We start from the raw sequence: 57,671 nt of genomic DNA on the forward strand, positions 1-57,671 counted from the left end.
AGCCGAGCCGGAGCAGGAACGCCGGGTTGCCGAGGAGGTATCGCCGCGCGAGCCGACGCGGCTCGATGATGAGCCGCCACAGCCATTCGAGGCCAGCGCGGATCATCCAGCCGGGCGCTCGGCGGTTCTCGCCGGCGAGCCAGTCGAACAGTCCTCCGCAGCTGAGCACGGCCGGCACCTCGAGCTGGTCGCGGTTGCGGGCGATCCAGTCCTGCTGCAGCGGATCACCGAGTCCGACGAGCAGGATCCCGGGTCGGAGCCGCTCGAGTCGTTCGAGCAGCTCGGGCATCCTCTCGCGCGGCAGGTATCCGTCCTGCGTGTCGACCTGCAATCCCGGATTCTCGCGGCGGAGTCGGTCGGCCGCGCGCTCGGCGACGCCCGGACGCCCGCCGTAGAGGAACATCCCGGCGCCGCGGGCGGCGGCGAGCGCGGCCAGTGGATGCACGAGATCCGTCGTGGCGAGCCGTTCGGGAACGGGATGGCCGAGCAGCCGTGCGGCGCCCACGATGGACTGCCCGTCGGCGTAGCAGAGCTCGGCCGCGGAGACCTGCGCCCGGAAACGCGCGTCGCGCGCGGCGAGATTGCAGACGTTCGCGTTCACTCCGACGGCGACGTGGGTGCCCCCGACGCGCATCCAGTCGTCGATAAGTCCGAGTGCGCCGGCCTCGTCGACGGCATCGACCGGCACCCCGACGACGCGGGCGCGCGTCGGACGCGTCGACACGCTCACGCCTCGGCGAGCGGAGGGCCGGCCGCGAGCGCGTCGGCCGGCGGCGGCGCCGCCGAGCGCGCGGCGGCGGGCCGACGGCGCGGCCGCGACGTGCGCTCGGCCGCCGGGGTCGCGTCGCGCGGCGGCTCGGTGCGGCGTGGCCGCGCGGGCTCGGCGGGAGCCGGCGCGGAGTCGGGCTCCACAGCCCCGAGGCGCCGGCGACCGGAGACCAGCACCGTGCCCAGCAGCGAGGTCCCGAAGCTCTCGAAGCCCTCGGCATCCCGGGCGAGGGTCGCTCGACGGGTGCCTCCCAGAGCGAGAACCCAGAGCACCGCTCCCGTGACGCGCACGGCCGCCAGACGACTGGCGTGCGGCGCTTCGGGCGGAAGGGCCAGCACGACGAGCTCGCTCGCGCGGTGGCGATCCACCTCGGCCAGGAGGTCGCGCGTCAGCACCGCGTCGGGATCGGCGATTCCGCCGGAGTGCTCGGTGGTCACGAGGCGCAGCTCCGGCAGGCCGGTCGGCGTCCACACGCTGAGCTCGCTGCCGCGACTGAGCAGCTGGAGGCCGAGGCCCGCGCGCAGCCGCTCGAGGAAGTCGGGCGTGACTCCCGGCAGCAGGAGGCGCACCGGGCCCCCGGTCTGAGCCAGCGCGACCGCGAGATCGACCGAGACCTCGGTCGGCAGATCCGCGACGGTGTCGTCGATGACGCTGAACGTCCCCGTGGTCCCGCCGAGTCGAGCGAGCAGCCGCTCGCGCACGGTGCGGAACGCCTCCGCGTCGGCGGGGCCCGCCGGGATCGCGCCGACCCGCCCGGTCAGCTGAGCGAGAGCCGGCACGCCGGCGAATCGCTCGGCGTCCTCCGCGCTGCGCACGCGTCGATCGAGCACATGGGCCGCGACGGCGCCCGCGAGTCCGAGCACGAGCCCGGCGAGCAGACCGCTGACGAGCACGAGCAGCCGGCTCGGCGACGACGCGATCGGGTTGCTCGACGCCGACGTGAGCACCGAGCCGCCGGAGGTGTCGATGAGCTGCAGGGAGTTGCGCTGACTCAGGAGGCTGTCGACCTCGATCGTGATCAGCTGACGGTCGCTCTCGGCCTGATTCGCGGCGCTGCTGCCGGCGGGCGCGGCCGCGGCGCGGCTCTCCACGTCGGTGAGTGAGTCGCGCAGCTCGTCGAGTCGGGCATCCACCTGGTCGACGACCGCCTGGCGTCGCTCGCCGGCCTGCTGGCTGCGGTAGTCGAGATAGGCGGCGGCGATCGCATCGGCCCGTTCGCGCGACACCGCTGGATCGCTGGAGGTGTAGCTGATGCGGATGACGGTGGCCTGCGTCACGAGCTCGGCGCTGAGGCCGTCGCGCAGCTCCTGAGGCGAGACGTCGCCGAGCCGGTCGGCGGCGGCTTCAGCGACCGCGAAGGACCGCGCGATCTGCACTTCGGTCGGGCCGTCGAGCAGGCCGGCCGCGGAGCGCTGCGCGTTGAAGGGATCGGTCGAGATGACGTTGAGGTTGAGGTCGGTCCTCGCGGTCTCCTGCGTGCCGAGCACGAGGAGACCGAAGCCGGCGACGAGCACTCCCGCGACGGCGGCCGCGGCGACGATGCGCCATCGACGCAGCACGATGCGCAGATAGTCGCCGAGGGTGGGCGCGGTGGGTTCGGGAATCGAGGCGGGGGAGACGGGCAACGGAGGTCCTCCATCACGGCCGGGGCGGGTGCCGACGGGGGAATCGGGTGGAGCCGGGCTGCCATCCCGCTGGGCGACGGGGCGGCTGAGGTGCCGTCAGCATAGACCCGCTCCCGGTTGCGCGGCGAACGGAAGCGAGGGATTCTTAGCGCATGGCGTCCCCCCGAGCGCTGTACCCCGACCGCGCCTCCGTCGCCCGAACGGCTTCGGAGCCCCTGCGTCGCGCCCTCATGCCCGACACGGCATATTCGCGTGCGGTGCGTCGCGGCTTCCGGGGCGATCTGCCGCGCTGGCCGTTCGCGGCGATCTTCGTCGCCTACCCGCTGTGGTGGGTTCTGGGGATCGGAGACCTGATCTTCCCGCTCGCCGCCGCCGCGATGGCCGTCCTCCTGCTGCGGCGCGGGCGAGTGGAGGTGCCGCGGAGCTTCGGCATCTGGCTGCTCTTCCTGGCCTGGATGCTCGCATCGGTGATCGGCATCGACACCGGCGGTCGACTGGTGGGCTTCGCCTACCGCGCGGTGCTGTACCTCGCGGCGACGGTCGTGCTGCTCTACGTCTACAACGCGCGGTCGACCCTCGACCGACGCTACGTGGCCGGCGTGCTGACGGTGTTCTGGGGCGTCGTGGTCGCCGGCGGGTGGCTCGGTGTGCTCTTCCCGCTCCTGTCGTTCGCGACGCCGCTCGCGGCGATCCTGCCCGAGTCGCTGACGTCGAACGAGGTCGTCGGCGAGATGGTGTTCCGTCGCGTGACGCAGTACGACCCGACCAGCTATCTGCAGCTCGATCCGCGCCCCAGCGCGCCGTTCCTCTATACGAACGGCTGGGGCAACGTCTACTCGATGCTCCTTCCGATCGTGATCGCGTATCTGGTCTCGGTCCGCGGCAGCCGGCGGTTCTGGCTCGTGCTGGCCCTCATCCCCGTGTCGTTCGTCCCCGCTTTCCTGACGCTCAACCGCGGGATGTTCCTCGGCCTCGGGGTCGCCGCGCTGTACGTCGGGCTGCGCGCCCTCGTCAGGCGGGAGTGGAAGGTGATCGGGGGCCTCGCCGCGCTCGGCCTGGTCGTCGGACTCGCCGTGGTCGTGCTGCCGGTGCAGGAGCGGCTGACCGAGCGACTGGATGCGAGCAGCACGACCGAGGACCGCGCCAACCTCTACCAGGAGACGCTGCAGCGCACGCTCGAGTCGCCGGTCTTCGGCTACGGCGCGCCGCGCCCGTCGGAGACGGACGGCGCCCCCTCGGCCGGCACACAGGGTCAGGTCTGGACGCTCCTGTTCTCGCACGGCTTCCCGGGCGTCCTGCTCTTCATGGCGTGGCTCGTTCTGCTCGCCTGGCGGACGCGTCACGCGCGCGGGGCGATCGGCGTGGCGGGCCACACGATGCTCGTCGTGCTCGTCGTGGAGGTGTTCTACTACGGCGTCGTGGTCAACGGCCTGGCGCTCGGCTTCATCGCCGCCGCTCTGCTGCTGCGCCCGGGTTCCGAGGCGGAGCCGGCGACCGCGGCTGTTCCGGGATCCGGAGCGCGGCCCCGACGACGCCCGAGGGTGGTGCTCTCGTGACGGCGGCCCCCGTCTCGGCCGGGTCCGGCGTCAGCGTCGTGATCGCGACACGAGGTCGGCCCGAGCTGCTGCGGTCCGCGGTCCGCGCGGCGTTCGCCCAGGACCACGCCGGTCCCGTCGAGGTCGTGGTCGTGTACGACCGCATCGACATCGACCCCCTCGACGACGTCGAGATCCCGGCCGGACGCACGCTGCGCACCATCGTGAACTCCCGCACCCCGGGTCTCGCGGGCGGACGCAACAGCGGCGTCGACTCCGCGTCGCACGAGCTGATCGCGTTCTGCGACGACGACGACGAGTGGATGCCGACGCGTCTCAGCGCGCAGGTCAGCGCGTGGGCCGCCGACCCGGAGGCGGTCGTGCTCGCGACCGGGATGCGCATCCGCACCGAGCAGAGCGAGATCGACCGGATGCCGCCGGAGCGGGTCGAGTTCGACGACTTCCTGCGCTCGCGCATCACCGAGATCCATCCCTCGAGTCTTCTGCTGCGACGAGCCGATCTGCTCGGGCGCATCGGCCCGGTCGACGAGGAGCTGCCGGCCTCCTATGGCGAGGACTACGACTTGCTGCTTCGCGCGGCGCGTGCCGGGCACATCCGCAGCGTCGTCGAGCCGCTCGTGCTGGTGCGCTGGAATCGCGCCTCCTTCTTCTCGGAGAAATGGGAGGGCATCGCGGCGGGACTCAGTTATCTGCTGAGCAAGCATCCGGAGTTCGCGCGCGACCGTCGCGGCTCCGCCCGCATCGAGGGGCAGATCGCCTTCGCGCACGCGGCACTGGGAGAGCGGGCGGCGGCGCGAGCGTGGTCGTGGCGCACGATCCGCCACGACCCGCGTCAGCTCCGGGCGTGGGCGGCGCTGCTCATCGCCGTGCGGCTCGTGCCGGCGGCGACGCTCGTGCGCGCGGTCAACCGCCGCGGCAAGGGACTCTGATGGGCGCCCCGCGGTCGACAAGGCGGATGCCATGCCCCGGCTGAGCGTGCTGCTTCCGGTCCGCGACGGCGCGCGGACGGTCGCCCGCGCCGTGCGGTCCACGCTGCGGGCGATGCCCGCCGACAGCGAGCTGCTCGTGCTCGACGACGCGAGCGTCGACCGCACGGCGGCGGTCGTCGACGCGATCGACGATTCTCGGCTGCGACTGGTGCAGTCGACCTCGCCGCTCGGCGTCGCCGGAGGCCTCAACCGGCTGCTCGAGCTGTCGGACAGCGCGCTGGTCGCGCGGATGGACGCGGACGACGTGACCCTGCCCGGCCGCTTCGCGCGTCAGAGGCATGCTCTGCAGCGGATGCGCGCCGAGATCCTGTTCGGCACCGTGATCGAGTTCTCCGACGGAGGCCGCCGTATCCGTCCGACCCCACCTCTGGGCCTCGACCCCCAGGCACTCCGACTCCACCTGCTGCTGACCAATCCTGTGGCGCATCCGACCCTCTTCGCCACCCGGCGCGCGCTCGTCGAGCTCGGCGGCTACCGCGCCGTGCCGAGCGAGGACTACGAGCTCTGGCTGCGCGCGGCCGTCGAGGGGCGCCGGCTCGCCCGGTCGGCTCGCCCGGCCATCGCCTACCGGGTGCACCCGGCGCAGGTCACCGCATCGACCTCGTGGCGCCGCTCGTCGTGGACCGATCCCGTCACGGCCTCCTCGTTCTCGGCCCTGGCCGAGGTCGAGCTCGGCCGTCCGGCGCGGCGACTGAACGCGCTCGCGATCGACACCGCGGCAGACTCGGTCGAGCTGGATGCCGAGCTCGCGGCATTCGCCGGAGCGGTGCGTGTCGCCGCCGGTCGGCTTCCGGGGTCGGCGCGTCGTCGGGTTCTCGCTCTGCTGGAGCGGCGCCTGCGCGCGGTGCGCGAGCTGCGCGCATCGTCGGCTATCGGCGCAGGAGCCGCGACCTGATGGATCGTGCCCAGTACCGCGCCGTGCGTCGCGCCGACGATGCCGCCAACCGCGGCTATCTCAAGAGTCGGGTGGTGCTGCGCGGGCTGCGACGGGCGCAGCTCTGGCGCGGTCGCCGGGGTCCGCTCGGCCGCGTCGGCTACCTGCTCGCCGCGACGCACTACAAGCTCGTCGCCGAGTGGCTGCTCGGCGTGGAGATCCCGCCGAGCACCCCGGTCGGTCCGGGGCTGCGGCTGCGGCACGGCATCGGCGTCGTCGTCAATCCCGCGTCGGTGATCGGCGCGGGTGTCATGATCCGGCAGAACGTCACGATCGGGAACCGTCGCCGCGACGACGACTGCCCGCGGATCGGAGACCGAGTGGAGATCGGCGCCGGTGCGGTCATCGTCGGCGACATCGAGATCGGCTCGGGGGCGAGGATCGGCCCGGGCGCTGTCGTCATCGTCGACGTCCCGGCCGGCGCGACCGTCTTCCTCGGCGGCACCGAGGTGCGCCCGCCGAAGCCCCGCGCATCCGACGCCGAGGCGGCTCCGAACCCCGACTAGGATCGGAGATGGAGGGGAACTGTGACGAGCGTGAGCACGCGGATCGTGACGATCCCGAACATCCTCAGCTTCCTCCGTCTGCTCCTCATCCCCGTCTTCCTGGTCCTCGTGATCGCGGGGGAGTACGCCTGGGCCGTGCTGACGATCGCGGTCTCGAGCCTGACCGATTTCGCGGACGGCTACATCGCGCGGCGCTTCGGCCAGATCACGCGTCTCGGCCAGCTGCTCGATCCCGCCGCCGACCGCCTGTTCATCCTGTCGACGCTGGTGGGCATCGCCATCGCGGGCATCGTTCCGCTCTGGTTCCTCGGCGTAGTGGTCGCGCGCGACGTGCTGCTGATCGGCATCGGCATCCTGCTCGCGAACGTCGGCCACGGGCCTCTGCCGGTGCACCATCTGGGCAAGCTCGGCACCTTCTGCCTGCTGTTCGCGTTCCCCGTGCTGATGCTTGGCGCCGCCTTCCCCGAGGCCTCCGGCGTGACCTCGGCGGTGGGCTGGGCGGCCGCGATCTGGGGCGCGTTCCTGTACTGGTGGTCGGGGATGCTGTACCTCCGTCAGGCCCTCGGACTGGTGCGGGCATCCCGGGTGGCGCCGGGGTCGATGTCGGATACGCTGGATCGCTAGAAGGAGGTCGCGATGGTCGACGCACAGCCCGGAGCCCAGCCCCAGGAAGGTTCGGGAGACGGTTCCGCGAGCGCTCGCGCCGACACGACGGCCCACTTCGCCGAGGATTTCAAGGCGCAGCTCGCCGCCCTCGAGAAGGGCATCTCGCTCGATGAGCAGGAGGCGATCCAGGCGCTGCCGTCGGGGTCCGCGCTGCTGATCGTGCGCCGCGGCCCGAACGTGGGCGCCCGCTTCCTCCTGGATGCCGACGTCACGACGGTCGGTCGGCACCCGGAGTCCGACATCTTCCTCGACGACGTGACGGTGTCGCGGCGTCACGCCGAGTTCCTGCGCGTCGGCACCTCGTTCCAGGTGCGCGACCTCGGGTCGATGAACGGCACCTACTTCGACGGCGTGCGCATCGAGCAGGCTCTGCTGACCGACGGCGCCGAGGTGCAGGTCGGCAAGTTCCGCCTCACCTTCTACGCCTCGCGCGCCGACCTCGCGGCGGCGACGCACTAGTGCCCGCGGCATCCGCATCCCCGGCTCGTCAGCCGGGGAGCCCGCCCCAACTCAGCATCGGCCAGGTGCTCGCGCGGCTCAGCCCCGAGTTCCCCGATCTCAGCCCGTCGAAGCTGCGCTTCCTCGAGGAGCGTCAGCTGGTCTCGCCGGCGCGCACGGCATCGGGCTACCGCAAGTTCTCGCAGTCCGACGTCGATCGGCTGCGCTTCGTGCTGTCGATGCAGCGCGACCACTACCTGCCGCTGAAGGTCATCCGGGGCTACTTGGAGGAGATGGATGCGGGTCGCGAGCCCGTGCTGCCGAGCGGCGTGCCGGTCTCGTCGCCGTCGATGCTGCAGACCGAGCGCCGGTTCAGCCGCGAGGAGCTCGTGCGCGAGGCGGGCGCGACGACGCTGCTGCTGCAGGATGCGGTGAGCGCCTCGCTGATCGTGCCGGCCGACCACTACGGCGAGGATGCGCTGACGGTGCTGAAGTCGCTCGTCGAACTGCAGCGCTCGGGCATCGAGCCGCGTCATCTGCGCGGCTTCCGTGCCGCGGCGGAGCGCGAGCTGGGTCTGATCGAGAGCGCGCTCATCCCGGTCGCGCGTCGCAAGGACGCGTCGAGCCGGGCGAAGGCGAACGAGATGGCGCGCGAGATCGCGGGGCAGCTCGAGGTCGTGCGGTCGAGCCTGATCCGATCCGCTCTGTCGCGCATGCAGTGAGCTCGCGGCGGGCGTGCGCGACGGATTCGCGCGACACGCCGACCGCTCGTGCGGATGTCGTTGCCCGAGCCTTCCTGGGTGGGTACCGTGAGAGCACGACGGACCTGAACGTTCAGGTTCAACTTGAGAGTTAGGGACGGGCGATGAGCGAAGCCAGTCGGAACGAGGGTCCGCGCTACGACCTCGGCCTCCTCTTCACCGACGGCCTTCCCGAGCTGGATGACGCGGCCGGGTATCGCGGCGCCGTCGCCGCCCGCGCGGCCGGCATCTCCTACCGTCAGCTCGACTACTGGGCGCGCACGCAGCTCGTCGAGCCGACCGTGCGTGGCGCGGCTGGATCCGGCTCGCAGCGTCTCTACGGCTTCCGCGACATCCTCGTGCTCAAGCTCGTCAAGCGGCTTCTCGACACCGGCATCTCGCTGCAGCAGATCCGCGTCGCGGTCAACCAGCTGCGCGAGGCGGGCGTCAACGACCTCGCCCAGACCACGCTCATGAGCGACGGCGCCAGCGTCTACCTGTGCACCTCCGACGACGAGGTCATCGACCTCGTCAGCCAGGGCCAGGGCGTCTTCGGCATCGCCGTCGGCAAGGTGCTCCGCGAGGTCGAGACCAGCCTGGTCGAGCTCGACTCCGCCGCCACCGAGGACCCCGAGGACGAGCTCGCGGCCCGTCGCGGTCGCAAGGCGCAGGCGTCCTGAGCCTCGCGGCGCCGACGATCCGGCGCCGCTGACCCCGGCTCGCGCCGGAGCGTCGTCAGCCCGCGGGCTGGGTGAGTCGCGCCGTGCGCAGCACCCGGTCGAGCAGCACGTCGAAGTGGTGCGCCATCTCCTGCGCGCTCTCGCCGGGCCACACGTGCAGGGGCTTCGCCGCGCCCTGCGCCTGCTGCAGCGAGGTGCGCTCGGGCAGCTGCGGGTTCAGCACGAGCGGGCCGAACATGTCGCGCAGCTCCTTGATGCGGAACTGGTGCTCGAGCGACTGCACGCGCGCGCGGTTCACGACGATGCCCAGCGGCTGGAGCCGGGGTGAGAGACCGCGGCGGATCTCCTCGATCGCCCGCAGCGCGCGGTCGGCGGCGGCGACGGAGAACAACCCGGGTTCGGTCACGACGGCCACGCGGTCGGAGGCGGCCCAGGCCGTGCGCGTGAGCGCGTTGAGCGAGGGAGCGCAGTCGATGAGCACGAGCTCGTACTCGCTCTCGACGTGCGCGAGCGCCTCCTCGAGCTTCCAGATGTCGCGGATCGACGGATGCGGCCCGTCGAAGTTGATCGCCGAGGGCGAGCCGATCAGCACGTCGACCGTGCCGTTGCGCCCCCTCGTCCAGCCGGAGGGCGAGATCGCGGAGCGCACGATCTTCTCCTTGGGGGAGGCGAGCACGTCGGCGACGTTGAGGTGTCCGGCGACGGCGACATCCATGCCGGTGGACACGTCGGACTGGGGATCGAGGTCGACCACGAGCGTCGAGACGCCCTTCGCGAAGGCGGCCGAGGCGAGTCCGAGGGTGACCGTGGTCTTGCCGACGCCCCCCTTCAGGGAGCTGACGCTGAGTACGTGCACGACGACAAACCTATCCTTCCCTCGCTGAAAGAACACAAAACCATAACGGGCGCTCGTGGTTCGAACCTGGCCGCGCACTCAATAGGGTGGAGCCAGGCATCGGAGAGGATCGAATGTTCAACAAAATCCTGGTCGCCAACCGCGGTGAGATCGCGATCCGCGCATTCCGCGCGGCCTACGAGCTCGGTGCGAAGACCGTCGCCGTGTACCCGTGGGAGGACCGCAACTCCGCCCACCGCCTGAAGGCCGACGAGTCGTACCTCATCGGCGAGAAGGGTCACCCGGTCCGGGCCTACCTCGACGTCGACGAGATCATCCGCGTCGCGAAGCTGTCGGGCGCCGACGCGATCTATCCCGGCTACGGCTTCCTCTCCGAGAACCCCGACCTCGCTCAGGCGGCGGCGGACGCGGGCATCAACTTCATCGGACCGCCGAGCCGCGTGCTCGAGATGGCCGGCAACAAGGTGACCGCGAAGGAGCACGCGATCGAGGCCGGCGTCCCGGTGCTCGACTCGAGCCCCGCCACGACCGACATCGAGCTGCTGCTCAGCGAGGCCGACCGCATCGGCTTCCCCGTCTTCGCGAAGGCCGTCGCCGGCGGCGGCGGGCGCGGCATGCGCCGCGTCGAGCGCCGGGAGGACCTGCGCGAGGCCCTCGAGGCCGCCATGCGCGAGGCCGACAGCGCCTTCGGCGACCCGACCATGTTCCTCGAGCAGGCCGTGCTGCGCCCGCGCCACATCGAGGTGCAGATCCTCGCCGACAGCCACGGCGGCACCATGCACCTGTTCGAGCGCGACTGCTCGATCCAGCGGCGCAACCAGAAGGTCGTCGAGATCGCGCCCGCGCCGAACCTCGACCAGTCGATCCGGGATGCGCTCTACCGCGACGCGATCGCCTTCGCCGAGTCGATCGGCTACGTCAACGCCGGAACCGTCGAGTTCCTGCTCGACACCGTGGGCGAGCGCGCCGGCCAGCACGTGTTCATCGAGATGAACCCGCGCATCCAGGTCGAGCACACCGTGACCGAGGAGGTCACCGACGTCGACCTCGTGCAGTCGCAGATGCGCATCGCGGCGGGGGAGTCGCTCGCCGACCTGGGCCTGTCGCAGGAGACCGTGCAGCTGCACGGCGCCGCGATCCAGACCCGCATCACCACCGAGGACCCGGCGGCGGGCTTCCGCCCCGACACCGGCAAGATCACGAACTACCGCTCGCCCGGCGGCGCCGGCATCCGCCTCGACGGCGGCACGGTGCAGACGGGCGCGCAGATCAGCCCCCACTTCGACTCCATGCTCGCGAAGATGACGGCCCGCGGCCGCGACTTCTCCGCCGCCGTCGCCCGCTCGAAGCGCGGACTGGCGGAGTTCCGCATCCGCGGCGTCTCCACGAACATCCCCTTCGTGCAGGGCGTTCTCGAGGACCCGGCGTTCGCGAAGGGCGACCTCAGCACGCTGTTCATCGAGGAGCGCCCCGAGCTGCTCGCCGGCCGCCCCTCGCGCGACCGCGGCACCAAGGTGCTCAACTGGCTCGCCGACGTCACGGTCAACCAGCCGAACGGCCACGGCGACCACCTGGTCGCGCCGGCCGAGAAGCTGCCGGTCATCGACCTGTCGACCGAGCCGGCGGCCGGGTCGCGCCAGCGTCTGCTCGAGCTGGGCCCGCAGGGCTTCGCCAAGGCGCTGCGCGAGCAGAAGAGCCTCGCCGTGACCGACACGACGTTCCGGGATGCGCACCAGTCGCTGCTCGCGACGCGCGTGCGCACGCAGGACCTGACCGCGGTCATGCCCTACGTCGCCCGCATGACGCCCGAGCTGCTCTCGGTCGAGGCGTGGGGCGGCGCGACCTACGACGTCGCGCTCCGCTTCCTCGGCGAGGACCCGTGGGAGCGTCTCGACGTCATGCGCCAGGCGCTGCCGAACGTGGCGATCCAGATGCTGCTGCGCGGCCGCAACACGGTCGGCTACACGCCGTACCCGACCGAGGTGACGGATGCCTTCGTGCGCGAGGCCGCCGCATCCGGCATCGACATCTTCCGCATCTTCGACGCCCTCAACGACGTCGACCAGATGCGCCCGGCGATCGACGCGGTGCTCGAGACCGGCACGACCGTCGCCGAGGTCGCGCTCTGCTACACGGGCGACCTGCTCGACCCGAACGAGTCGCTGTACACGCTCGACTACTACCTGAAGCTCGCCGAGCGGATCGTGGATGCGGGCGCGCACGTGCTGGCGATCAAGGACATGGCGGGCCTGCTGCGCGCCGGCGCCGCCGAGAAGCTCGTCGGCGCCCTGCGCAGCGAGTTCGACCTGCCGGTGCACGTGCACACGCACGACACCGCGGGCGGCCAGCTCGCGACGCTGCTCGCCGCGAGCAACGCCGGCGCCGACGCGGTCGACGCCGCGAGCGCGCCGATGGCCGGCACGACGAGCCAGCCCTCGCTCTCGGCGCTCGTCGCCGCGACCGCGCACACCGACCGCGACACCGGCATCTCGCTGCAGGCGGTGAGCGACCTCGAGCCCTACTGGGAGGCGGTGCGCAGCGCCTACAAGCCCTTCGAGTCGGGCCTGCCCGGCCCCACGGGACGCGTCTACAAGCACGAGATCCCGGGCGGTCAGCTGTCGAACCTGCGCCAGCAGGCGATCGCGCTCGGCCTGGCGGAGCACTTCGAGAAGATCGAGGACTACTACGCGGCCGCCAGCGAGATGCTGGGGCGCCCGCCGAAGGTCACGCCCTCGTCGAAGGTCGTCGGCGACCTCGCGCTCGCGCTCGTCGCGGCCGACGCCGACCCGAAGGACTTCGCCGAGAACCCGTCGAAGTACGACATCCCGGATTCGGTGATCGGCTTCATGGCCGGCGAGCTCGGCGACCTGCCGGGCGGCTGGCCCGAGCCGCTGCGCTCGAAGGTGCTCGCGGGCCGCGACGTCAAGATCGGCGTCACGCCGATCAGCGACGACGACCAGGCGGCGCTCGACGGCGACTCGGCCGCCCGCCGCGGCCGGCTCAACCACCTGCTCTTCCCGGCGCCGACGCGCCAGTTCGAGCAGCTGCGCGAGCTCTTCGACGACCTCTCGGTCATCGACACGCTCGACTACCTCTACGGCCTCAAGCCGGGCGTCGAGCACGTCGTCGAGATCGGCCCGGGCGTGCGCCTGCTGATCGGTCTCGAGGCCATCAGCGAGGCCGACGAGAAGGGCATGCGCACCGTCATGACCACGCTCAACGGCCAGCTGCGCCCCGTCTACGTGCGCGATCGCGGCATCAAGGTCGAGGCGGTCAGCGCCGAGAAGGCCGACGCCTCGAAGCCGGGGCAGATCGCCGCGCCGTTCTCGGGCGTCGTCACGCTCAAGGTCGCCGAGGGCGACACGGTCGAGCCCGGTCAGGCCGTGGCGACGATCGAGGCCATGAAGATGGAGGCCGCGATCACGACCGCGGTCGGCGGCACCGTGCGCCGTCTGGCGATCCCCACCACGCAGCAGGTGGATGCCGGCGACCTGCTGGTCGTCGTCGAGGGCTGAGCCGCACCCCTACACTGGGGTTCCGCGCAGGGAAGGAGGCGTTCCATGAGCGCAGACCGATCCCCGCGGAACCCCGGTGAGGGCTCCCGCGACGATTCAACGGATGCTGCGGCCGGTCCTGCCGCCGATGTCGACGAGATCGAGTACGTCGGCGAGCTCCTCGAGCAGCGCGATCTGACGCTGCATCTGCCCGAGAGCCTGACGATCGCCCTGCCGACCGAGCCGCTCGCCGGCGCGTCGGGCGAGCAGGCCGCCGTGACCGCGCCGCGCTCGGCTCTCGCATCCGACGCCGTCGCCGCATCGGCGGTGACGGAATACGACGGCGTCGTCTCGGCCGCACCCGCGCCCGTGCCGGCGACCGTCGGCACGACGTCGATCGAGGTCGTCACCCCGCGCGTCGTGCACGACCCGACCGAGGAGTCGCCCGAGGTCGTGCCGCTGCCCGAGGCGCCCTACTCCGGCACCCGCCGCGAGCGCCTGCGCGGCGAGCCGGCGCACTCGCCCGAGCCCTCGTCGATGCTGACCGCCGAGCGTCTACTCGACCCGAAGGGCTCGCGTCGCATCCCGCCCGAGGGCTTCTGGCAGCGTCTGCTGTTCGAGACCACCTTCCACCTGGTCAACGTCGGCGATTCGGCGAAGGCGCGCGAGCGCAAGGCGCTCGAGGCGCGCATCACCCGTCGCCTCGACGGCGGCACCCGCTTCGTGCCCGTGCTCACGCGCAAGGGCGGCGTCGGCAAGACCACCGTCACGACGCTGCTCGGCATGGCGCTGGCCGATGTGCGCGACGACCGCGTCATCGCGATCGACGCGAACCCCGACCGCGGCACCCTCTCCGAGCGCGTGCCCAAGCGCACCCGGTCGACCGTGCGCGACCTCGTCAACCACGCGCCGTCGATCACCGACTACGGCGAGCTGTCGAGCCACGTCTCCCGAGATGAGACCCGCCTCGACGTGCTCGCCTCCGACACCGATCCGATGCTCTCCGAGGCCTTCGACGAAGACGATTACAACGTGGTCGCCGATCTCGTGGCGCGCTACTACTCGATTGCGCTGACCGACTGCGGCACCGGGATCGTGCACTCCGTCATGCGGGCGACGCTGCAGCGCGCCGATTCGCTGGTCATCGTGTCGGGCGGCAGCGTCGACGAGGCGCGTCTCGCCTCCGAGACCCTGACCTGGCTCGAGGCGAACGGCTACGGGGCGCTCGTGCGCAACGCCGTCGTCGCGCTCAACACGGCCACCCACGCCACCAACCTCGTGAAGCTCGACGAGATCGAGGCCCACTTCCGCTCGCGGGTGCGCGAGATCGTGCGCATCCCCTACGACCCCGAGCTCGCGGCCGGCTCGGTCGTGCGCTTCCGCGACCTCAAGCCCTTCACCCGCGAATCCGCCCGACACCTGGCCGCGCTCGTGGTCGACGGGCTGCCGACCCAGCGAGAGAGATGACCGAACGACAGATCCGCCTCTTCGGCGACCCCGTGCTCCGCTCCGTCTCCGACCCGGTGCGCCTCGGCGCCCCCGGCAACGAGCAGCTCGTCGACGACCTGGTCGAGACGGTGCAGATCCCGGGGCGTGCCGGGCTCGCGGCCCCGCAGATCGGCGTCGGCCTGCGCGCCTTCAGCTGGAACGTCGACGGCGAGGTCGGCTACGTACTGAACCCCGTGCTCGAGGTGTGGGGCGAGCCCGAGATCGTCGACGAGGGCTGCCTCTCGGTGCCCGGCTTCTACTTCCCGCGCCGTCGATACCCGAACGCGCGCGTGCGCGGCATCGACCTGGCCGGCGACGAGATCGTGATCGAGGGCGAGGGGCTGATGGCCCAGGCGCTGCAGCACGAGACCGACCACCTCGACGGCAAGCTCTACATCGAGGGTCTCGACCCCGAGATCAAGCGCGAGGCCATGCGCGAGGTGCGCCAGGCGGACTGGTTCCGCGCCGCCTGACGCCCCCGCGCGGCGCTCCGTGCGCCGGATGCGCGATCAGTGCGCCAGCGACACCCCGCGCGTCTCGGTCGTCGTGGAGTACAGCTCCGCGATCTCCTTCTGGAAGTCCTTGAGGATCACCTGGCGCTTGATGCTGAGCTTCGGCGTGAGGTGGCCGCTCGCCTCGGTGAACTCGAGCGGCAGGATCACGAACTTGCGGATCGACTCGGCGCGCGAGACGCGCGTGTTCGCCGCATCCACCGCCTTCTGCACCTCGGCGAGCACCTTCGGATTCTTCGCGGCGTCGGCGAGCGACATGTCGGCGGCCTCGCCGGCGTTGTTGAGCCAGACCGGCAGCATCTCCGAGTCGAGCGTGACCAGCGCCGAGATGAACGGACGCTGGTCGCCGACGACCACGACCTGCCCGACGAGCGGATTCGCGCGGATCGGGTCCTCGAGTGCGGCGGGGGCGACGTTCTTGCCGCCGGCCGTGACGATGATCTCCTTGGTGCGGCCGGTGATCGTGAGGTAGCCGTCGTCGTCGAGGGTGCCGATGTCGCCGGTCTTGAACCAGCCGTCGTCGAACGCGGCCGCCGTCGCCTCGGGGTTGTTCCAGTACTCCTTGAAGACGTCGACGCCCTTGACCTGGATCTCGCCGTCGGCGGCGATGCGGATGCTCACGCCGGGCAGCGCCGGTCCGACCGTGCCGATCTTGAACTTGTCGGGCAGGTTCACGCTCGCCGGCGCCGTCGTCTCGGTGAGGCCGTAGCCCTCGAGGATGCGCACATCCAGGCTGCGGAAGAAGTGCCCGAGTCGCGTGCCCAGGGGCGCGGAGCCCGAGATGGCGTAGCGGACGTTGCCGCCCATGGCCTCCTTGAGCTTGCTGTAGACGAGCTTGTCGAAGAGGGCGAACTTCAGCCGCAGCCCGAGCGGCACGTGGCCGGCGTCGAGGGCCTGCGAGTGCTGCACGGCCACGTCGGCTGCGCGGCGGAAGATCTTGCCCTTGCCGCCGGTCTCGGCCTTCTGCTCGGCCGAGTTGTAGACCTTCTCGAACACGCGCGGCACGGCCAGCAGGAAGGTCGGCTTGAAACTGCCGAGCGAGGGGAGCAGCTGCTTGGTGTCGGCCTGGTGGCCGACCTTGACGCCGGCGTAGACGCTGAGCACCGAGATGAAGCGCGCGAAGACATGCGCCGTCGTGATGAACAGCAGGGTCGAGGTGCCGACCTTCGCCACGTCCGAGAGACCCAGCGCCGCGTTGCGGCTCAGCTCGACGAAGTTCGCGTGGGTGAGCACGCACCCCTTCGGGGTGCCGGTCGAGCCGGAGGTGTAGATGAGAGTGGCGAGGTCGTCGCCGCGCGCGGCCGAGCGACGCTGCTCGAGCTGCTCATCGGTGATCTCGCCGGCGCCGGCGCGCAGCTTGTCGAGCGCGCTCAACCCGAGTTGCCAGACGCGGGTGATCTGCGGCAGCTCCGACTGCACCTCGTCGAAGCGGGTGAAGTGCTCGGCGGTCTCGACGATGATCGCGGTCGCGCCCGAGTCGGCCAGCGCGAAGCGGATCTGCGACGGCGAGCTGGTCTCGTAGATCGGCACGAGCACGGCGCCGGCGAACCAGGTCGCGAAGTCGATCAGCGTCCACTCGTAGCGGGTCGTGCAGATGAAGCCGATCTTCTCGCCCGGCTGCACCCCGGCCGCGATGAGGCCCTTGGCCAGCTCGACGACCTGACGGTGGAACTCGGCGGTCGTGATGTCGCTCCAGCCGCCGTCGGCGGTCGGCACGGCGAAGAGCACGCTGTCGGGGGTCTCCCGAACACGGTGCAGAAGCAGATCGGTGGTGTTCAGCTCGGGGTCGGCTTCGACCAGGGGCGGCACGATCGTCTCGTTCACGACATCTCCTTCGACACCGTTGGGAAAGGTGCGCACATGCTATCGGGCGCCGCCGGGAGCATCCTGGGGCCGCGCGGGCGACGCGCCGGGCCCGCGCGGGCGTCGGCGCGGTCCTAGACTCGGTGCTCGTGCACGCCATCGGGATCGACATCGGGGGAACCAAGATCGCCGGAGCGGTGGTGACCGAGCTCGGCGAGATCGTCGAGGAGGCCCGCCGCCCGAGTCCCGCCGACGACCCGGATGCCATGGTCGACACGGTCGTCGAGATGATCTCCGACCTGGCCTCGCGTCACGAGGTGTCCGGGGCGGGCGTCGCCGCGGCCGGTTTCATCGACGCCGCGCAGTCGACCGTCTACTACGCGCCGAACATCGCCTGGCGCAACGAGCCGCTGCGCGCGCGCATCGAGGAGCGCCTGCCGGGGCTCGACATCACGGTCGACAACGACGCGAACGCGGCCGGATGGGCGGAGTTCCGCTTCGGGGCGGGCCGCATCTACAGCGACATGACGATGCTGACGATCGGCACCGGCGTCGGCGGCGCGGTCGTCGTCGGCGACCGCCTGCTGCGCGGCGGCTTCGGCACGGGCGGCGAGATCGGCCACCTGCGCGTCGTGCCCGGCGGACTGCCGTGCGGCTGCGGCGCCCGCGGCTGCATCGAGCAGTACGGCTCGGGTCGCGCGCTGCTGCGCATGGCGGGCGAGATCGCGGATGCCGGCGGCATCGGGCGCCCGCTCGCCGAGGCCCGCGAGAAGGCCGGCAAGCTCGACGGCGGAATCGTCGGCGGCCTCATCGCCGAGGGCGACCCGGGTGCGGTCGCCGCCCTGCGGGAGCTGGGCGGCTGGCTGGGCCAGGCCTGCGCCTCCATCGGCGCCGTGCTCGACCCGCAGATCTTCGTCTTCGGCGGGGGAGTCGCGGTCGCCGGCGACCTGCTGCTCGATCCCGTGCGCGAGGCCTACCTGGCGCACCTGCCGGCCCGCGGCTATCACCCGGAGCCCGAGTTCCTGGTGGCCGAGCTCGTCAACGACGCGGGCGTCGTCGGCGCGGCCGACCTCGCGCGCCTGCACGCCGACGCCCGCTAGGCATGCCCTAGACTCGCTCGCGGCTCATCGACCCGGGAGGACGCCGTTGTTCTACTGGCTTCTGAAGAACCTCATCGTCGGCCCCTTCATGTTCACGGTCTTCCGTCCCTGGACTCGCGGCCTCGACAACGTGCCCAAGTCGGGCGCCGTGATCTTCGCCAGCAACCACCTCTCCTTCGCCGACTCGGTGTTCCTGCCGATCGTGGTCGACCGGCCCATCCGCTTCCTCGCCAAGAGCGAGTACTTCACCGGGCGCGGGATCAAGGGCTGGCTGACGAAGCAGTTCTTCCTCGGCATCGGCCAGCTGCCGATCGACCGCTCGGGCGGCAAGGCCTCCGAGGCCTCGCTCAACACCGGCCTCAGCGTGCTCGCCGACGGCGGGCAGCTCGGCATCTACCCCGAGGGCACCCGCAGCCCCGACGGCAAGCTCTACCGCGGTCGCACGGGCGTGGCCCGCATGATCCTCGAGGGCCAGGTGCCGGTCATCCCGGTGGCCATGATCGACACCGAGAAGGCGATGCCGACCGGGCGCATCATCCCGAAGGTGCGGCGCATCGGCGTCGTGTTCGGCGAGCCGCTCGACTTCTCGCGCTTCGAGGGCCTCGAGGGCGACCGCTTCGTGCTGCGCTCGATCACCGACGAGATCATGTACGAGCTGTCGCGCATCAGCGGCCAGGAGTACGTGGATGTCTACGCCTCCTCGGTCAAGGAGGAGAAGACGGCGAAGAAGGCCAAGGCGGGCAAGGCCCCCGCGGTCTCCGCCGCGCGCAAGGCGGCCGAGCAGCGGGCCGCCGCGAAGAAGGCGGCAGCGGCTTCCTGACCGCCGCGCGGTCGGCGGCGCACGGGCCGCTCGGATAGGCTCGGATGCCGGTGCGACCGCACCGAATCCACCCGCTCTGCAAGGAAACCCCCTTGGTCGAAACGTCCGAACCCGTCGTGCTCGCTGATCCGCAGGTGATCGAGGGTCTGGACTATTGGCGCGAGCTGCCGATCAAGCAGCAGCCGGCCTGGCCGGACGCGCAGGCCGCGGCCGCCGCGTCGGCCGAGATCGCGTCGCTGCCTCCGCTGGTCTTCGCCGGCGAGATCGATCAGCTGCGCGACCGTCTCGCGCGGGCCGCGCGCGGCGAGGCCTTCCTGCTGCAGGGCGGCGACTGCGCCGAGACCTTCGCGGGCGCCACGGCCGAGCAGATCCGCAACCGCGTCAAGACGCTGCTGCAGATGGCCGTCGTGCTGACCTACGGCGCGAGCGTGCCGGTCGTGAAGATGGGCCGCATGGCGGGTCAGTTCGCGAAGCCGCGTTCGAGCGACGACGAGACCCGCGGCGACCTGACGCTGCCGGCCTACCGCGGCGACATCGTCAACGGCTACCCCTTCGACGCCGAGTCGCGTCAGGCCGACCCCCGCCGCCTCGTGCAGGGCTACCACACGGCCGCCTCGACGCTGAATCTGATCCGCGCCTTCACGCAGGGCGGCTTCGCCGACCTGCGCGAGGTGCACTCGTGGAACAAGGGCTTCGCCTCGAACCCCGCGAACCAGCGCTACGAGGGCCTCGCCAAGGAGATCGACCGCGCGATCCGCTTCATGCAGGCCGCCGGCGCCGACTTCGACGAGCTCAAGCGCGTGGAGTTCTACACGGGCCACGAGGGTCTGCTCATGGACTACGAGCGCCCGATGACCCGCATCGACTCGCGCAACGGCACGCCCGTCAACACGAGCGCGCACTTCCTCTGGATCGGGGAGCGCACGCGCGAGCTCGACGGCGCGCACGTCGACTACTTCTCGCGCATCCGCAACCCCATCGGCGTGAAGCTCGGGCCGTCGACGACGCCCGAGACGATGGAGGCGCTGGTCGACAAGCTCGACCCGAACCGCGAGCCGGGTCGACTGACCTTCATCACGCGCATGGGCGCGGGCAAGATCCGGGATGCGCTGCCCCCGCTGCTCGAGGCGTCGAAGTCGCTCGGCCTGCAGCCGCTGTGGGTCACCGACCCGATGCACGGCAACGGCATCACGACCCCGACCGGCTACAAGACGCGCCGCTTCGAGGAGATCGTCGACGAGGTGCGCGGCTTCTTCGAGGCGCACCGCGCCGCGGAGACGGTTCCGGGCGGCATCCACGTCGAGCTCACCGGCGACGACGTCACGGAGTGCCTGGGCGGCTCGGAGCACATCGACGAGGCGACGCTGGCGACCCGCTACGAGTCGCTGTGCGACCCGCGCCTGAACCACATGCAGTCGCTCGAGCTGTCGTTCCTGGTGGCCGAGGAGCTGGCCGCGTTCCCGTCGCCGCCGCGCGCGGATTCGGGCGTCATCAGCGCCTGACGCACCCGACTGCTGCGAAGGGCCGGATCCGCGAGGATCCGGCCCTTCGTCGTCGGGGGCGACCGCCGCGGCGGTGCGCGTCAGCCCGAGAAGTCGAGCGTGACCTTGATCGTCGAGCCCTTCGGCTGCGAGGTCCCGGCGCCGGGGTCGATCTTCGACACGGTGAACGCGCTCGGGATGACATCGGCCGGGCCGGAGTGGTTGTACTGCACCTTGAAGCCCAGATCGGTCAGGGCCTTCTTCGCCTTGTCCCAGCTCTGGCCGACGACGTCGGGCACGGTCACCGGCGGTGGTCCGTCGGAGACGAGCAGGTCGACCGTGTCGCCCACGCGCACCGGCTTGTCGGAGCCGTCGGCGTTCTTCGCGACGAGCGACACCACGTCGCCCTTCTCCACGTCCTCGCTGTAGTCCGTCGTGGTCGCGCCGACGGAGAGGCCCGCATCCTGCAGCTTCTTCGTCGCGTCGTCGACGGAGTCGCCGGCGACGTCGGGCAGCGGACCGGCCGACACGACGAGCGAGATGGGCTGCTTCTCGCCGTACTGCGCGGTCTGCCCGAGGTCGACCGTGTCGCCCTTCGCATCCACGCCGAGCGCCTGCAGCACGATCCCGCCTTCGGCGTCGGAGGAGAACTGGCGCACCGTGTCGGTGCCCTTCGTCCAGTGCGAGCTGACGACCGCGTCCGCGGCCTTCTCGTCGAGCCCGACGAGTCCGGGCAGGTCGATCATCTCGGGGCCGGTCGAGATCAGCAGCTTCACGACGCTGTCGCGGGCGACCGCGACGCCGGAGTCGGGATCGGTCGCGGCCACCTGCCCGGCCGGCACGTCGAGCGACGCCACCTGGCCCTGCTGAGGGTCGACCCGCAGGCCGGCCTCCGTGAGCTTCGCGGTCGCGTCGGCGACCGAGCTGTCGGCGACCGAGGGCACGTCGATGCGGGCTCCGGGCCCGAAGCCGAACCACCATCCGGTGCCGCCGGCGAGGGCGGCGAGCAGCACGACGACGAGGGCGATGATCCAGCCTCGACGGCTGCGCTGGCGGCTGACCGTGGTGAGCGCCACCGTGCTGTCGCTCACCTCGGGGGCGGACGCGGTCTGCTGCCGCGTGGCTGCGGTGGGCACCCCGCCGATGACCTGGGTCTCCGCATCCCGGGCCACACCGAGCGGGCCGGGCAGCACGAGCGTCTTCTGCACGGCGGTCGCGCCGGCCGCGGGCAGGGCCGTCTGCAGCATCGACTCGGTGTCCTGCACCTGCTCGAGCAGGGCCCGGGCGTCGCGCGGGCGCTCCTCGGGATCGCGCGCGGTGGCCCAGAGCACGAGCTCGTCGAGCTCGGCCGGCACCTTGGGGTTCGCGCTCGACGGCGTGGGCACCGAGTCGTTGGCGTGCTGGTAGGCGATCGCCATGGGCTGCTCGCCCTTGAACGGCTGCTCGCCCGTGAGCATCTCGTACATCATGATCCCGACGGCGTAGACGTCGCTGCGGGTGTCGGCGACGCCGCGCGTCACGAGCTCGGGGGAGAGGTAGGCGATCGTGCCGAGCAGGGCGGCGCCCGTGGCGGTGTTCGCGCTCGCGGCGCGGGCCAGGCCGAAGTCGCCGATCTTGATGCGGCCGTCGTCGGCCAGCAGCACGTTCTCGGGCTTGAGGTCGCGGTGCACGATGCCGGCCTTGTGCGCGGCGGCGAGGCCCGAGAGCACGGCCTCGGTGATGTCGATCGTCTGCTCGGAGGTGAGGGCGCCGTAGTCGTGCAGCAGGTCGCGCAGCGTGATGCCCGGCAGGTACTCCATGACCAGGTAGGCCGACTCCTCGTCCTGCCCCTGATCGAAGACGTTGACGACGTTGGGGTGCGCGAGTCGCGCCGCCGAGCGGGCCTCCTGGATGAAGCGCTGCTTGAACTGGTTGTCGTCGGCCAGGTGGCCGTGCATGATCTTGATCGCGACGCGGCGCTCGAGGCGCAGATCGGTCGCGAGGTAGACGGTCGCCATGCCACCGCGGGCGATGCGCGAGCGCACCTGATACCGGCCGTCGATCAGCCGGCCGATCATCGGATCGGAGGTGCTCACACTCACACCCCGAGTGTAGGCGGGGCCATCCTGAACGCTCCCGTGCAACACGGCCCGAGCATCCGGATCAGCCGAGCTGCGCCAGCCAGGCGGTCGCGCTCTTCTCCCACTTGGCGTACGCGGTCGGGTACGCGGAGATCTGCACGGCCTGGGCGGCCTGGGTCAGCGACATCGACTGCCAGCCCGGGATGTCGAGCAGGCCGCGCGTGATGCCGGCGTTCGGGTTCTTCGCGCCGCCGTAGAACAGGCGGGCGGCGTAGGCGGCGTCGAGCAGCTTCTCCTTGGCGCCCCAGTGCTGGCTGGGGCGCTGCTGGAACAGGCCGACCGAGTCGCGGTCGCCGTAGGCGATGTTGCGCAGGCTCGACTCCTGCATGGCCGCGGCCAGCGCGATGACGATGCCGCGGTCGGAGACGCCGAGCTCGCGCCCGACCTGGATGATGATGCGGGCGTTCGCGGCCATCTCGCTCGTCAGCGGGGTGACGGTCGTGCCGTCCTGGGCGACGACGGGCGAGGTGACGGCCGGGATCGTCAGGGTGCGGCCCGCGAAGATCACGGCGGAGGCGCCGAGGCCGTTGGCGTCGATCACGGCCTGGGTGCTCACGCCGAAGGCCTTCGCGATCGACGAGACGGTGTCTCCGGTCTTGATCGTGTAGCTGCGGCTGGCGGGAGCGGCGACGGGCGGCGTCGACACGGGGTCGGCGGGGGTGACCGCGGCGGCGGTCCTGATGTCGCTCGCGCCGGGGATGGCGAGGGTCTGGCCCGGATAGATGATGCTGGTCCAGCTGAGGCCGTTGGCGCTGAGCACGGCCTGCGTCGTGGTTCCGAAGCGCGCGGCGATCGCCCCGACGGTGTCGCCGCTGCGGATCGTGTAGCGGTTCGACGCGGCAGCGGGGGCGGGTGCCGCGGTCGTGGCGGTGCTGGCGGTCGCGCCGCTGATCTTGAGCGTCTGACCGGGGAAGATGAGCGACTTCCAGCCGAGGCCGTTCGCGGCGAGCAGGCCCGCGGTCGACACGCCGAAGCGCTGCGCGATCGAGGAGACCGTGTCGCCGGCGACGACCTTGTAGTTCGCGGGGGCGGCGGCCGCGGGGGTGACGGAGGCGGGCGCGACGGTCGGGACGACCGGGGAGGCCTTGGGGGCCGGCGCGGGGATGACGGCGTTTTTGGGCTTCACGGCCTTCTTGGGCGTGGCGTGCGCGGCCGGGACCGTGCCGGTGAGGCTCATCGACACGGTGAGCGCGCTGGCGACGACGAGCGGCACCGTCATGCGGGTGGCGCGCGACCAGGCGCCGGTGTCGGCGGCGGCGCGGCGCTGTGCCGTCGCGCGCAGCGCGGCGAGCAGCGATCCCGTCGCCGGTCGCGTCTCGAGCTCTTCGGTCATGGTTCCCACCCCGTTCCCGCCCGAAGGCGGTGGCCGTGCCTCGTGGCGCGCCGAGCGCGCATCGACTCAAGCTGTCACAGAAGTCACACAGTGTCAATCAGAGTGGATGCTGTGGCTCATGTTGTTCGTGTGACTCGCGTTCGCGCAGTCCGACGCGCGGCGGCGTGCGGCAGCGGGGCGTCGAGCGCCGCGGGCGTGGTGCACAGTTAAGGAGTGAGCACCCCGATCGACACCGACTGGCTGACCGTCCCCGACCTCGTCGACATCCTGGGCATCCCCCAGGGGCGCGTGCGCCGCCTGTTCGAAGAGCGGGCGCTGCTGGCGGTGCGCCGTGACGGCGTGCTGAAGGTGCCCGCGCTGTTCGTGCGCGACGGGCAGCCGCTCAGCGAGCTGAAGGGCACCGTCATCCTGCTCGGCGACCTCGGATTCGCGGACGACGAGGCCGTCGACTGGATGCTGAGCCCCGAGGACAGCCTCGGCGTCGCGCCGATCGAGGCGCTGCTCGCGGGCCGCAAGGCCGAGGTGCGCCGCGTCGCGCAGGCGCTCGGCTAGGACCCGGCGGCGGCTCAGGCCTCGCGTCGCGTGACCGCGTCGGCGAGCCGGAGCAGCTCGCCGCGCGCCGAGCGCGTGAGCGGAGCCGCGTCGAGGGCCGACGTCGCGCGCTCGACCTCGCGGCCGATGACGCCCTCGAGCCGGTCGACGGCGCCGCTCTGCCGGATCGTCGACTGCAGCATCCGGATCTGGTCGGCGTCGAGCTCGGGATCGCCCAGCAGCTCGTCGAGCAGGTTGCGCGCCGACGAGGAGAGGCTCTCGCGCGCGAGCGCGATGAGCACGGTGCGCTTGCCCTCGCGCAGGTCGTCGCCCGCCGGCTTGCCGGTGACCTCGGGATCGCCGAAGACCCCGAGCAGGTCGTCGCGCAGCTGGAAGGCGATGCCGAGCGGCACGCCGAAGCCGCGCAGGGCGCCCAGCTGGTCGGCGTCGGCGCCGGCGATCGACGCGCCGATCACGAGCGGCGCCTCGACGCTGTACTTCGCCGACTTGTAGAGCACGACGCGCTGGGCGCGGCGCAGCTGCTCGTCGTCGGCGTGCGCATGCCACGACGCCTCCTCGAGGATGTCGAGGTACTGCCCGGCGGTCACCTCGGTGCGCATGACGGCGAACTCGTCGCGCGTCGCGCGCGCGGCGTCGGGCGCGACGTCGCGCAGGCCGTCGTCGAGCAGCTCGTCGCTCCAGCCGAGCAGCAGGTCGCCGAGCAGCAGCGCTCCCGACATGCCGTAGCGCGCGGGATCCCCGCGCAGGCCGCGCTCGCGGTGCAGCGCCTCGAGGCGGCGGTGCACCGACGGGAGGCCCCGGCGCAGGTCGGAGTTGTCCATGATGTCGTCGTGCACGAGCGCGGCGGCGTGGAAGATCTCGAGCGCGGCCGCGGCCGCCGTGATGGGGGCGAGGTCGGGGCCGTCCTCGGCCTCGGGCAGCAGATCGGCTTCGCGGCCGCGCCCGGCGACCCCCTGCCAGCCCCAGTAGCAGAACAGTGCGCGGAAGCGCTTGCCGCCCCCGAGCAGGTCGCGCCCGACGACGGTCAGATCGTCGAGATCGGGCGAGATGCGACCGAGGGCGGCGCCGCGATCGGCGAGCAGATCGTCGAGTCGGTTCTGCACGAGATCGACGAACCGCAAACTCCCAGCCACTCGCCTAGCCTACCGGGGGCGACGAGCCTAGAATGAGGCTCCGACACGCACACCGGCGAGCCGGTTGTGGGCCCGACGAAAGGCAGCCGAGATGCCACTGTCCGAGCAGGAGCAGCGCCTCCTCGACGAGATGGAGCGCAACCTCTACCAGAACGACGCCGATTTCGTGGCGACGGTCGGCTCGGGTCGCGCTCGGCCCAGCGTCACCGTGATCGCCCTCGGCGTGCTGGCGGCGGTCGTCGGTCTGGGCCTCCTGATCGTGGGCGTGGCGATGCACCAGCCGCTCATCGGAGCCCTCGGCTTCGTGCTGATGTTCGGCGGGGCCCTGTTCGCGATCTCGCCGCCGAAGCGCTTCCGCGGCGCCCCGGCGCCCAAGCCGGCCCGCGAGGGCGGTCTGCTGCACGATCTCGGCGAGCGCTTCGAGCACCGCCGTGACGGCGAGCGCGACAGCTAGGCGCGCCGCCACCGAGAGCCTCCACTCTCCTCCCGCTTCGGGGTCGACCTTCGGGTCGGCCCCTTTTTTCGTGCCCGCATACCGGGCATCCGTCGCCTCTCGGGTCGGTGCTGGCTGGGTGTTCGCCTGATTTCGCGAAATCCCCTCCACATCCCACCACCCCGGGATACCCCTGAATTCACTGGTCTGCGCCTCGAATAGGGGGAGTGTCGAGCGCAGAAGAGCCTTCTTGGAGGAGATTTGTGGAGTAAAGTGGAGGAACTCGGAGCAGGCCGGCGCGAGAGGGGGACGACATGCTGCTCGGCACGTTCGCACCCAAGCTCGACGACAAGGGGCGCCTGATCCTGCCCGCGAAGTTCTGGGACGAGTTCTCGGGCGGCGTCGTGCTGACCCGCGGCCAGGAGCGCGCCGTCTTCCTCTACAGCCAGCGCGAGTTCGAGAACGTGCACGAGCAGATGCGCCAGGCCTCGACCGCGAGCAAGAAGACCCGCGACTTCCTGCGCCTCTTCCTCTCCGGCGCGAGCCAGGAGATCCCCGACAAGCAGCGGCGCATCACCATCCCGCCCCTGCTGCGCGACTACGCCGGCCTCGGCCGCGATCTGACCGTCATCGGCGCGGGCTCCCGCGCCGAGATCTGGAGCACCCCCGCGTGGGAGGCCTACACGGCCGCCACCGAGGCCGCCTTCTCCGACACCGACGAGGAGGTGATCCCCGGGCTGTTCTAGTGCTCCTCGGGCTCGACCCTCAGCCGCGCCACCCTGCCCCACTTCCCCGGGGGCAGGTCCGGCCGCGGATGGGGATCCGGCCCGAGGATCGCCGCCCGAGATCTCATGGCTCACGACACCATCCACGTCCCGGTGATGCTCGAGCGCTGCGTCGAGCTGCTGGCCCCCGCCCTCGAGCACGACGGCGCGGTTCTCGTCGACGCGACGCTCGGCCTCGGCGGACACGCCGAGGCCTTCCTCGAGCGCTTCCCGAAGCTGCACCTCGTCGGCCTCGACCGCGACACCTCCGCGCAGGCGCTGGCGGGGGAGCGGCTGGCCCGCTTCGCGAACCGCCTCGACCTGGTGCACACCGAGTACCACCACCTGCGCGACGCCCTCGACTCGCTCGGCATCGACGAGGTCTCCGGCTTCCTGTTCGACCTCGGCGTCTCGTCGATGCAGCTCGACCGGGCCGAGCGCGGCTTCGCCTACTCGCAGGATGCGCCGCTCGACATGCGCATGGACTCGACCGCCGAGCTGACGGCCGAGAAGGTGCTCGCCGAGTACGACGAGCGCGAGCTGCGCCGCATCTTCCAGCAGTACGGCGAGGAGAAGCTCGCCTCCCGCTACGCCCGCCGCATCGTCGAGAGCCGGCAGCAGCATCCGCTGACCACCTCGGCCCAGCTGGTGCAGCTGCTCATCGACGCGACGCCCGCCGCGGTGCAGCGCGAGCGCAGCGGGCACCCGGCGAAGCGCGTCTTCCAGGCGCTGCGCATCGAGGTCAACGGCGAGCTCGACGGCGTCGAGCAGGCCATCCCGGCGGCGCTCGACGCGCTCGAGCCCGACGGACGCATCGTCGTGCTCGCCTACCACTCGCTCGAAGACCGGATCGTCAAGCGCGAGTTCACCGCCCGCACCACCTCGACCGCCCCGCGCGGCCTGCCGGTGGAGCTGCCCGAGCACCGCCCGCAGTTCCGGCTGCTGGTGCGCGGCGCCGAGCAGGCGAGCGAGCAGGAGAAGAACGAGAACCCGCGCGCCGCCTCGGTGCGACTGCGCGCGGCCCAGCGGAACGCGGAGACGGCATGAGCAACCTGGCCACGGCGGTCGCCCGCCCGATCGCGCGCGCCCGCCGGCACGAGGAGGAGCGCCCGCACCTCGAGATCGCGGCGTCGCGCGCCCAGCGTCGCGCACGTCCCCGTGTGGTCTACGCCCTCGCGGTCATCGCCGGCATCGGCGTCATCCTGGTCGCCCAGCTGCTCATGAGCATCGTGACCGCCGACGGCGCCTACCAGATCTCCGCGCTGCAGACGAAGCAGAAGAACCTCGCCCAGGAGCGCAAGGCCCTGAACGAGAAGCTCGAGGTGCTCGGCTCGACGCAGAACCTGACGCAGAACGCCGAGGCGCTCGGCATGGTCGCGAGCGGCAATCCGGTGTTCCTGGATGTCAGCACCGGCCGGGTGAGCGGCACCGCGACCGCCGACGGCGGCAGCCTCGTCGGCGGCACCGGCAACCTCATCGGCAACTCGCTGCTGACCGGCTCGACGAAGGTCGACCCCGCGGCCCTCGCCGCCGCGCGAGCCGCCGCCGACGCCGCGGCCGCCGCCCAGGACACCGAGGACCCGACGGCCGGCTTCGACGGCGGCACGACCACGGGCGGCGACGGCACCGGCGCGGCGACCGGCTCGACCACCGGCGGCGACGTACCGTCCGGAGCGGGGAACACGATCCCCTCGCCGACCACCCACTGAACGACCGAACCGCCCGCACCACAGCAGGGAGCCTCGTGCGCACCAGCAACAGCCGTAGCACCCGCCGCCGTCTCGTCGTCGCCACGCTCGTGATCTTCGCGATCGTCGCCGTGTTCGCCGTGCGGCTGGTCGACTTCCAGGTCGTGCGCGCCGCCGAGCTGAACAAGGCCGCCGCGAGCAAGCAGACCGGCGTCACCAAGCTCTGGGGCACGCGCGGCTCGATCGTCGACGCGAACGGCGTGGTGCTGGCCGACAGCGTCGAGCGCTGGGACATCACGGCGTCGCCGAAGGACGTCGTCGTCGACGGCTTCACCCGCTACTCGAAAGACGACGACGGCAAGACCGTCTCCGAGCACGTGAGCGTGCTGGATGCGCTCGGCGAGATCGCGAAGATCACCGGCGACGACGCGACGACGCTCTATCAGCGGCTGAGCGAGGACCCGACCTCGAACTTCACCTACCTTGTCAAGGGCGTGAAGCTCGAGGTCTTCAACAAGGTGAAGGCGCTCGACATCCCGTGGGTGTTCGACGAGCCGCATCCGGCGCGCACGTACCCGAACGGCGCCGTGGCCGGCAACCTGGTCGGCTTCCTCGGCACCGACGGCGCGCTCGCCGGGCTGGAGAAGCAGTACGACACCTCCTGCCTGACGGGCATCGACGGCACGCAGACCTATGAGATGAGCCGCGACGGCGTGCGGATGCCCGGCAGCACCGTCACGACCAAGGAGTCGCAGGACGGCGGCACGCTCAAGCTGACCATCGACTCCGACCTGCAGTACTTCGCCCAGCAGACCATCGCGGCGCAGGCGCAGGCGATCGGCGCGCAGTGGGCGACGGCCGCGGTCGTGCGCGTGAAGGACGGTCACCTCCTCGCCGCCGCCGACTACCCGAGCATCGACCCCAACGACCTGAACTCGGTGCCCGCCGAGTCGAGCGGATCGCGGTTCTTCACGGCGCCCTACGAGCCCGGATCGATCATGAAGCCGGCGACCGTGGCATCCCTCATCGACGCGGGCGTGCTGCAGATCACCGACAAGTACACGGTTCCCGGCTGGTACACGAACGGCCTGCCGGCCGGCTCGAAGATCGGCGACGCCTTTGCGCACGGCGACATGCGCTGGACCGTGGCGGGCATCATCGAGAACTCCAGCAACGTGGGCATCTCGATGATCAGCGAGAAGCTGAGCCTGCAGAAGCGCACCGACTACCTCAAGGCCTTCGGCTTCGGCACGAAGACCGGCGTCGGCTTCCTCGGCGAGGAGTCGGGCACCGTGCAGGACCCGAACGGGCTGGATGCGATCTCGAACAAGGCTCAGCAGTTCGGCCAGGCGATCAGCGTCACCTCGGCCCAGATGGCCAGCCTCTACCAGACCATCGCCAACAATGGCGTGCGCGTGCCGCTGACGCTCGTCGAGGGCTGCCAGCACGCCGACGGCACCGTCACCGAGGTGCCCGATGCGACGCCGACCCGCGTCGTGAGCGACTACGCCGCGCAGCAGACCATGCTCGCGATGGAGACCGTCGCCAGCAAGGGCGCCATCTCGAAGACCGTGTCGATCCCCGGCTACCGCATCGCGGCGAAGACCGGAACCGCCCAGGTGGGCGGTGCGGACGGCAAGTACGGCAGCGACCGCATCGTGTCGGTCGCCGGGGCCCTCAAGGTCGACGACCCCGAGTACGCGGTTATCGTCACCTTCGGTCTGCCGACTAAGATCAAGAACTCCGCCGCGGCCGCCCCCGCCTTCGCCGCGATCATGAAGCAGGTCATCAAGACCTACCGGGTGCAGCCGTCCACCACGGCGACGCCGGACACGCCCACCGAGTGGTGAGCGCGGGTCCGGGCGGAGTTCCATCGGAAGGAAAGCAGGAAGCGTGAGTTCTCGGATCCCTCCGGTTCTCCGACCCGAGCATCCCGCGTCCCGGCCGCTCGCGCGGCTGGTCGACGAGTTCGACCTCGACCTGCGCGGCTCGGCCGACGGCGTCGAGGTCACCGGGATCACGCTCAACTCGACCGAGGTGCGCCCCGGCGACCTCTACGTCGGGCTGCGCGGTGCGAAGGCGCACGGAGCGAGCTACGCCGCGGATGCCGCGGCCGCGGGAGCCGTCGCGCTCGTCACGGACGGCGAGGGGGCCGAGCTGGCCGCCGAGTCGGGCCTGCCGACGGTCGTGGTCGAGAACCCGCGCGAGGCGCTCGGCGAGCTGTCGAACTGGGTCTACCGCACGCGTGAGAACCCGCCGCTGATCTTCGGCACCACCGGCACGAACGGCAAGACCTCGACCTCGTACATCCTCGAGGGCATCCTGAAGCAGCTCGGGCTGGTCACCGGCCTCAGCTCGACGGCCGAGCGCCACATCGGCGACCTCAGCGTCGTGAGCCGCCTCACCACGCCCGAGGCGAGCGAGATGCACGCCCTGCTGGCGCGGATGCGCGAGGCCGGCGTGCGCGCGGTCGCTCTCGAGGTGAGCGCGCAGGCCCTCACCTGGAACCGCGTCGACGGCATCGTCTTCGACGTGGTCGCGTTCACGAACCTCAGCCACGACCACCTCGACGACTACGCCGACATGGAGGAGTACTTCCGCGCGAAGCTGCCCCTCTTCGACCCCGACCGCGCCAAGCGCGGCGTGGTCTCGCTCGACACGACGTGGGGCTCGCGCGTGGTCGAGGCGTCGCGCATCCCGGTCACGACGATCACGGCGCTGCCCGACGTCGACGCCGAGTGGCGCATCGAGATCACCGAGGAGAGCGCCGAGCGGACCGGGTTCCGGCTGACCGGCCCCGAGGGCCGCGCGCTCGAGACCTCGGTGCCGCTGATCGGCTGGCACATGGCCGCGAACGCGGGTCTCGCCATCGTCATGCTGGTCGAGGCGGGCTTCGAGCTCGAGGCGATCGGCCAGGCGCTGGATGCCGACGGCGGCATCCGCGCCTACCTGCCGGGCCGCACCGAGCGGGTCTCGGGCGACCGCGGGCCGAGCGTCTACGTCGACTTCGGCCACAGCCCCGACGCCTTCGAGAACACCCTCGCCGCCGTGCGGCGGTTCACGACCGGCCGCACGATCATGGTGTTCGGCGCCGACGGCGACCGCGACAAGACCAAGCGGCACGAGATGGGGCGCGTTGCGGCCGAGGGCAGCGACATCCTCGTCATCACCGACCACCACCCGCGCTTCGAGGATCCGGCGTCGATCCGGGCGACCCTGCTCGAGGGCGCGGCCCTGGCCGAGCACCAGCCCGAGCAGACGATCGAGGTCAGCCCGCCCGAGGCGGCCATCCGCGCGGCGGTCGAGCTGGCGCGCGAGGGCGACTCGATCCTCTGGGCCGGCCCCGGCCACCAGGACTACCGCGACATCCGCGGCGTGCGCACCGAGTACTCGGCGCGCGACGAGGCCCGCGAGGCCCTGCGCGAGGCGGGCTGGGCGTGATCGCGCTGACCCTGGCCGAGATCGAGCGGATCCTCGGCGGACGACTCGTGGCGCCCCACGGCGCCGCGACGGATGCGGCGCTCGGCGAGACCGTCGTCGACGGCGCCGTCGAGACCGATTCGCGCCTCGTCGGCCCCGGCTCCGTGTTCTTCGCCCTGCCGGGCGAGGTCACCGACGGCCACCGCTTCGCCGCCGGCGCCGTCGAGTCGGGTGCCGCGCTCGTCGTGACCGAGCGGGAGCTCGAGCTCGCGGCCCCGCAGATCGTCGTCGACGACGGCGTCATCGCCCTCGCCGACCTGGCCCGCGAGGTCGTCGCCCGCGTGCGCGCGCACGGCCGCCTGAAGGTCGTCGGCATCACAGGCTCGAACGGCAAGACCACGACCAAGAACCTCCTGCGCGCCGTGTTCAGCGCGCAGGGGCCCACGGTCGCGCCGCCCGGATCGTTCAACAACCACGTCGGCGCCCCGATCTCGATGCTGCGCGTCGACGACGCGACCGAGCACCTCATCGTCGAGATGGGCGCCTCGGGCGTCGGCGAGATCGCCCGCCTGGTCGGCATCGTCGTGCCCGACGTCTCGGTCGTGCTCAAGGTCGGCCTCGCCCACGCCGGCGAGTTCGGCGGAATCGAGCAGACCCAGCGCGCCAAGTCGGAGATCGTCACCCAGCTGCCCGCTACGGCGACGGCGGTGCTCAACGCCGACGACGGGCGCGTCATGGCCATGCGCGACGTCACCGCCGCTCGCATCGTGACCTTCGGCCTGGGGGATGCCGACCTGCGCGCCGAGGACGTCGCCCTGCGCCCCGATGGCACGGCCTTCACCCTGGTCGACGGAGACGCGCGCACGCCCGTCGTGCTGCGCATCCTGGGTGAGCACCACGTCTACAACGCGCTGGCCGCACTGGCTGTCGCCCGTGAGCTGGGCGTGCCGATCGCCGAGGCGATCGCGGCGATCGAGTCGGTGCCGCGCGCGGAGCGCTGGCGCATGGAGCTGCTCGAACCCGGCGACGGCGTGAGCGTCATCAACGACGCCTACAACGCCAGCCCCGACTCGACGGCCGCCGCGCTCAAGACCCTCGCTCAGCTCGCCGCCGCCGAGGGGCGGCGCTCGATCGCCGTGCTCGGCGAGATGGCCGAGCTGGGGGAGTTCGCCGACGAGGAGCACGACCGCATCGGACGCCTCGCGGTGCGACTCGACATCCGCCAGCTGGTGGTCGTCGGCCAGGGAGCCCGGCACATCCACAACGCCGCCGGCCTCGAGGGCTCGTGGGACGGGGAGTCGATCCTCGTCGACGACGTCGACGCCGCCTACGATGTGGTCCGTGGGCTGCTTCGACCGGGTGACGTGGTGCTGGTGAAGTCGTCGAAGTCGGCGGGCCTGCGCTTCCTCGGCGACCGCCTCGGCGGCCTCGACGCGAACGGGGAGGCCTCCGCATGATCGCCCTGCTCGTCGCCGGTGGATTCGCCATGCTGTTCACGCTGTTCGGCACCCCGCTCTTCATCAAGCTGTTCCGCAAGGTCGGCTGGGGTCAGTTCATCCGCGACGACGGCCCGCAGAGCCACCACACGAAGAAGGGCACGCCCACCATGGGCGGCATCGTCTTCGTGATCGGGTCGGGCCTCGGCTACCTCGTCGGCCACCTCGTCGCGCGCGAGCCGCTCACGCTCGTCGGCGTCATGGTCTACCTGCTGATGTTCGGCCTGGGTCTCGTCGGGTTCATCGACGACTTCCTCAAGACGCGCAAGCAGCGCAGCCTGGGCCTCGGCGGCTGGGCCAAGATCGCCGGCCAGGTCATCGTCGGAACCGCGTTCGCGGTCATCGCGCTCGTGTTCCCGAAAGACGAGCACGGTCTCACCGCCGCCTCGACGCAGCTGTCGTTCATCCGCGACATCGACTGGCTCGACCTCGCCGTGTTCGGCACGGTCGGCGCCGTGATCGCCTTCGTCATCTGGACGAACGTGATCGTGGTGAGCGCCTCGAACGGCGTCAACGTCGCCGACGGCCTCGACGGCCTCGCGACCGGTGCCGCCATCCTGTCGCTGTCGGCCTACCTGCTGATCGGCTTCTGGCAGTTCAACCAGTGGTGCTTCAACCCGAACGTCGACGACACGGTGCTCTACAAGTGCTACGAGGTGCGGGATCCGCTCGACCTCGCGGTCGTCGCCGCCGCGATCGTCGGCGCGCTGATCGGTTTCCTGTGGTGGAACACCTCGCCCGCGCAGATCTTCATGGGCGACACCGGCTCGCTCGGCCTCGGCGGCGCGATCGCCGGCCTCGCGATCCTCAGCCGCACCGAGATGCTGCTCGTGCTGATCGGCGGCCTGTTCGTGATCGTCACCGGGTCGGTCGTCGTGCAGCGCGCGTACTTCAAGATCACCCGCGGCAAGCGCATCTTCCTGATGTCGCCGCTGCACCATCATTTCGAGCTGAAGGGATGGGCGGAGGTCACGGTCGTCGTGCGCTTCTGGATCATCGCCGGGCTCTTCGTCGGCGCCGGCGTGGGCCTGTTCTACCTCGAGTGGGTCAGCCGATGACCCCGCGCCTGCGATGACCCGCGACCTGGCGGCGCTCACCAGCTGGCACGCCGACTGGTCGGGGCTCAAGGTCGCCGTGCTCGGTCTCGGCGTCACGGGCTTCTCGGTCGCCGACACGCTCGTCGAGCTCGGCGCGGAGGTCGTCGTCGCGGCCGCCTCGGGGTCCGACGAGCACAAGCAGCTGCTCGACGTGATCGGCGCCCGCTTCATCCCCGCCCCCGACGATCGCGCCGTGCCGACGGCGCTCGAGGACTTCGAGCCCGAGCTGCTCGTCGTGTCGCCCGGGTACCCGCCGTCGCATCCGCTGCTCGCCTGGGCGGAGCGCCACGGCATCCCGATGTGGGGCGACATCGAGCTCGCCTGGCGCGTGCGCGACAAGGTTCGCGCGGCCGAGTGGATCGCGATCACCGGCACGAACGGCAAGACCACCACGACCGAGCTGACCGCGACGATGCTCGTCGCGGGCGGCGTGAAGGCCGCGCCGGCGGGCAACATCGGCATCCCGGTGCTGGATGCGGTGCGCGACCCCGAGGGCTTCGACGTGCTCGTCGTCGAGCTCTCGAGCCACCAGCTGCACTGGTTCGGCCGCAACGAGGGCGGCGAGATCGCCCCGCTCGCGAGCGTCTGCCTCAACCTCGCCGACGACCACCTGATCTGGCACGGCTCGGCCGAGGCCTATCGGGACGCGAAGGCCAAGGTCTACGAGCGCACCGCCGTCGCCTGCGTCTACAACCTGGCCGACATCGCGACGCGCGAGATGGTCGAGGACGCGGAGGTGCAGGACGGCGCCCGCGCGATCGGCTTCGGCCTGGGCATCCCCGGTCCCTCCGACCTCGGGATCGTCGAGGGCGTGCTCGTCGACCGCGCGTTCCTCGAGGAGCGCCGCACGAGCGCGCTCGAGCTCGCGACCCTCGACGACCTGCGCGACTCGGGTCTCGCGTCGCCGCACATGGCGCAGAACGTGCTCGCCGCGGCGGCGCTCGCGCGCGCCGCCGGGGTCACGCCCGCGGCCGTGCGCGACGGCATCCGCTCCTTCCGCCTCTCGCCGCACCGCACCGAGCAGGTGCTCGAGCAGGGCGGCGTGGTCTGGGTCGACGACTCGAAGGCCACGAACGCGCACGCGGCGAACAGCTCGCTGAGCGCCTTCGGCTCGGTCGTCTGGATCGTCGGCGGCCTGCTCAAGGGCGTCGACATCGCGCCGCTCGTCGAGAAGCACGCGCCGCGTCTGCGCGGAGCGGTCGTGATCGGCGTCGACCGCGCGGCCGTGCTCGACGCGTTCGCGCGACACGCGCCCGGCGTGCCCCTGGTCGAGGTCGACGAGCCGCAGACTGACTCCGTGATGCCCGCCGCGGTGAGCGCGGCGGCGACGCTGGCGCAGGCCGGCGACGTCGTCCTGCTGGCCCCGTCCGGAGCATCCCAGGACCAGTTCAGCGACTACGCCGATCGGGGTCGCCGCTTCGCGGAGGCCGCGCGCGGCCACGGCCGGCGGAACGACGACGAGATCGGGATCGAGCCACGAGAAGGAGGCGACCGTGACGACGATGCGGGAGCCGACCCGTCCGGGGCGACCGACACGCTCTGACCGCGCGCGCGGATCCGAGCCCTCCGCGCCGCAGGGCGACGGGGGCGGGTCGAGCGGAGGGCGCCGCGCCCGCGTGGCCGTGCGCCGCATCTTCGCCGCCGAGACGCCCGAGTACTTCGTGCTGCTGGGCACGACGCTGTTCCTGGTGATCTTCGGGCTCGTCATGGTGCTGTCGTCGTCGTCGGTCGAGTCGTTCTCGAACACCGACGACTTCTTCGCCCGCTTCGCCCGCCAAGCGCTGTTCGCGTCGATCGGCGTGCCGATCATGCTCATGCTCGCCCGGCTGCAGCCGAGCTTCTATCGCCGCTGGGCGTGGGCCGCGGTCATCGCGGGCGTCGTGCTGCAGCTGCTCGTCTTCGTTCCCGGTCTCGGCACCGAGCAGGGCTACAACAACAACTGGATCCGCATCGGCGGCCTGACGTTCCAGCCCTCGGAGTTCGTCAAGCTCGCGCTTGTGATCTGGCTCGCGGTCGTGCTCTCGCGCAAGAAGGACCTGCTGCACGACTGGAAGCACGTCGCTCTGCCGATCGGTCCGGTCGCCCTGGTGTCGATCGGCCTCGTCATGCTCGGCAAAGACCTCGGCACGGTCATGATCCTCGTCGGCATCGTGTTCGGCGCCCTGTTCTTCGCCGGCGTGAAGCTGCGGTTCATGATCATCCCGGCGGTCGTGTTCGGCCTGTTCGCCGTGCTCATGGTCAAGGCGAACGACTCCCGTTCAGGCCGCTTCGAGGCCTGGCTCAACGGCTGCTCGAACCCGGCCGACTACGAGCTCAACTGCTGGCAGACCATCCACGGCTGGTGGGCTCTGGCGGGCGGTGGGCTGTTCGGCCGCGGACTCGGCAACTCGACCGCCAAGTGGTCGTGGCTGCCGGCCGCCGACAACGACTTCATCTTCGCCGTGATCGGCGAGGAGCTCGGCCTGGTCGGCGCGATCCTGCTGCTGCTGGTCTTCGTCGGCCTCGCGATCTGCTTCGTGCGCGTGATGCGCATGCAGACCGAGATGTTCCCCCGCGTCGCGGTCGGCGCGGCGATGGTGTGGATCATCGGCCAGGCCCTCGTGAACATCGCGGTCGTGCTGGGGGTGCTGCCCGTGCTGGGCGTGCCCTTGCCGTTCGTCTCCTCGGGCGGCTCGGCGCTCGTGACCAACCTCGCCGCGGTCGGCGTGGCGCTGTCGTTCGCCCGTGTGCGTCCGTCGCGGGTCGAGCCCGGCCTCGTGGATGCGCGAGACTCGCTTCAGTGAGCACCTATCTCTTCGCCGGCGGGGGCACCGCCGGTCACGTCAACCCCCTGCTCGCGACGGCCGATCGGCTGCGCGAGCGCGAGCCCGAGGCCGAGATCCTCGTGCTCGGCACGGCCGAGGGGCTCGAGGCGCGGCTCGTGCCGGAGCGCGGCTACGAGCTGCTGACGATCCCGAAGCTGCCGTTCCCGCGGCGGCCGAACGCGGCGGCGCTGCGGTTCCCCGGCGCCCTCAAGGGAACGATCGATCAGATCCGTGGGATCCTGCGTGATCGCCACGTGGATGTCGTGTTCGGCGTGGGCGGCTACGCGGCCGCGCCGGCGTACCTCGCGGCGCGCGCCGAGAAGGTGCCGCTCGCGATCCACGAGGCGAACGCGAAGCCGGGCATGGCGAACGTGCTGGGCGCGCGGCTGACGCCGTTCGTCGGCGTGCTGTTCCCGTCGACGCGGCTGCCGCACGCCCGCACGGTGGGTCTGCCGCTGCGCCGCGAGGTCGAGCAGGTCGATCTGACGACGGCCCGCGCCGCCGCGCGCGAGCTCTGGGGCCTCGACGCCACCCGCCCCACCCTCCTCGTGACGGGCGGCTCGCTCGGCGCGATGCGCATCAACGAGACCGTCTCGACCTCGATCGCGGCGATCCTCGGCACGGGCTGGCAGGTGCTGCACATCACGGGCGCGCGCGCCCCGGTCGCGGATCCGGGCCTCGCGGGCTACCGCATCCTCGAGTACTGCGACCGCATGGAGCTCGCGCTCGCCCACGCCGACCTGGCCGTGTCGCGCGCCGGCGGCAGCACGCTGGCCGAGATCGCCGCCCTCGGCATCCCGAGCGTGCTCGTGCCCTACGCGGTCGGCAACGGCGAGCAGGCGCTCAACGCGCGCGACCTGGTCGACGCGGGCGGTGCGGTGCTCGTCGCCGACGCCGAGTTCACCCCCGAGTGGGTGGATGCGCGTCTGCTGCCGCTGCTCGACGACCGCGCGCGCGTGGCCGAGATGGCGGCGCGCGCCGCCGCGCAGGGCGTGCGCGATGGCGCCGACCGGATGGTCGATCTGCTCATCGAGGCGCGGGACTCGCGACCCGCGGCGACGACGCCGACCGCCGCGCCGGCCCCGGGTGCGGTGTCGGGCCCGGTGGCGGACGACCCCGCCGAGTAGCCTGAGTCCATGCCCGTCAAGCCCGACCTCACGATCGACGTGCCCGCCGAGCTGGGCCGGGTGCACTTCATCGGCATCGGCGGCTCGGGCATGAGCGGCATCGCGCACATGATGCTCGACGCCGGGCTCGAGGTCAGCGGATCCGACCGCGACGAGACCCCCTACCTGCAGCGCCTGCGCGATCGCGGGGCCCGCATCCACGTCGGCCACGCGGCCGAGAACCTGGGCGACGCCGACACGATCGTGTTCACGAGCGCGATCTGGCCCGAGAACCCCGAGTACGTGCTGGCGCAGCAGAAGGGCCTCGTGCAGCTGCATCGCTCGCAGGCGCTGCACTGGCTCTCGCGCGAGCGCCGCGTCGTGTCGGTCGCGGGAGCCCACGGCAAGAGCACGACGACCGGCATGATCGTCACCCTCCTGCGCGAGACGCGGCAGGACCCGAGCTTCGTGAACGGCGCCGTCATCCAGTCGCTGAAGACCAGCTCGGCCAGCGGCGAGGGCGAGCTGTTCGTGCTCGAGGCCGACGAGTCCGACGGCTCGTTCCTGCTGTACTCGACGGCCGCGGCGGTCATCACGAACGTCGACCCCGTGCACCTCGACCACTACGGCTCGCGTGAGGGCTACCTCGACGCCTTCCGCACCTTCGCCGCGCAGGCCCGCGAGGTCATCGTCGCGGGGGAGGGCGCCGAGCTGGATGCGGTGCTCGCCGACGTGGCCGACGGCCGGTCCGACGGCCCGCGCGTCGTGCGCGTCGGCGAGAGCGCGGATGCCGACTACCGCGTGACCGACATCGTCGCGGCCCAGCACGTCGAGTTCACGATCACGCACGACGGCGCCGCGCACCCGGCGCGGATCGACGTGGCGGGCCGGCACAACGCGCTCAACGCGGCCGTCGCGGTCGCGACGCTCGTCGAGCTGGGGCAGCCGATCGGCCCGGCGATCGCAGCGCTCACGGCGTTCGGAGGCACCAAGCGCCGCTTCGAGTTCAAGGGCGAGGTGCGCGGCGTCACGGTCTACGACGACTACGCGCACGAGCCGGCCGAGGCCGCGGCGGCGGTCGCCGGGGCGCGCAGCGTGGTCGGCGAGGGCCGCGTGATCGCGATCCACCAGCCGCACCTCTACTCGCGCACGCAGATGTTCTCGGGCGAGTTCGCGAAGGCCTACGAGCGGAACGCCGACTACACGATCGTGCTCGGCGTCGACGGCGCCCGGGAGGACCCGATCCCGGGCGTGAGCGGTCAGCTCGTCGTCGACGGCTTCGACGACAAGAGCAAGGTGGCGCTGATCGAGGACTGGGCGCAGGCCGCCGAGCACCTGGCCGGCATCGCCCGCGAGGGCGACCTGGTCATGACGCTGTCGTGCGGCACCGTCTACCAGCTCGTTCCGCAGCTGCTCGAGGCGCTCGAGCGCCGCGCCTGAGGTCCACCGCGACACGCCCGGAAGCGCCCGAGCGGTGCGCCCGGCGGCCGTGTCGCTGAGCCGGTCGGGCGCGGGTTCGTGACTACCCTGAGCGAGTGAAGCGGCCGGAGGGCTTCGATCGCCCGAGCGGCGCGGAGCAGAGCGAGCGCGCGGCGCGCGAGCCGCGACCGCCGCGCTTCCGCCTCTCGCCGTCGCGCAAGCCCGCCGGAACTCCGAAGGCCGAGAACCCGTCGCCGGCCGCGTCGACCCGTCCGTCGGCGCCCCCGCGGCCCGCTGCGCCCACGGAGCGACCCGAGCGCCCGCAGCGGCCCCCGCGCCCTGCGCCCGATCCCGGTGCCGCCCGCGAACGGGTCGCGAAGGCCGACGTCCGCGCCGCCGCCCGCGCCCGCCGTCGCGAGGAGAAGCGCGAGATCCGCCGCTTCACCCGGCGTGCGCGCCACCGTCGCATCGTGCTCACCGCCGTCAGCGCCGTCGTGCTGGCGATGATCGGCATCGTCGTGGCCGCCGTCTTCTCGCCGTTGCTCGCGCTCAAGACGATCACGGTCGACGGCACCTCGCGCCTCGACGCGACCCAGCTGCGCGACGCGGTCGACGATCAGATGGGCACGCCGCTCGCGCTGCTCGATGAGGGCCGCATCCAGCGCCAGCTCGGCTCGTTCTCGCTGATCCGCAGCTACTCGACGACGATCGTGCCGCCGCACACGCTGCAGATCCACATCGTCGAGCGCGTGCCGGTCGGCGTGCTGCAGAAGGGCCAGACCTTCGAGCTCGTCGACCCCGCCGGCGTGACGGTCGAGAAGAGCGATGCGCGCCCCGCGGGTGCGCCGCTCATCCAGCTCGCCCGCGCCGACGGGGTGAAGAGCGAGGCGTTCCAGTCGATCACCGCCGTGCTGCTGGCGATGCCCGAGGCGCAGCGCGCGCAGGTCGACACGGTCACGGCGCGCACCCGCGACGACGTCACGCTGACGCTCGTCGGCGGCGCGCAGACCGTCGTCTGGGGCAGCGCGACCGACTCGGCGCGCAAGGCCCAGGTGCTGCAGGCGCTGCTCGGCGTCAACGGGGGAGCGGGCGGGACCTACGACGTCTCGGCACCTGGCAGCGCGGTCTTCCGCGCGGGCTGAGCGCGCGCATCCGGGGTCGTGATCGCGTTCGCGAACGCGAGCCGAACTCCACGACCGGGATGCGCCGGATCGACTTCGCGCGACACGCCAGAACCCTGCGGCTCCCGGTCATCTGCGCCGCATACCGTGACCACTGAGATTCGACAGATGAGGAAAGCTTAAGCTTCAAGCTGAGGTTTAAGGTTTCGCTCGAAGGGGCCGGCCGTGACTTCCAACCAGAACTACCTCGCCGTGATCAAGGTCGTCGGCATCGGCGGAGGCGGCGTCAACGCCGTCAACCGCATGATCGAGCTCGGACTCCGCGGAGTCGAGTTCATCGCGATCAACACCGACGCGCAGGCGCTGCTCATGAGCGACGCCGACGTCAAGCTCGACGTCGGCCGCGAGCTGACCCGCGGGCTCGGCGCCGGAGCCGACCCCGAGGTCGGCCGTCGCGCGGCCGAAGACCACGCGGAGGAGATCGAGGAGGCCCTGGCCGGCGCCGACATGGTCTTCGTCACCGCGGGCGAGGGCGGCGGCACCGGCACCGGCGGCGCGCCCGTCGTGGCGCGCATCGCCAAGTCGATCGGCGCCCTCACGATCGGCGTCGTCACCAAGCCCTTCGGCTTCGAGGGCAAGCGCCGCCAGGCCCAGGCGGAGCAGGGCGTCGCCACGCTCAAGGACGAGGTCGACACCCTCATCGTCGTCCCCAACGACCGGCTGCTCGAGATCAGCGACCGCGGCATCTCGATGCTCGAGGCCTTCAGCACCGCCGACCAGGTGCTGCTCGCGGGCGTGCAGGGCATCACCGACCTCATCACGACCCCGGGTCTCATCAACCTCGACTTCGCTGACGTCAAGAGCGTCATGCAGGGCGCCGGCTCCGCCCTCATGGGCATCGGCGCCAGCCGCGGCGCCGACCGTGCCATCAAGGCCGCCGAGCTCGCGGTCGCGAGCCCGCTGCTCGAGGCCTCGATCGACGGCGCACACGGCGTGCTGCTGTCGATCCAGGGCGGGTCGAACCTCGGCATCTTCGAGATCAACGACGCGGCCCGCCTCGTGCAGGAGGCCGTGCACCCCGAGGCCAACATCATCTTCGGCGCCGTCATCGACGACACGCTCGGCGACGAGGTGCGTGTCACGGTCATCGCGGCCGGCTTCGACGGCGGCGAGCCCGCCCCGCGTGCCTTCGACCGCGAGGACGCCGCAGCCGCGCTGGCCGGCACCCCCGCATCCAGTGCCGCGGCCCCGACCACCGCCGAGCGTCTCGCGAGCGCGCCCGCCCCGGCGCCCGAATCGGCCAACAACTGGGCCTCGTCGACGGCCGAGCCGCCGGCCGCGGCCCCGGCCGACCGCGACTTCGACGACGACGACGAGATCGACGTCCCCGACTTCCTCAAGTAGTCCGGTGAGCGAGCTCGCCGAGCGGCTGGCCGCGACCGACGCCCGCATCGCCGACGCGGCGCGGGCTGCCGGTCGCGACCCGGCCGAGCTCACGCGCATCGTCGTCACGAAGTTTCACCCGGCGTCGCTCGTGCGCGAGCTCGCCGGGCTCGGCGTGCGCGACGTGGGGGAGAGCCGTCATCAGGAGGCCGGCCCGAAGGCCGCCGAGCTCGCCGACCTCGATCTCGTCTGGCACTTCGTCGGGCAGCTGCAGAGCAAGAAGGCGCGCCAGGTGCGCGACTACGCCCACGTCATCCACTCGCTCGACCGGGCGTCGGTCGTGGATGCGCTGGCCGCCGTTCCGGGATCCGCGGGCCCCCTCGTCGACGGCTTCCTGCAGGTCGACCTGAGCGGCGAGCCGGGTCGCGGCGGCGTCGCTCCGGCCGACGTCGCGCAGCTGGCCGAGCGCATCCTGCACGGCGGCGGGGTCCGCCTCGTCGGGGTCATGGCCGTCGCGCCGCTCGGCGAGGAGCCGCGGCCCGCCTTCGCGCGGCTGCGCGAGGTCTCCGAGCGCCTGCAGACCCTCGCCCCCGACGCCCGCGCCATCTCGGCCGGCATGTCCGGCGACTACGCCGAGGCGATCCTCGAAGGCGCGACACACCTTCGCATCGGCACGGCAATCACGGGCAAACGGCCCGACCGCGGTTAATGTCGAGACCGAACCACGATCCCGGAGGAAGAGATGGCGAACCCGCTGCGCAAGACCATGGTCTATCTCGGTCTGGCCGACGAGGAGTACGACGAGCCTGAGGCCCCCCAGCAGCCTGTCGCGCCGGCCCCCGCCGCTGCCGCGCCGACCCGTGCCCCCGTGACGCCGCTGCGTCGCCCGACCCCCGCGCGTGCGGCAGCGCCGAGCGACATGAACGAGATCCTCACGGTTCACCCCCGCCAGTACAAGGACGCCCGCGTCATCGCCGAGAGCTTCCGCGAGGGCATCCCCGTCATCATCAACCTCAGCCAGATGAGCGACGGCGACGCCCGCCGTCTCATCGACTTCGCCAGCGGCCTCTCGCAGGGCCTGCAGGGCACGATCGAGCGCGTCACGAGCAAGGTCTTCCTGCTCTCGCCCCAGCACGTCGCCGTGAGCGGCGAGCAGGGCGAGTCGGAGTCCGAGGTCGAGGCCGGCTTCTTCGCCCACTGACCCGGCGCGGCCGAGGCCGCACCCGAACCCCCCGGCATCCGCGGATGCCCGAAGCCCCGGACCCCTCGGTCCGGGGCTTCGTCGTGCGCGGGGCATCCACAGGCCTGGGGTCGGTCGTCGCGGATGCGGGCCGACACGGAGGCGCTCGTCAGGAAGGCGCGCGGTAGGGTTGTCCCAGCGCGCGACGCCCGACCGCCTTCCGGCGAGATCGTCGCGCTGTTCTGCAGGTCGTACGAGAGTGTGAGGTATCGCCGTGGCGCTGTCACCGGAAGACGTTGTCAACAAGCGATTCAACCCGACCAAGTTCCGCGAGGGATACGACCAGGACGAGGTCGACGATTTCCTCGACGAGGTGGTCGTGGAGCTGCGTCGCCTGAACCAGGAGAACGAGGAGCTGCGTCAGCGCCTCGTCGCCGGCGAGGCGCGCATCAACGAGCTGCAGCGCAGCGGCTCGGCTCCGGCGGCCGCACCGGCCGCCGCCCCCGAGCCCGAGGTCGTGCCCGAGCCCGTCGCCGCCGCGCCGGAGCCCGTCGCGGCCCCGGTCGCCGCCGAGGCCCCCGCGTTCGCGCCGACGCCGGTCGCCGTGCCCGAGCCCGACCACGTCTCCGACACCACGTCGACCAACAACCTGCTGCAGCTCGCCCGTCGTCTGCACGACGATCACGTGCGCGAGGGTGTCGAGAAGCGCGACGCGCTCATCGCCGAGGGCCACGCCACGGCCGCCCGCGTCGTGTCCGACGCGCAGGAGCAGCAGCGCCAGCTCGTCTCCGACGCCGAGGAGACCAAGCGCAAGCTCATCGCCGAGGCCGAGGAGACCAAGCGCGACACGCTCGGGCAGCTCGAGACCCAGCGCGTCGAGCTCGAGTCGCAGCGTGCCGGCATCCAGAGCGAGATCGACCAGCTGCGCGGCTTCGAGTCGGAGTACCGCACGCAGCTCAAGAGCTACATCCAGGGCCAGCTCGACGAGCTCGACGCCGCGAGCTCGCTCGCGCCGGAGAGCGCGAGCGGAGCCGACGGCGGAGCGGCCACGCCGGCCGCCGTGCCGTCGTTCGTCGCCGCCCCGGTGACCGAGAGCGCCGAGCGCAGCGGCTTTGCCCGCGGCGAGTGACGATCCCGCCGCGACGGCGCCGAGGAGTCGGCGCGTCGTCGGCGCGATCGCGCTCATCGTCGGCGTCGCGGCCGTCGTCTACGGTCTCGATCAGCTGACCAAGGCCCTCATCGTGCAGAGCATGGTGGAGGGCGAGGTCACGCCGGTGCTCGGCGAGCTGCTGCAGCTGCACTTCGTGCGCAATCCCGGCGCGGCGTTCTCGCTCGCGACGGGGATGACCTGGATCTTCTCGATCGCGGCCGCCGCGGTCGTGGGCTTCGTCGTCTGGTACGCCCGCCGCATCCGCTCGCTGCGCTGGGCCGTCGTCTTCGGCCTCGTGCTCGCCGGTGCGCTCGGCAACCTGACCGACCGTCTGCTGCGCGAGCCCGGCTTCGCCCGCGGTCACGTCGTCGACTTCATCCAGGTGTGGGGCTTCCCGGCGATCTTCAACATCGCCGATGTGGCGATCACGATCGGCATGGCGCTGTTCGTGCTGCTCGTGCTGCGCGGCGTCGGACTCGACGGCGTGCGCCACGCGAAGGACGAGCCCGCGATCGTGCCCGACGACGACGAGGCTCCGTCCCCCGCGGCCGACGCCGCGAGCCACGATGACGACGTGGATGCGCGTCCCGCCGCCGGCCGCGACGACGAGGCGACCCGCCCGTGAGCGAGAGCCGCAGCCTGCCCGTGCCCGACGGCCTGGCGGGAGAGCGCGCCGATGCCGCCCTCGCGCGCCTGCTGGGCTTCTCGCGCAGCTTCGCCGCCGAGGTGCTCGAGGCCGGCGGCGCGACGCTCGACGGCCGTCCGCTCGGCAAGAGCGACCGCCTGCACGCCGACGGCTGGCTCGACGTCAGCTGGACCCCGAAGTCGGAGCCGACGATCGTGCCGCAGCTCGTGCCCGGCTTCGAGGTCGTCTACGACGACGACGACCTCGTCGTGATCGACAAGCCCGTCGGCGTCGCCGCGCATCCGGCCAGCGGCTGGGCCGGCCCGACCGTGCTCGGCGCCCTCGCCGGCGCCGGCTTCCGCATCGCCACCTCGGGCGCCGCCGAGCGCGCCGGCATCGTGCACCGGCTCGACGTCGGCACGAGCGGGCTCATGGTGGTCGCGAAGAGCGAGCGCGCCTACTCCGGCCTCAAGCGCGCCTTCCACGACCGCACGGTCGACAAGATCTACCACGCGGTCGTGCAGGGGCATCCCGACCCCTTCACCGGCACGATCGACGCGCCGATCGGCCGTCACCCCGGCTCGTCGTGGAAGTTCGCCGTGACCGCCGACGGCAAGCCGAGCGTCACGCACTACGAGACCCTCGAGGCGATGCGCCGGGCGACCCTGCTCGAGATCCACCTCGAGACCGGGCGCACGCACCAGATCCGGGTGCACATGGCCGCGCAGAAGCACCCCTGCGTCGGCGACGCGCTCTACGGAGCCGACCCGACGCTCTCGGCGCGGCTCGGGCTCGAGCGGCAGTGGCTGCACGCCCTGAAGCTCGGGTTCGCGCATCCCGCGACCGGGGAGTACGTGCTCTTCGAGACCGCGTACCCCGCCGATCTGGAACACGCGCTCGAGACCCTGCGCGCTGACTGAGGTCGCGCTTATCCTGACAACCCACCCCCTCTGACCGGAGCGAGAACCGTGGCCTCGAGCGATTCCTTCGTGCACCTGCATGTGCACAGCGAGTACTCGATGCTCGACGGCGCCGCTCGCATCGGCGACCTCGTCTCGGCGGTCGCCGAGCAGGGGATGCCGGCGGTCGCGGTCACGGATCACGGCAACAACTTCGGCGCCTACGACTTCTGGAAGCAGGCGACCGCGGCGGGCGTGAACCCGATCATCGGCACCGAGGCGTATCTCACGCCGCGCACGCACCGCACCGACAAGACCCGCGTGCGCTGGGGCGACGGCGGCGGCGACGACGTCTCGGGCTCGGGCGCCTACACGCACATGACGCTGCTGGCCGAGAACACGACCGGCATGCACAACCTGTTCCGCCTGTCGTCGAAGGCGTCGATCGAGGGCTACTACTTCAAGCCGCGCATGGACCGCGAGCTGCTCGAGACCTACCACGAGGGCATCATCGCCACGACGGGCTGCCCGTCGGGCGAGGTGCAGACCCGTCTGCGCCTGGGGCAGTACGACGAGGCCGTGAAGGCCGCCGCCGAGTTCCGCGACATCTTCGGCAAGGAGAACTTCTACGCCGAGATCATGGACCACGGTCTCGGCATCGAGAAGCGGATCATGAACGACCTGATCCGCCTCGCGAAGGACCTCGGGCTGCCGATGGTCGCGACGAACGACCTGCACTACACGCACGCGCACGACGCGACCGCGCACGCGGCCCTGCTCTGCGTGCAGTCGGGCTCGACGCTCGACGACCCGAATCGATTCAAGTTCGACGCCGACGAGTTCTACCTCAAGACGCCGCAGCAGATGCGCCAGCTCTTCCGCGACCTGCCCGAGGCGTGCGACAACACCCTCGCGATCGCCGAGCGCTGCAAGGTCGAGTTCAACACCTCGGCGAACTACATGCCGCGCTACCCCGTGCCCGAAGGCGAGAGCGAGGAGAGCTGGTTCGTCAAGGAGGTCGAGAAGGGCCTCGACTACCGCTATCCGGGCGGTGTGCCCGACGAGGTGCGCAAGCAGGCCGACTACGAGGTCGGCGTCATCACCCAGATGGGCTTCCCCGGCTACTTCCTCGTCGTCGCCGACTTCATCAACTGGTCGAAGGACCACGGCATCCGCGTCGGCCCCGGCCGCGGATCGGGCGCCGGCTCCATGGCCGCCTACGCCATGAAGATCACCGACCTCGACCCGCTGCGGCACGGCCTGATCTTCGAGCGCTTCCTCAACCCCGACCGCGTCTCGATGCCCGACTTCGATGTGGACTTCGACGAGCGTCGGCGCGGCGAGGTCATCAAGTACGTCACCGAGAAGTACGGCTCCGAGCGCGTCGCGCAGATCGTCACCTACGGCACGATCAAGAGCAAGCAGGCGCTCAAGGACTCGAGCCGCGTGCTCGGCTTCCCGTTCGGCATGGGCGAGAAGCTCACGAAGGCGATGCCCGCGCCGATCATGGCGAAGGACATCCCGCTGTCGGGCATCGTCGACCCGAAGCACGAGCGCTACAAGGAGGCGGCCGACTTCCGCGCCGTCATCGACAGCGACCCGGATGCGAAGCGCGTGTTCGAGACCGCGCTCGGCCTCGAGGGGCTGAAGCGCCAGTGGGGTGTACACGCCGCCGGCGTCATCATGTCGTCCGACCCGCTGATCGACATCATCCCGATCATGAAGCGGGAGCAGGACGGCCAGATCGTCACGCAGTTCGACTACCCGGCAGCGGAGTCGCTCGGCCTGATCAAGATGGACTTCCTGGGGCTGCGCAACCTCACGATCATCGACGACGCGCTCGACAACATCGAGTCGAACCGCGGCTTCCGCCCCGTGCTCGAAGACCTCGACTTCGACGACCGCGACGCCTACGACCTGCTGGCGCGCGGCGACTCGCTCGGCGTGTTCCAGCTCGACGGCGGTCCCATGCGCAGCCTCATGCGCCTGATGAAGCCCGACAACTTCGAAGACATCTCGGCGCTCATCGCCCTGTACCGCCCGGGCCCCATGGGCGCGAACTCGCACATCAACTACGCGCTGCGCAAGAACGGCCAGCAGGAGATCACGCCGATCCACCCGGAGCTGGCGGAGTCGCTCAAGGACACGCTCGAGACCAGCTACGGCCTGATCATCTATCAGGAGCAGGTCATGGCGATCGCGCAGAAGGTCGCGGGCTTCACGCTCGGCCAGGCCGACATCCTGCGCCGCGCGATGGGCAAGAAGAAGAAGTCCGAGCTCGACAAGCAGTTCGAGGGCTTCCGCGCCGGTATGCACGCGAACGGCTACACGGATGCCGCGGTCGACAAGCTCTGGGAGATCCTCCTCCCGTTCTCGGACTACGCCTTCAACAAAGCCCACTCGGCCGCCTACGGCGTGCTCAGCTACTGGACCGCCTACCTCAAGGCGCACTACCCGGCCGAGTACATGGCCGCGCTGCTGACGAGCGTCGGGGATGCGCGCGACAAGCTCGCGCTCTACCTCAACGAGTGCCGGCGCATGGGCATCACCGTGCTCGCGCCCGATGTCAACGAGTCGATCAACTACTTCTCGGCCGTCGGCGACGACATCCGCTTCGGCCTCGGCGCGGTGCGCAACGTCGGATCGAACGTCGTCGAGCACGTGCGCCAGTCGCGCGAAGAGAAGGGGCGCTTCACGTCGTTCCACGACTACCTGCGGAAGGTCCCCATCCAGGCCACCAACAAGCGCACGGTCGAGTCGCTCATCAAGGCGGGCGCCTTCGACTCGCTCGGCGCGACGCGGCGCGCGCTCGTCGAGATCCACGAGGAGGCCGTCGAGGCCTCGGTGTCGGTGAAGCGCAACGAGGCGAACGGCCAGGTCGGCTTCGACTTCGACAGCCTGTGGGACGAGCCCGAGGCCGCCGATCACGTGCCCGAGCGCCCGGAGTGGTCGAAGCGCGACAAGCTCGCCTTCGAGCGCGACATGCTCGGCCTCTACGTGAGCGACCATCCGCTGGCCGGGCTCGAGATCCCGTTGGCGAAGCACGCCTCGATCGGCATCGCCGACCTGCTGGCGAGCGAGTCGATCGGCGACGGCGAGATCGTCACGGTCGCGGGCCTGCTCACGAGCGTGCAGCACCGCGTGGCCCGCAGCTCGGGCAACCAGTACGGCATCGTGCAGATCGAGGACTTCGGCGGCGAGATCGGCGTCATGTTCCTCGGCAAGACCTACCAGGAGTTCTCGCCGTCGCTCACGAGCGATGCCGTGGTCGTGATCCGCGGGCGCGTGAGCATGCGCGACGACGGCAAGAGCCTGCACGCCCAGAGCATGTTCACGCCCGACCTGGGCGCCTCGCTCGGCTCGGGTCCGCTCGTGATCTCGCTGCAGGAGCACCGGGCGACGACCGAGGTCGTGTCGCGGCTCAACGACGTGCTCATCCGGCACGCCGGTGACAACGAGGTGCGGCTGCGCCTCGTGCGCGGCGACCTGGCGCGCATGTTCGAGGTGCCGTTCCCGGTGTCGGTCACGGCGGACCTCTACGGCGAGCTGAAGAGCCTGCTCGGGCCCAACTGCGTGGTCTGAGCCTGGCCGCCGGGGTCACGACCGCCGAGTCGCGTCGGCGGCTCAGGCCGGGATCGCGGGCGTGAAGTACTGCCGCTCGTGGTAGACGATCGCGTCGTCGGGGCCGCCGAGGCCGCCGTCCTCGATCTGCACGACCACGACGGCGCCGCCGGCGACGGGATGCCGGTCGACGACGCGGGCGAGCATCCAGGCGGGCACGTCGTTCAGCAGCGGCAGTCCGAGCGGACCCGGCGCCCAGTGGTCGCCCTCGAAGCGCTTCTCCTGCGGGCCCGACATGACGCCGGCGACCGCGCGGTTGCGGGCGCCGAGCAGGTGAACGATCACGTGCTCGGCCGACTCGACGGCCGGCCAGGTGCTCGCGGTGCGGGCCATGTTGAAGGTCGCGAGCGGCGGCACGGCCGCGAGCGAGGCGAGCGAGGTCGCGGTGAAGCCGCGCGGCACGCCCTCGGCGTCGAGGGTCGTCACGACCGAGACCCCGGCGGCGAGGCGTCGGAACGCGATCTTGAAGGCCGAGACGTCGTCGACGATGCGCTCCGCCGGCGCTCCGCGCTCCGGCGCCGCGGTCGCGCGGTCGGCGTCGGCGGGGCTGGTGAGCGGGGTCGTGGAGCTGTCGTCGGGCACCCGCTCATCCTCGCGCACCGGCCGAGCGCCGCGCTGGCCGCCGGTATCCTCGACTCGTGATCGCGACCCTCGACCTGCGCGGCCGGGCGCTGTCCCGCTCCGAGCTGATCTCCCTCGTCCCCCGCCCCGCCGCCGACATCACGGCGGTGTCGGGAGCGGCGGCCGAGCTGATCCAGGCGGTCCGCGAGCACGGGTCGAGCGCGCTGCTCGATCAGGCCGAGCGTTTCGACGGCGTGCGGCCGGCATCCCTGCGCGTGCCGGAGTCGGAGCTGACCCGGGCCCGCGACGAATTGCCCGCCGAGGTGCGACGCGCCCTCGAGATCGCGATCGAGCGGGTGCGCGCGGCCAGCGCCGCCCAGGTGCCCGCTCCCGTGCGCACCGAGCTCGCCCCCGGCGCCGTGGTGGAGCAGCGCTGGCAGCCGGTGAACCGCGTCGGCCTCTACGCGCCCGGCGGCAAGGCCGTCTACCCCTCGAGCGTCGTCATGAACGTCGTGCCCGCCCAGGTCGCCGGCGTCGAGGGCATCGCCCTCGCCTCGCCGCCGCAGCGCCACGCCGGCGGGGGAGTGCACCCCGCCATCCTCGGCGCCGCATCCCTGCTCGGCGTCGACGAGGTCTACGCCATGGGCGGGGCCGGTGCGATCGGCGCCTTCGCCTACGGCGTCGCGGATGCGGGGCTCGACCCCGTCGACGTCGTCACCGGTCCGGGCAACATCTTCGTCGCGGCCGCCAAGCGCCTGGTGAGCGGCGTCGTCGGCATCGACGCCGAGGCCGGCACGACCGAGATCCTCGTGATCGCCGACAGGACGGCGCGGCCTCAGCTCGTCGCCGCCGACCTGCTCAGTCAGGCCGAGCACGACGAGGCCGCGGGCGCCGTGCTCGTGACCGACTCGCCCGAGCTCGCCGCCGCGGTCGAGGCCGCCCTGGCCGAGCGCATCGGCGCGATGGCGAACGCCGAGCGCGCCCGAATCGCCCTGGGCGGGCCGCAGTCGGCGCTCATCCTGGTCGACGATCTCGCGGCCGCCGCCCGGGTCAGCGACGCCTACGGCCCCGAGCACCTCGAGATCCAGACCGCCGACCCCGAGTCGGTGCTCGCCCGCATCTCGAACGCCGGGGCGATCTTCCTCGGCGACTTCGCGCCGGTCAGCCTCGGCGACTACCTCGCCGGCAGCAACCACGTGCTGCCGACCGGCGGCACGGCGCGCTTCTCGTCGGGGCTCTCGGCGATGACCTTCCTGCGCCCGCAGCAGCTGGTGCGCTACGACGAGACCGGGCTGCGCGGCGTGCGCGACGGCATCCGCGCCCTCAGCGACGCCGAGGCGCTGCCGGGCCACGGCGACGCGGTCGACGCGCGCTTCGACTGATCGCGCCGGATACCCTGGAGCCGCCATGTTCTGCCCCTTCTGCCGCCACCCCGACAGCCGCGTGATCGACTCCCGCACGAGCGACGACGGCACGTCGATCCGCCGGCGCCGCCAGTGCCCCGAGTGCGGGCGCCGCTTCTCGACGACCGAGACCGCGAGCCTCAGCGTGATCAAGCGCTCGGGCGTCGTCGAGCCCTTCAGCCGCGAGAAGGTCGTGTCGGGCGTGCGCAAGGCCTGCCAGGGGCGTCCGGTCACGGATGCCGACCTGTCGCTGCTGGCGCAGAAGGTCGAGGAGACCATCCGTCAGAGCGGCGCCTCGCAGATCGAGGCCAACGACATCGGCCTGGCGATCCTGCCGCCGCTGCGCGAGCTCGACGAGGTCGCCTACCTGCGCTTCGCGAGCGTCTACCAGGCCTTCGAGTCGCTCGACGACTTCGAGACCGCCATCACGACGCTGCGCGACGAGCACGTCGAGTCGGCCCGCGACGGCGCGCAGCTCGACTGATGTACCCGCTGCTCTTCCGCCTCGTCCTGTCGCGCCTCGACCCCGAAGACGCGCACCACCTGGCCTTCGTCGTCATCCGCGCCCTCGGCGCCCCCGTGCTGCGCGACCTCGCGCGCGCGGTCACGAAGCCGGGCCCCGGTCAGGGCGTCGACGCGCTCGGCCTGCGCTTCGACTCGCCCTTCGGCGTCGCCGCCGGCTTCGACAAGGAGGCGCGTGGCGTGCTCGGCCTCGGCGCGCTCGGCTTCGGTCACGTCGAGATCGGCACGGTGACCGCGGTCGCGCAGCCCGGCAACCCGCGCCCGCGACTGTTCCGCCTCATCCCGGATCGCGCCGTGATCAACCGCATGGGCTTCAACAATGCGGGCGCCGAGGCCATCGTGCCGCGGCTCGAGAAGCTGCGCCGCGCGCGTCGCCGCCCGGTCGTCGGCGTCAACATCGGCAAGAGCCGCATCGTCGACGTGGATGCGGCGGTCGACGACTACCTGACCAGCACCCGCCTGCTCGCCCCGCTCGCCGACTACCTCGTGGTCAACGTGAGCTCGCCCAACACTCCGGGCCTGCGCGGACTCCAGGAGCTCGAGCTGCTCGAGCCCCTGCTGACGGCCGTGCGGGATGCGGCGGGCTCGACGCCCGTGCTGGTCAAGATCGCCCCCGACGTCGACGACGAGCAGGCGCGAGGGATCGCGGCGCTCGTGGTGCGGCTCGGGCTGCCGGGCATCATCGCCACGAACACGACTCTGTCGCGCGAGAACCTGCGCACCGCGGCCGCCGTCGTCGAGAAGGCGGGCGCCGGCGGGCTGTCGGGCGCGCCGCTGAAGGCGCGCTCGCTCGAGCTGCTGCGTCTGCTGCGCGCCGAGCTGCCCGCCGAGACGTGCATCATCTCGGTCGGCGGCGTCGAGACGGCTGCCGACGTCCAGGAGCGCCTCGACGCGGGGGCCGACCTGGTGCAGGGCTACACGGCGTTCCTGTACCGCGGGCCGCTCTGGGCACGGCAGATCAGCCGCGGGCTCAGCCGCCTGCGCGCGTCGCGCTGAGCGCGATCAGTCGATCGCCTGGCCGATCTTGACCTGCGCCTTGGGCATGCGCAACATGCGGAACTGCAGCGCGCGGATGGAGGCGTAGAGGCCGATGCGCTCGGTCTTGTCGCCGAACTTCGCGCGCAGGCGGCGGCGCAGCAGCTGGGTCATGATCACGCAGTCGATGATCGCCAGCAGCAGGAACGCCCAGACGGCGTAGAGCGCGTAGGCCGAGAAGGTCTCCGGGATCGCCGGGATGAAGCTGGGCAGGAAGCTCACCAGGATCACCACGAACATGAGCGGCAGCACGAGCTCGCCGATGCTGAATCGCGAGTCGACGTAGTCGCGGATGAACTTCTTCTGTGGGCCGCGCTCGCGCACCGGCAGGTACTTCTCGTCGCCGGCGGCCAGGCCGATGCGCGCCTTGTCGCGCTCGGCGGCCTGCTTCTCGCGGTTCGCGCGGGCGGCCTCCTTGCGGTCGTTCGGCACGAGCGGGCGCAGACGCTCGGCCTCGCGCTGCGCGCGGGTCGGCGTCGCCTTGCCCTTCTTCGCGTCGAGCTTCGGGTCGAGCTCGAGCGGGGTCTCGGTCGTCTTCTGCTCGGCGTTGCGGGGAGTCCTGGCCACGGTGCGGTCCTCGGTGATCTGGGGTGATCCGCCGGAGCGGGTGCTCGACGGCGGCGCTTAAGATTACCCGCATGTCCTCCAGCTCTCCCGTGTCCCCGTCCGCCTCCACTCCGAACGGGGATCGGATCGCCGAGTCGGTGCACGCGGCGCTGCCGGCGACGATCGCCGAGCTGTCGCGTCTGGTGCGCATCCCGTCGATCGCCTGGGAGGGCTTCGACCATAGCGAGGTGCGCCGCAGCGCCGAGGCGATCGCCGAGCTCGTCGAGGGTCTCGGCGTCTTCGAGAAGGTGTCGATCGAGCAGTCCGAGATCCCCGGAACCGGTCAGCTCGGCCAGCCCGCCATCCTCGCCACGCGTGGCGCCCGCAACGGCCGGCCCACGATCCTGCTCTACGCGCACCACGACGTGCAGCCCGTCGGCGACGAGTCGCTCTGGGAGTCGGCGCCCTTCGAGCCCACGACCCGCGACGGCCGCCTCTACGGCCGCGGCTCGGCCGACGACAAGGCCGGCATCGCCTCGCACCTGGCCGCGATCCGCGCCCTCGTCGACGCCCGCGGCGACGACTTCGACCTCGGCATCGTGCTGTTCTTCGAGGGCGAGGAGGAGTTCGGCTCCCGCTCCTTCGAGCAGTTCCTCGCCGATCACGAGGCCGAGCTGGCCGCCGACGTCATCATCGTCGCCGACTCGGGCAACTGGTCGACCGAGATCCCCGCGCTCACGGTCGGACTGCGCGGCAACGTGCGCGTGCAGGTGAAGGTCACGACGCTCGAGCACGCCTCGCACTCGGGCATGTTCGGGGGAGCGGTGCCGGATGCGATGCTCGCCGCCGTGCGCCTGCTCGACACGCTCTGGACCGAGGACGGCTCGGTCGCCGTCGCCGGCATGACGGTGCGCGAGGCCGAGACGCCCGCCTACGACGAGGCGCAGCTGCGCTCGGAGACCGGCCTGCTGCCCGAGGTCTCGCCGATCGGCACCGGCACCTTCCTCAGCCGCCTGTGGGACAAGCCGACCGTCACGATCACCGGCATCGACGCGCCGAGCATCAAGAACGCCTCCAACACACTCATCCCGACCGTGACCGTGCAGCTCTCGGCCCGCGTCGCGCCCGGTCAGACCGGCGAGGCCGCCTGGGATGCGCTGCGCGAGCACCTGCTCGCGAACGCGCCGTTCGGGGCCCGCGTCGAGTTCGCCGACGTCGACCTCGGCGACCCCTTCCTCGTCGACACCTCGGGCTGGGCCGCCGCCGAGGCGCTCGACACGATGCGCGAGGGCTGGGGCGCCGAGCCCGTGAAGATGGGCGCGGGCGGCTCGATCCCGTTCGTCGCCTCGCTGGTGGAGCGCTTCCCGGGTGCGCAGATCCTGATCACGGGCGTCGAGGACCCCGACTCGCGGGCCCACAGCCCGAACGAATCGCTCGACCTCGGCTCGTTCCACCGCGCGATCCTGTCCGAGGCGCTGCTGCTGGCCCGCCTCGACGCGCGCGGCTGAGGCCTCGGGCGGCTGAGGCACCGACCGCCCCGGTCGCCTCGCCCCGCCGACGGGGGAGTCGCGCATCCTGCGTGATCCGGGATGCGCGACGTACACTGTCGCCATGTCCGACTCGACCCTCACCGCCCCGCAGACCGACGAGGTCGTGCACGGCGTCAAGCTCACCGACACCGCCGCCGACAAGGTGCGCAGCCTGCTCGACCAGGAGGGCCGCGACGACCTGCGTCTGCGCATCGCCGTCCAGCCCGGCGGATGCTCGGGCCTGATCTACCAGCTCTACTTCGACGAGCGCGTGCTCGACGGCGACCTGGTGAAGGAGTTCGGCGACGTCGAGCTCGTCGTCGACAAGATGAGCGAGCCCTACCTCGACGGCGCCTCGATCGACTTCGAGGACACGATCCAGAAGCAGGGCTTCACGATCGACAACCCCAACGCGCAGGGTTCGTGCGCGTGTGGAGATTCGTTCCACTGAAGCGCGACCGGGGCTTTCCCGGGCCGACACGTCCGAAGGGGCGCCGACTGCGAAGTCGGCGCCCCTTCGCGGTTATAGACTCGCTGTGTACCACCCGCTTTCCCACCGAGAGGTTCGCAGTGCGCCCACAACGCCGCAGTCGTCTGGCCCGTTGGGCCGTGCTCCCGATCGGTGTCGCGGTCGTCGCCATCCTCGCCGGCTGCACGGACGCGCAACTGCGCGGATTCCTGCCCGAGGCCGAGGGTGTGACTAACCACACCGACCGCGTGATCGGGCTCTGGACCACCTCGTGGATCGTCCTCCTCGCGGTGGGCATCATCACCTGGGGCCTCATCATCTGGGCCGCGGTCGTCTACCGCCGCCGCAAGGGCCAGACCGGCCTCCCGGTGCAGCTGCGCTACAACATGCCGATCGAGATCTTCTACACGATCGTGCCCCTGATCCTGGTGCTCGGCTTCTTCGCCTTCACCGCCCGCGACCAGGCCGAGATCGAGAAGCCGGTCGACCCCGACTACAAGATCACGGTCTACGGCAAGCGCTGGGCGTGGGACTTCCAGTACGACACGTCGAACACCTACAAGCAGTCGATCCAGACGCAGGTGGATGCGAGCGGCAACATCATCGAGGACTCGATCCCGACGCTCTACCTGCCGGTCAACAAGAAGATCGAGATCGACATCAAGTCGCGCGATGTCATCCACTCGTTCTGGGTGATCGAGTTCCTCTACAAGAAGGACATGATCCCCGCCAAGACGAACCACATGTACTTCACGCCCCTCAAGGAGGGCGTGTATCAGGGCAAGTGCGCCGAGCTCTGCGGCGAGTACCACTCCCTGATGCTGTTCAAGGTCGCCGTCGTCTCGCAGGACGAGTACGACGCGCAGATGCAGAAGCTGAAGGATGCCGGCAACACCGGTGAGATCGGCGAGGACCTGAACGCGAACACCAACCTGCCGGGCAACGGCACGAGCACCACGAACGTGGAGGGCTGAGCATGACCACCACCGCCACCCCTCCGACGGCGGGCACCGCCCCGACCGGCGGCAGCGCCACGATCGGCAACCGGTCCGACGCGCTGCGCGCCCGCAAGGGCAACGTGATCGTCAAGTGGCTGACCACGACGGATCACAAGACCATCGGGTACCTGTACCTGATCACGTCGTTCCTGTTCTTCCTGATCGGCGGCGTGATGGCGCTGGTCATCCGCGCCGAGCTGTTCACCCCGGGCCTCGACCTGCTGTCGACCCGCGAGCAGTACAACCAGCTGTTCACGATGCACGGCACGATCATGCTGCTGATGTTCGCGACGCCCCTCTTCTCGGGCTTCGCCAACGTCGCGATGCCGCTGCAGATCGGCGCTCCCGACGTGGCGTTCCCGCGTCTGAACGCCTTCGCCTACTGGCTGTACCTCTTCGGCTCGATCATCGCCGTCGGCGGCTTCTTCACCCCGCAGGGCGCCGCGAGCTTCGGCTGGTTCGCCTACACGCCGCTGTCGTCGACGACGTTCTCTCCGGGCTACGGCGGCAACCTCTGGGTCTTCGGCCTCGCCATGACCGGTTTCGGCACGATCCTCGGCGCGGTGAACTTCATCACGACGATCATCACGATGCGCGCGCCCGGCATGACCATGTTCCGCATGCCGATCTTCACCTGGAACGTGCTCGTCACCTCGATCCTGGTGCTGCTCGCCTTCCCGGTCCTGGCCGCCGGCCTCTTCGCCCTGGGCGCTGATCGCGTCTTCGAAGCGCATCTGCTCGATCCAGCCAACGGCGGCGCCATACTCTGGCAGCACCTGTTCTGGTTCTTCGGGCATCCGGAGGTCT

General features: G+C 71.4%; 50 protein-coding genes and 1 pseudogene (2 of these 51 running past the window's edge). 42 read left to right on the top strand and 9 right to left on the bottom strand.

Translation table 11 applies throughout. The annotated features are described in order from the left end of the window. Together FJ658_RS03945 and FJ658_RS03950 are read right to left on the bottom strand one after the other, a co-directional pair. Positions 1 to 724: the 5' portion of a WecB/TagA/CpsF family glycosyltransferase gene (locus FJ658_RS03945; protein ID WP_141144074.1), read on the bottom strand. The gene continues 35 nt to the left of window position 1, outside the view; 724 of the gene's 759 nt are visible here — the first part of the coding sequence; the start codon lies at positions 722 to 724; its stop codon lies beyond the left edge, outside the window. Between the two features lie 2 nt (positions 725 to 726). Next, positions 727 to 2,394, bottom strand: coding sequence for a hypothetical protein (locus FJ658_RS03950; RefSeq protein WP_141144075.1), 1,668 nt, complete (start codon positions 2,392 to 2,394; stop codon positions 727 to 729). 152 nt (positions 2,395 to 2,546) lie between these two features. On the opposite strand from FJ658_RS03950, the gene FJ658_RS03955 reads away from it, so the two are divergent. From FJ658_RS03955 to FJ658_RS03990, 8 genes are all read left to right on the top strand, one after another. Next, positions 2,547 to 3,950 carry an O-antigen ligase gene (locus FJ658_RS03955; protein WP_255447546.1) on the top strand — a complete coding sequence of 468 codons (1,404 nt, stop codon included), beginning with the start codon at positions 2,547 to 2,549 and terminating at the stop codon, positions 3,948 to 3,950. Next, positions 3,947 to 4,879: a glycosyltransferase family 2 protein gene (locus FJ658_RS03960; RefSeq protein WP_141144076.1), complete on the top strand. Its 933-nt coding sequence runs from the start codon at positions 3,947 to 3,949 to the stop codon at positions 4,877 to 4,879. The genes FJ658_RS03955 and FJ658_RS03960 overlap by 4 nt, the downstream gene beginning before the upstream one ends. A gap of 31 nt (positions 4,880 to 4,910) precedes the next feature. Beyond that, the gene (locus FJ658_RS03965; RefSeq protein ID WP_141144077.1) at positions 4,911 to 5,834 is read left to right on the top strand and encodes a glycosyltransferase family 2 protein; all 924 of its coding nucleotides are present in this window, start codon (positions 4,911 to 4,913) and stop codon (positions 5,832 to 5,834) included. Beyond that, the gene (locus FJ658_RS03970) at positions 5,834 to 6,379 is read left to right on the top strand and encodes a serine acetyltransferase (RefSeq protein ID WP_141144078.1); all 546 of its coding nucleotides are present in this window, start codon (positions 5,834 to 5,836) and stop codon (positions 6,377 to 6,379) included. Before FJ658_RS03965 ends, FJ658_RS03970 begins: the two co-directional genes overlap by 1 nt. 30 nt (positions 6,380 to 6,409) lie before the next feature. Beyond that, entirely contained in the window at positions 6,410 to 7,003 is a 594-nt protein-coding gene (locus FJ658_RS03975; protein ID WP_370454755.1) for a CDP-alcohol phosphatidyltransferase family protein, read from the top strand. A 12-nt stretch (positions 7,004 to 7,015) separates the two neighbouring features. Further along, the gene (locus tag FJ658_RS03980; RefSeq protein WP_141144080.1) at positions 7,016 to 7,504 is read left to right on the top strand and encodes an FHA domain-containing protein; all 489 of its coding nucleotides are present in this window, start codon (positions 7,016 to 7,018) and stop codon (positions 7,502 to 7,504) included. Further along, on the top strand, positions 7,504 to 8,205 hold the full coding sequence (locus FJ658_RS03985) for a MerR family transcriptional regulator (protein ID WP_141144081.1): 702 nt from the start codon (positions 7,504 to 7,506) through the stop codon (positions 8,203 to 8,205). Before FJ658_RS03980 ends, FJ658_RS03985 begins: the two co-directional genes overlap by 1 nt. A gap of 143 nt (positions 8,206 to 8,348) precedes the next feature. Next, positions 8,349 to 8,903 carry a MerR family transcriptional regulator gene (locus tag FJ658_RS03990; RefSeq protein WP_141144082.1) on the top strand — a complete coding sequence of 185 codons (555 nt, stop codon included), beginning with the start codon at positions 8,349 to 8,351 and terminating at the stop codon, positions 8,901 to 8,903. A gap of 55 nt (positions 8,904 to 8,958) precedes the next feature. On the opposite strand, the gene FJ658_RS03995 is transcribed toward FJ658_RS03990, so the two are convergent. After that, a complete protein-coding gene (locus FJ658_RS03995; protein ID WP_141144083.1) occupies positions 8,959 to 9,759 on the bottom strand; it encodes a ParA family protein in 801 nt (266 codons plus the stop codon). A gap of 113 nt (positions 9,760 to 9,872) precedes the next feature. Between FJ658_RS03995 and FJ658_RS04000 the strand changes: the two genes are divergently transcribed. Genes FJ658_RS04000 through FJ658_RS04010 form a run of 3 tightly spaced genes read left to right on the top strand, consistent with a single transcriptional unit; the run spans position 9,873 to position 15,214 of the window. Continuing rightward, positions 9,873 to 13,274, top strand: a complete 3,402-nt coding sequence (locus FJ658_RS04000; protein ID WP_141144084.1) for a pyruvate carboxylase — start codon at positions 9,873 to 9,875, stop codon at positions 13,272 to 13,274. 45 nt (positions 13,275 to 13,319) lie between these two features. Beyond that, entirely contained in the window at positions 13,320 to 14,720 is a 1,401-nt protein-coding gene (locus FJ658_RS04005) for a MinD/ParA family protein (RefSeq protein ID WP_141144085.1), read from the top strand. Continuing rightward, positions 14,717 to 15,214: a peptide deformylase gene (locus tag FJ658_RS04010; RefSeq protein WP_141144086.1), complete on the top strand. Its 498-nt coding sequence runs from the start codon at positions 14,717 to 14,719 to the stop codon at positions 15,212 to 15,214. The genes FJ658_RS04005 and FJ658_RS04010 overlap by 4 nt, the downstream gene beginning before the upstream one ends. 36 nt (positions 15,215 to 15,250) lie before the next feature. Here FJ658_RS04010 and FJ658_RS04015 read toward each other — a convergent pair whose 3' ends face one another. Then, on the bottom strand, positions 15,251 to 17,077 hold the full coding sequence (locus FJ658_RS04015; protein ID WP_141144087.1) for a long-chain fatty acid--CoA ligase: 1,827 nt from the start codon (positions 17,075 to 17,077) through the stop codon (positions 15,251 to 15,253). A gap of 128 nt (positions 17,078 to 17,205) precedes the next feature. Between FJ658_RS04015 and FJ658_RS04020 the strand changes: the two genes are divergently transcribed. The 3 genes from FJ658_RS04020 to FJ658_RS04030 all read left to right on the top strand — a co-directional run bounded on the left by FJ658_RS04020 (position 17,206) and on the right by FJ658_RS04030 (position 20,478). Next, entirely contained in the window at positions 17,206 to 18,156 is a 951-nt protein-coding gene (locus tag FJ658_RS04020; RefSeq protein WP_141144088.1) for an ROK family protein, read from the top strand. A 46-nt stretch (positions 18,157 to 18,202) separates the two neighbouring features. Then, complete coding sequence (locus tag FJ658_RS04025) at positions 18,203 to 18,976, top strand: 1-acyl-sn-glycerol-3-phosphate acyltransferase (protein ID WP_141144089.1); 774 nt, start codon at positions 18,203 to 18,205, stop codon at positions 18,974 to 18,976. Positions 18,977 to 19,068: 92 nt separating this feature from the next. Continuing rightward, on the top strand, positions 19,069 to 20,478 hold the full coding sequence (locus tag FJ658_RS04030) for a class II 3-deoxy-7-phosphoheptulonate synthase (RefSeq protein ID WP_370454756.1): 1,410 nt from the start codon (positions 19,069 to 19,071) through the stop codon (positions 20,476 to 20,478). A gap of 80 nt (positions 20,479 to 20,558) precedes the next feature. Here FJ658_RS04030 and pknB read toward each other — a convergent pair whose 3' ends face one another. Further along, positions 20,559 to 22,538, bottom strand: a complete 1,980-nt coding sequence (gene pknB, locus FJ658_RS04035) for a Stk1 family PASTA domain-containing Ser/Thr kinase (RefSeq protein WP_141144091.1) — start codon at positions 22,536 to 22,538, stop codon at positions 20,559 to 20,561. Between the two features lie 61 nt (positions 22,539 to 22,599). Continuing rightward, positions 22,600 to 23,910 carry a LysM peptidoglycan-binding domain-containing protein gene (locus FJ658_RS04040; protein ID WP_255447547.1) on the bottom strand — a complete coding sequence of 437 codons (1,311 nt, stop codon included), beginning with the start codon at positions 23,908 to 23,910 and terminating at the stop codon, positions 22,600 to 22,602. Between the two features lie 213 nt (positions 23,911 to 24,123). Between FJ658_RS04040 and FJ658_RS04045 the strand changes: the two genes are divergently transcribed. Further along, positions 24,124 to 24,462: an Rv2175c family DNA-binding protein gene (locus tag FJ658_RS04045; protein ID WP_141144092.1), complete on the top strand. Its 339-nt coding sequence runs from the start codon at positions 24,124 to 24,126 to the stop codon at positions 24,460 to 24,462. 14 nt (positions 24,463 to 24,476) lie between these two features. Here the strand turns inward: FJ658_RS04045 and FJ658_RS04050 are convergent, their stop codons facing one another. After that, the gene (locus FJ658_RS04050) at positions 24,477 to 25,595 is read right to left on the bottom strand and encodes a polyprenyl synthetase family protein (RefSeq protein ID WP_141144093.1); all 1,119 of its coding nucleotides are present in this window, start codon (positions 25,593 to 25,595) and stop codon (positions 24,477 to 24,479) included. Between the two features lie 91 nt (positions 25,596 to 25,686). Between FJ658_RS04050 and FJ658_RS04055 the strand changes: the two genes are divergently transcribed. The 20 genes and pseudogenes from FJ658_RS04055 (at position 25,687) to dnaE (ending at position 49,762) form a co-directional block, all read left to right on the top strand. After that, positions 25,687 to 26,049, top strand: coding sequence for a DUF3040 domain-containing protein (locus FJ658_RS04055; protein WP_141144094.1), 363 nt, complete (start codon positions 25,687 to 25,689; stop codon positions 26,047 to 26,049). A 293-nt stretch (positions 26,050 to 26,342) separates the two neighbouring features. Continuing rightward, entirely contained in the window at positions 26,343 to 26,774 is a 432-nt protein-coding gene (mraZ, locus tag FJ658_RS04060; protein ID WP_141144095.1) for a division/cell wall cluster transcriptional repressor MraZ, read from the top strand. Positions 26,775 to 26,879: 105 nt separating this feature from the next. Next, positions 26,880 to 27,840: pseudogene (gene rsmH, locus FJ658_RS04065) on the top strand (16S rRNA (cytosine(1402)-N(4))-methyltransferase RsmH); the annotation flags it as partial. Continuing rightward, a complete protein-coding gene (locus FJ658_RS04070; RefSeq protein WP_141144097.1) occupies positions 27,836 to 28,501 on the top strand; it encodes a hypothetical protein in 666 nt (221 codons plus the stop codon). The pseudogene rsmH and the gene FJ658_RS04070, both read left to right, overlap by 5 nt. A 35-nt stretch (positions 28,502 to 28,536) precedes the next feature. Next, entirely contained in the window at positions 28,537 to 30,330 is a 1,794-nt protein-coding gene (locus FJ658_RS04075) for a penicillin-binding protein 2 (protein WP_219995706.1), read from the top strand. Between the two features lie 43 nt (positions 30,331 to 30,373). Beyond that, entirely contained in the window at positions 30,374 to 31,921 is a 1,548-nt protein-coding gene (locus FJ658_RS04080) for a Mur ligase family protein (RefSeq protein WP_141144098.1), read from the top strand. Further along, positions 31,918 to 33,357, top strand: a complete 1,440-nt coding sequence (gene murF, locus FJ658_RS04085) for a UDP-N-acetylmuramoyl-tripeptide--D-alanyl-D-alanine ligase (RefSeq protein ID WP_141144099.1) — start codon at positions 31,918 to 31,920, stop codon at positions 33,355 to 33,357. The genes FJ658_RS04080 and murF overlap by 4 nt, the downstream gene beginning before the upstream one ends. Then, positions 33,354 to 34,454 (top strand): phospho-N-acetylmuramoyl-pentapeptide-transferase, encoded by a 1,101-nt coding sequence (gene mraY, locus FJ658_RS04090; protein ID WP_141144100.1) that lies wholly within the window; start codon positions 33,354 to 33,356, stop codon positions 34,452 to 34,454. The genes murF and mraY overlap by 4 nt, the downstream gene beginning before the upstream one ends. A 13-nt stretch (positions 34,455 to 34,467) precedes the next feature. Next, the gene (murD, locus tag FJ658_RS04095; RefSeq protein WP_141144101.1) at positions 34,468 to 36,036 is read left to right on the top strand and encodes a UDP-N-acetylmuramoyl-L-alanine--D-glutamate ligase; all 1,569 of its coding nucleotides are present in this window, start codon (positions 34,468 to 34,470) and stop codon (positions 36,034 to 36,036) included. A gap of 73 nt (positions 36,037 to 36,109) precedes the next feature. Further along, positions 36,110 to 37,276, top strand: a complete 1,167-nt coding sequence (gene ftsW / locus FJ658_RS04100; RefSeq protein ID WP_255447548.1) for a putative lipid II flippase FtsW — start codon at positions 36,110 to 36,112, stop codon at positions 37,274 to 37,276. Then, positions 37,273 to 38,424: a glycosyltransferase gene (locus tag FJ658_RS04105; protein WP_141144102.1), complete on the top strand. Its 1,152-nt coding sequence runs from the start codon at positions 37,273 to 37,275 to the stop codon at positions 38,422 to 38,424. Before ftsW ends, FJ658_RS04105 begins: the two co-directional genes overlap by 4 nt. 9 nt (positions 38,425 to 38,433) lie before the next feature. Then, a complete protein-coding gene (murC, locus tag FJ658_RS04110) occupies positions 38,434 to 39,843 on the top strand; it encodes a UDP-N-acetylmuramate--L-alanine ligase (protein WP_141144103.1) in 1,410 nt (469 codons plus the stop codon). Positions 39,844 to 39,938: 95 nt separating this feature from the next. Continuing rightward, entirely contained in the window at positions 39,939 to 40,964 is a 1,026-nt protein-coding gene (locus FJ658_RS04115) for an FtsQ-type POTRA domain-containing protein (protein WP_219995707.1), read from the top strand. Between the two features lie 204 nt (positions 40,965 to 41,168). Then, complete coding sequence (gene ftsZ / locus FJ658_RS04120; RefSeq protein WP_141144104.1) at positions 41,169 to 42,347, top strand: cell division protein FtsZ; 1,179 nt, start codon at positions 41,169 to 41,171, stop codon at positions 42,345 to 42,347. A gap of 4 nt (positions 42,348 to 42,351) precedes the next feature. Next, on the top strand, positions 42,352 to 43,035 hold the full coding sequence (locus FJ658_RS04125; RefSeq protein WP_141144105.1) for a YggS family pyridoxal phosphate-dependent enzyme: 684 nt from the start codon (positions 42,352 to 42,354) through the stop codon (positions 43,033 to 43,035). Positions 43,036 to 43,068: 33 nt separating this feature from the next. After that, positions 43,069 to 43,527: a cell division protein SepF gene (locus FJ658_RS04130; RefSeq protein WP_141144106.1), complete on the top strand. Its 459-nt coding sequence runs from the start codon at positions 43,069 to 43,071 to the stop codon at positions 43,525 to 43,527. 253 nt (positions 43,528 to 43,780) lie between these two features. Continuing rightward, complete coding sequence (locus tag FJ658_RS04135; protein ID WP_141144107.1) at positions 43,781 to 44,635, top strand: DivIVA domain-containing protein; 855 nt, start codon at positions 43,781 to 43,783, stop codon at positions 44,633 to 44,635. Continuing rightward, complete coding sequence (gene lspA, locus FJ658_RS04140) at positions 44,619 to 45,281, top strand: signal peptidase II (protein WP_255447549.1); 663 nt, start codon at positions 44,619 to 44,621, stop codon at positions 45,279 to 45,281. Before FJ658_RS04135 ends, lspA begins: the two co-directional genes overlap by 17 nt. Next, positions 45,278 to 46,201: an RluA family pseudouridine synthase gene (locus FJ658_RS04145; protein ID WP_141144108.1), complete on the top strand. Its 924-nt coding sequence runs from the start codon at positions 45,278 to 45,280 to the stop codon at positions 46,199 to 46,201. The genes lspA and FJ658_RS04145 overlap by 4 nt, the downstream gene beginning before the upstream one ends. Positions 46,202 to 46,300: 99 nt before the next feature. Beyond that, positions 46,301 to 49,762, top strand: coding sequence for a DNA polymerase III subunit alpha (dnaE, locus tag FJ658_RS04150; RefSeq protein WP_370454758.1), 3,462 nt, complete (start codon positions 46,301 to 46,303; stop codon positions 49,760 to 49,762). Between the two features lie 42 nt (positions 49,763 to 49,804). Here the strand turns inward: dnaE and FJ658_RS04155 are convergent, their stop codons facing one another. Beyond that, positions 49,805 to 50,383, bottom strand: coding sequence for a flavin reductase family protein (locus tag FJ658_RS04155; RefSeq protein WP_255447550.1), 579 nt, complete (start codon positions 50,381 to 50,383; stop codon positions 49,805 to 49,807). Between the two features lie 56 nt (positions 50,384 to 50,439). On the opposite strand from FJ658_RS04155, the gene hisD reads away from it, so the two are divergent. Genes hisD through FJ658_RS04170 form a run of 3 tightly spaced genes read left to right on the top strand, consistent with a single transcriptional unit; the run spans position 50,440 to position 53,283 of the window. Then, on the top strand, positions 50,440 to 51,744 hold the full coding sequence (hisD, locus tag FJ658_RS04160) for a histidinol dehydrogenase (protein WP_141144110.1): 1,305 nt from the start codon (positions 50,440 to 50,442) through the stop codon (positions 51,742 to 51,744). A 25-nt stretch (positions 51,745 to 51,769) separates the two neighbouring features. Further along, entirely contained in the window at positions 51,770 to 52,249 is a 480-nt protein-coding gene (nrdR, locus tag FJ658_RS04165; RefSeq protein ID WP_141144111.1) for a transcriptional regulator NrdR, read from the top strand. Further along, positions 52,249 to 53,283, top strand: coding sequence for a quinone-dependent dihydroorotate dehydrogenase (locus FJ658_RS04170; RefSeq protein WP_141144112.1), 1,035 nt, complete (start codon positions 52,249 to 52,251; stop codon positions 53,281 to 53,283). The genes nrdR and FJ658_RS04170 overlap by 1 nt, the downstream gene beginning before the upstream one ends. Before the next feature lie 6 nt (positions 53,284 to 53,289). On the opposite strand, the gene FJ658_RS04175 is transcribed toward FJ658_RS04170, so the two are convergent. Then, the gene (locus FJ658_RS04175; RefSeq protein ID WP_141144113.1) at positions 53,290 to 53,889 is read right to left on the bottom strand and encodes a DUF3043 domain-containing protein; all 600 of its coding nucleotides are present in this window, start codon (positions 53,887 to 53,889) and stop codon (positions 53,290 to 53,292) included. A gap of 71 nt (positions 53,890 to 53,960) precedes the next feature. On the opposite strand from FJ658_RS04175, the gene FJ658_RS04180 reads away from it, so the two are divergent. The 4 genes from FJ658_RS04180 to ctaD form a co-directional block, all read left to right on the top strand. Continuing rightward, positions 53,961 to 55,376, top strand: a complete 1,416-nt coding sequence (locus FJ658_RS04180) for a dipeptidase (protein WP_141144114.1) — start codon at positions 53,961 to 53,963, stop codon at positions 55,374 to 55,376. A gap of 103 nt (positions 55,377 to 55,479) precedes the next feature. Then, entirely contained in the window at positions 55,480 to 55,848 is a 369-nt protein-coding gene (erpA, locus tag FJ658_RS04185) for an iron-sulfur cluster insertion protein ErpA (protein WP_141144115.1), read from the top strand. Between the two features lie 167 nt (positions 55,849 to 56,015). Further along, the gene (gene coxB, locus FJ658_RS04190) at positions 56,016 to 56,840 is read left to right on the top strand and encodes a cytochrome c oxidase subunit II (RefSeq protein WP_141144138.1); all 825 of its coding nucleotides are present in this window, start codon (positions 56,016 to 56,018) and stop codon (positions 56,838 to 56,840) included. 2 nt (positions 56,841 to 56,842) lie between these two features. After that, positions 56,843 to 57,671, top strand: partial view of a cytochrome c oxidase subunit I gene (gene ctaD, locus FJ658_RS04195; protein WP_141144116.1) — the start only. The gene runs 929 nt beyond the window's last position; the window shows 829 of its 1,758 coding nt (coding positions 1–829); the start codon lies at positions 56,843 to 56,845; its stop codon lies off the right edge, out of view.

This window comes from Schumannella sp. 10F1B-5-1, from assembly GCF_006517535.1.
Classification (GTDB): Bacteria; Actinomycetota; Actinomycetes; order Actinomycetales; family Microbacteriaceae; genus Schumannella.

What these genes read in the sequence shown, in the direction of transcription:
- FJ658_RS03955 (WP_255447546.1), top strand. Translation starts at nt 2,547, where the DNA reads ATGGCGTCCCCCCGAGCGCTGTACCCCGACCGCGCCTCCGTCGCCCGA.
- FJ658_RS03965 (WP_141144077.1), top strand. Translation starts at nt 4,911, where the DNA reads ATGCCCCGGCTGAGCGTGCTGCTTCCGGTCCGCGACGGCGCGCGGACG.
- FJ658_RS03970 (WP_141144078.1), top strand. Translation starts at nt 5,834, where the DNA reads ATGGATCGTGCCCAGTACCGCGCCGTGCGTCGCGCCGACGATGCCGCC.
- FJ658_RS03980 (WP_141144080.1), top strand. Translation starts at nt 7,016, where the DNA reads ATGGTCGACGCACAGCCCGGAGCCCAGCCCCAGGAAGGTTCGGGAGAC.
- FJ658_RS03990 (WP_141144082.1), top strand. Translation starts at nt 8,349, where the DNA reads ATGAGCGAAGCCAGTCGGAACGAGGGTCCGCGCTACGACCTCGGCCTC.
- FJ658_RS04000 (WP_141144084.1), top strand. Translation starts at nt 9,873, where the DNA reads ATGTTCAACAAAATCCTGGTCGCCAACCGCGGTGAGATCGCGATCCGC.
- FJ658_RS04005 (WP_141144085.1), top strand. Translation starts at nt 13,320, where the DNA reads ATGAGCGCAGACCGATCCCCGCGGAACCCCGGTGAGGGCTCCCGCGAC.
- FJ658_RS04010 (WP_141144086.1), top strand. Translation starts at nt 14,717, where the DNA reads ATGACCGAACGACAGATCCGCCTCTTCGGCGACCCCGTGCTCCGCTCC.
- FJ658_RS04040 (WP_255447547.1), bottom strand. Translation starts at nt 23,910, where the DNA reads ATGACCGAAGAGCTCGAGACGCGACCGGCGACGGGATCGCTGCTCGCC.
- FJ658_RS04055 (WP_141144094.1), top strand. Translation starts at nt 25,687, where the DNA reads ATGCCACTGTCCGAGCAGGAGCAGCGCCTCCTCGACGAGATGGAGCGC.
- mraZ (WP_141144095.1), top strand. Translation starts at nt 26,343, where the DNA reads ATGCTGCTCGGCACGTTCGCACCCAAGCTCGACGACAAGGGGCGCCTG.
- FJ658_RS04070 (WP_141144097.1), top strand. Translation starts at nt 27,836, where the DNA reads ATGAGCAACCTGGCCACGGCGGTCGCCCGCCCGATCGCGCGCGCCCGC.
- mraY (WP_141144100.1), top strand. Translation starts at nt 33,354, where the DNA reads ATGATCGCCCTGCTCGTCGCCGGTGGATTCGCCATGCTGTTCACGCTG.
- murD (WP_141144101.1), top strand. Translation starts at nt 34,468, where the DNA reads ATGACCCGCGACCTGGCGGCGCTCACCAGCTGGCACGCCGACTGGTCG.
- murC (WP_141144103.1), top strand. Translation starts at nt 38,434, where the DNA reads ATGCCCGTCAAGCCCGACCTCACGATCGACGTGCCCGCCGAGCTGGGC.
- FJ658_RS04130 (WP_141144106.1), top strand. Translation starts at nt 43,069, where the DNA reads ATGGCGAACCCGCTGCGCAAGACCATGGTCTATCTCGGTCTGGCCGAC.
- dnaE (WP_370454758.1), top strand. Translation starts at nt 46,301, where the DNA reads ATGCTCGACGGCGCCGCTCGCATCGGCGACCTCGTCTCGGCGGTCGCC.
- nrdR (WP_141144111.1), top strand. Translation starts at nt 51,770, where the DNA reads ATGTTCTGCCCCTTCTGCCGCCACCCCGACAGCCGCGTGATCGACTCC.
- FJ658_RS04170 (WP_141144112.1), top strand. Translation starts at nt 52,249, where the DNA reads ATGTACCCGCTGCTCTTCCGCCTCGTCCTGTCGCGCCTCGACCCCGAA.
- FJ658_RS04180 (WP_141144114.1), top strand. Translation starts at nt 53,961, where the DNA reads ATGTCCTCCAGCTCTCCCGTGTCCCCGTCCGCCTCCACTCCGAACGGG.
- erpA (WP_141144115.1), top strand. Translation starts at nt 55,480, where the DNA reads ATGTCCGACTCGACCCTCACCGCCCCGCAGACCGACGAGGTCGTGCAC.